The sequence below is a fragment of the Streptomyces sp. NPDC096152 genome (assembly GCF_044763235.1).
Classification (GTDB): domain Bacteria; phylum Actinomycetota; class Actinomycetes; order Streptomycetales; family Streptomycetaceae; genus Streptomyces.
This window is the reverse complement of record NZ_JBIWFW010000008.1, coordinates 1-57,671: the sequence shown is the minus strand read 5'-3', so window position 1 is coordinate 57,671 and position 57,671 is coordinate 1. Positions and strand designations below refer to the sequence as shown.

At 72.7% G+C, this 57,671-nt stretch carries 50 protein-coding genes, 1 rRNA gene and 2 pseudogenes (1 of these 53 running past the window's edge); 15 read left to right on the top strand and 38 right to left on the bottom strand.

Annotated elements, in window-relative coordinates; all coding sequences use genetic code 11:
* The 5 genes from ACIQ9G_RS26115 to ACIQ9G_RS26095 all read right to left on the bottom strand — a co-directional run.
* A protein-coding gene (locus tag ACIQ9G_RS26115; protein WP_403613931.1) for a DNA polymerase III subunit alpha crosses the window boundary here: on the bottom strand, positions 1-1,479 show its beginning. It extends 2,031 nt beyond the left edge of the window; only the first 1,479 of its 3,510 coding nucleotides appear in the window; the start codon lies at positions 1,477-1,479; its stop codon lies beyond the left edge, outside the window.
* A 282-nt stretch (positions 1,480-1,761) separates the two neighbouring features.
* Entirely contained in the window at positions 1,762-2,841 is a 1,080-nt protein-coding gene (locus ACIQ9G_RS26110) for a S1 family peptidase (RefSeq protein WP_403613928.1), read from the bottom strand.
* Positions 2,842-3,240: 399 nt separating this feature from the next.
* Positions 3,241-4,143: a S1 family peptidase gene (locus ACIQ9G_RS26105; protein WP_403613926.1), complete on the bottom strand. Its 903-nt coding sequence runs from the start codon at positions 4,141-4,143 to the stop codon at positions 3,241-3,243.
* 247 nt (positions 4,144-4,390) lie between these two features.
* Entirely contained in the window at positions 4,391-4,705 is a 315-nt protein-coding gene (locus tag ACIQ9G_RS26100) for a hypothetical protein (RefSeq protein WP_403613923.1), read from the bottom strand.
* A gap of 124 nt (positions 4,706-4,829) precedes the next feature.
* Entirely contained in the window at positions 4,830-6,053 is a 1,224-nt protein-coding gene (locus ACIQ9G_RS26095; protein WP_403613920.1) for a DUF5685 family protein, read from the bottom strand.
* Between the two features lie 290 nt (positions 6,054-6,343).
* On the opposite strand from ACIQ9G_RS26095, the gene ACIQ9G_RS26090 reads away from it, so the two are divergent.
* Complete coding sequence (locus ACIQ9G_RS26090; protein ID WP_403613918.1) at positions 6,344-6,781, top strand: cell division protein SepF; 438 nt, start codon at positions 6,344-6,346, stop codon at positions 6,779-6,781.
* Between the two features lie 36 nt (positions 6,782-6,817).
* Here ACIQ9G_RS26090 and ACIQ9G_RS26085 read toward each other — a convergent pair whose 3' ends face one another.
* A complete protein-coding gene (locus ACIQ9G_RS26085) occupies positions 6,818-8,008 on the bottom strand; it encodes an acyl-CoA dehydrogenase family protein (RefSeq protein ID WP_356195607.1) in 1,191 nt (396 codons plus the stop codon).
* A 265-nt stretch (positions 8,009-8,273) separates the two neighbouring features.
* A complete protein-coding gene (locus tag ACIQ9G_RS26080; protein WP_403613915.1) occupies positions 8,274-9,875 on the bottom strand; it encodes an MFS transporter in 1,602 nt (533 codons plus the stop codon).
* A gap of 260 nt (positions 9,876-10,135) precedes the next feature.
* On the opposite strand from ACIQ9G_RS26080, the gene ACIQ9G_RS26075 reads away from it, so the two are divergent.
* A complete protein-coding gene (locus ACIQ9G_RS26075) occupies positions 10,136-11,302 on the top strand; it encodes a hypothetical protein (RefSeq protein ID WP_403613913.1) in 1,167 nt (388 codons plus the stop codon).
* Positions 11,303-11,540: 238 nt separating this feature from the next.
* Positions 11,541-12,566, top strand: coding sequence for a phosphatase PAP2 family protein (locus ACIQ9G_RS26070; protein ID WP_403613910.1), 1,026 nt, complete (start codon positions 11,541-11,543; stop codon positions 12,564-12,566).
* A 34-nt stretch (positions 12,567-12,600) separates the two neighbouring features.
* Here ACIQ9G_RS26070 and ACIQ9G_RS26065 read toward each other — a convergent pair whose 3' ends face one another.
* Both ACIQ9G_RS26065 and ACIQ9G_RS26060 read right to left on the bottom strand, forming a co-directional pair.
* A complete protein-coding gene (locus tag ACIQ9G_RS26065; protein ID WP_403613907.1) occupies positions 12,601-12,816 on the bottom strand; it encodes an I78 family peptidase inhibitor in 216 nt (71 codons plus the stop codon).
* 427 nt (positions 12,817-13,243) lie between these two features.
* Positions 13,244-13,960, bottom strand: a complete 717-nt coding sequence (locus ACIQ9G_RS26060) for a transglycosylase family protein (protein ID WP_403613904.1) — start codon at positions 13,958-13,960, stop codon at positions 13,244-13,246.
* A 551-nt stretch (positions 13,961-14,511) separates the two neighbouring features.
* Between ACIQ9G_RS26060 and ACIQ9G_RS26055 the strand changes: the two genes are divergently transcribed.
* Positions 14,512-15,300 carry a hypothetical protein gene (locus tag ACIQ9G_RS26055; protein WP_403613902.1) on the top strand — a complete coding sequence of 263 codons (789 nt, stop codon included), beginning with the start codon at positions 14,512-14,514 and terminating at the stop codon, positions 15,298-15,300.
* 130 nt (positions 15,301-15,430) lie between these two features.
* The gene (locus ACIQ9G_RS26050) at positions 15,431-15,832 is read left to right on the top strand and encodes a hypothetical protein (protein ID WP_403613899.1); all 402 of its coding nucleotides are present in this window, start codon (positions 15,431-15,433) and stop codon (positions 15,830-15,832) included.
* A gap of 59 nt (positions 15,833-15,891) precedes the next feature.
* On the opposite strand, the gene der is transcribed toward ACIQ9G_RS26050, so the two are convergent.
* The 5 genes from der to aroH form a co-directional block, all read right to left on the bottom strand.
* On the bottom strand, positions 15,892-17,373 hold the full coding sequence (der, locus tag ACIQ9G_RS26045) for a ribosome biogenesis GTPase Der (protein ID WP_403613896.1): 1,482 nt from the start codon (positions 17,371-17,373) through the stop codon (positions 15,892-15,894).
* Positions 17,374-17,436: 63 nt separating this feature from the next.
* Complete coding sequence (locus tag ACIQ9G_RS26040; RefSeq protein ID WP_403613893.1) at positions 17,437-18,156, bottom strand: lysophospholipid acyltransferase family protein; 720 nt, start codon at positions 18,154-18,156, stop codon at positions 17,437-17,439.
* Complete coding sequence (gene cmk, locus ACIQ9G_RS26035) at positions 18,093-18,809, bottom strand: (d)CMP kinase (RefSeq protein WP_403613890.1); 717 nt, start codon at positions 18,807-18,809, stop codon at positions 18,093-18,095. Before cmk ends, ACIQ9G_RS26040 begins: the two co-directional genes overlap by 64 nt.
* An 87-nt stretch (positions 18,810-18,896) precedes the next feature.
* A complete protein-coding gene (locus ACIQ9G_RS26030; RefSeq protein ID WP_403613887.1) occupies positions 18,897-19,982 on the bottom strand; it encodes a prephenate dehydrogenase in 1,086 nt (361 codons plus the stop codon).
* A complete protein-coding gene (aroH, locus tag ACIQ9G_RS26025; protein WP_356193314.1) occupies positions 19,979-20,341 on the bottom strand; it encodes a chorismate mutase in 363 nt (120 codons plus the stop codon). The genes ACIQ9G_RS26030 and aroH overlap by 4 nt, the downstream gene beginning before the upstream one ends.
* 155 nt (positions 20,342-20,496) lie before the next feature.
* On the opposite strand from aroH, the pseudogene ACIQ9G_RS26020 reads away from it, so the two are divergent.
* Both ACIQ9G_RS26020 and ACIQ9G_RS26015 read left to right on the top strand, forming a co-directional pair.
* Positions 20,497-20,744 (top strand): annotated as a pseudogene (locus ACIQ9G_RS26020) (DUF6529 family protein); the annotation flags it as partial.
* Entirely contained in the window at positions 20,741-21,154 is a 414-nt protein-coding gene (locus ACIQ9G_RS26015) for a Rieske (2Fe-2S) protein (protein WP_403613883.1), read from the top strand. The pseudogene ACIQ9G_RS26020 and the gene ACIQ9G_RS26015, both read left to right, overlap by 4 nt.
* 82 nt (positions 21,155-21,236) lie before the next feature.
* On the opposite strand, the gene ACIQ9G_RS26010 is transcribed toward ACIQ9G_RS26015, so the two are convergent.
* The 9 genes from ACIQ9G_RS26010 to ACIQ9G_RS25970 all read right to left on the bottom strand — a co-directional run bounded on the left by ACIQ9G_RS26010 (position 21,237) and on the right by ACIQ9G_RS25970 (position 32,307).
* Positions 21,237-22,295 carry a pseudouridine synthase gene (locus ACIQ9G_RS26010; protein ID WP_403613881.1) on the bottom strand — a complete coding sequence of 353 codons (1,059 nt, stop codon included), beginning with the start codon at positions 22,293-22,295 and terminating at the stop codon, positions 21,237-21,239.
* A complete protein-coding gene (gene scpB, locus ACIQ9G_RS26005; RefSeq protein ID WP_403613879.1) occupies positions 22,295-22,957 on the bottom strand; it encodes an SMC-Scp complex subunit ScpB in 663 nt (220 codons plus the stop codon). Before scpB ends, ACIQ9G_RS26010 begins: the two co-directional genes overlap by 1 nt.
* Positions 22,954-24,252 carry a segregation and condensation protein A gene (locus ACIQ9G_RS26000; RefSeq protein ID WP_403613876.1) on the bottom strand — a complete coding sequence of 433 codons (1,299 nt, stop codon included), beginning with the start codon at positions 24,250-24,252 and terminating at the stop codon, positions 22,954-22,956. Before ACIQ9G_RS26000 ends, scpB begins: the two co-directional genes overlap by 4 nt.
* Positions 24,253-24,270: 18 nt before the next feature.
* Entirely contained in the window at positions 24,271-24,843 is a 573-nt protein-coding gene (locus ACIQ9G_RS25995) for a hypothetical protein (protein WP_403613873.1), read from the bottom strand.
* Entirely contained in the window at positions 24,828-25,964 is a 1,137-nt protein-coding gene (locus ACIQ9G_RS25990; RefSeq protein ID WP_403613871.1) for a ParA family protein, read from the bottom strand. The genes ACIQ9G_RS25995 and ACIQ9G_RS25990 overlap by 16 nt, the downstream gene beginning before the upstream one ends.
* Positions 25,965-26,376: 412 nt before the next feature.
* Complete coding sequence (ald, locus tag ACIQ9G_RS25985) at positions 26,377-27,501, bottom strand: alanine dehydrogenase (RefSeq protein ID WP_403613868.1); 1,125 nt, start codon at positions 27,499-27,501, stop codon at positions 26,377-26,379.
* Between the two features lie 135 nt (positions 27,502-27,636).
* Positions 27,637-29,724, bottom strand: a complete 2,088-nt coding sequence (locus ACIQ9G_RS25980) for a tetratricopeptide repeat protein (protein WP_403613866.1) — start codon at positions 29,722-29,724, stop codon at positions 27,637-27,639.
* A 207-nt stretch (positions 29,725-29,931) separates the two neighbouring features.
* Positions 29,932-30,558: an NUDIX domain-containing protein gene (locus ACIQ9G_RS25975; protein WP_403613864.1), complete on the bottom strand. Its 627-nt coding sequence runs from the start codon at positions 30,556-30,558 to the stop codon at positions 29,932-29,934.
* 84 nt (positions 30,559-30,642) lie between these two features.
* A complete protein-coding gene (locus ACIQ9G_RS25970; RefSeq protein WP_403613861.1) occupies positions 30,643-32,307 on the bottom strand; it encodes a CTP synthase in 1,665 nt (554 codons plus the stop codon).
* 514 nt (positions 32,308-32,821) lie between these two features.
* Between ACIQ9G_RS25970 and ACIQ9G_RS25965 the strand changes: the two genes are divergently transcribed.
* Both ACIQ9G_RS25965 and ACIQ9G_RS25960 read left to right on the top strand, forming a co-directional pair.
* On the top strand, positions 32,822-34,624 hold the full coding sequence (locus ACIQ9G_RS25965; RefSeq protein WP_403614830.1) for a glycoside hydrolase family 15 protein: 1,803 nt from the start codon (positions 32,822-32,824) through the stop codon (positions 34,622-34,624).
* Positions 34,625-34,647: 23 nt separating this feature from the next.
* Complete coding sequence (locus ACIQ9G_RS25960; RefSeq protein ID WP_403613859.1) at positions 34,648-34,926, top strand: hypothetical protein; 279 nt, start codon at positions 34,648-34,650, stop codon at positions 34,924-34,926.
* On the opposite strand, the gene ACIQ9G_RS25955 is transcribed toward ACIQ9G_RS25960, so the two are convergent.
* Positions 34,913-36,148 (bottom strand): PP2C family protein-serine/threonine phosphatase, encoded by a 1,236-nt coding sequence (locus tag ACIQ9G_RS25955; RefSeq protein WP_403613857.1) that lies wholly within the window; start codon positions 36,146-36,148, stop codon positions 34,913-34,915. The two genes, ACIQ9G_RS25960 and ACIQ9G_RS25955, sit on opposite strands and share 14 nt — an antisense overlap.
* Before the next feature lie 599 nt (positions 36,149-36,747).
* Here ACIQ9G_RS25955 and ACIQ9G_RS25950 point away from each other — a divergent pair.
* Entirely contained in the window at positions 36,748-37,662 is a 915-nt protein-coding gene (locus ACIQ9G_RS25950) for a diacylglycerol/lipid kinase family protein (protein WP_403613854.1), read from the top strand.
* 247 nt (positions 37,663-37,909) lie between these two features.
* Here ACIQ9G_RS25950 and ACIQ9G_RS25945 read toward each other — a convergent pair whose 3' ends face one another.
* Entirely contained in the window at positions 37,910-38,587 is a 678-nt protein-coding gene (locus ACIQ9G_RS25945; protein WP_403613851.1) for an HdeD family acid-resistance protein, read from the bottom strand.
* A 100-nt stretch (positions 38,588-38,687) separates the two neighbouring features.
* Positions 38,688-39,815: an AI-2E family transporter gene (locus tag ACIQ9G_RS25940; protein WP_403614828.1), complete on the bottom strand. Its 1,128-nt coding sequence runs from the start codon at positions 39,813-39,815 to the stop codon at positions 38,688-38,690.
* Between the two features lie 682 nt (positions 39,816-40,497).
* Here ACIQ9G_RS25940 and ACIQ9G_RS25935 point away from each other — a divergent pair.
* Positions 40,498-40,923, top strand: a complete 426-nt coding sequence (locus ACIQ9G_RS25935) for a hypothetical protein (RefSeq protein WP_403613849.1) — start codon at positions 40,498-40,500, stop codon at positions 40,921-40,923.
* Positions 40,924-41,387: 464 nt separating this feature from the next.
* Positions 41,388-43,034, top strand: a complete 1,647-nt coding sequence (locus tag ACIQ9G_RS25930) for a PucR family transcriptional regulator (protein WP_403613847.1) — start codon at positions 41,388-41,390, stop codon at positions 43,032-43,034.
* A gap of 118 nt (positions 43,035-43,152) precedes the next feature.
* On the opposite strand, the gene ACIQ9G_RS25925 is transcribed toward ACIQ9G_RS25930, so the two are convergent.
* From ACIQ9G_RS25925 to ACIQ9G_RS25900, 6 genes are all read right to left on the bottom strand, one after another.
* Positions 43,153-44,289 carry a glycosyltransferase family 4 protein gene (locus ACIQ9G_RS25925; protein ID WP_403613845.1) on the bottom strand — a complete coding sequence of 379 codons (1,137 nt, stop codon included), beginning with the start codon at positions 44,287-44,289 and terminating at the stop codon, positions 43,153-43,155.
* 252 nt (positions 44,290-44,541) lie between these two features.
* On the bottom strand, positions 44,542-45,288 hold the full coding sequence (locus tag ACIQ9G_RS25920) for a hypothetical protein (protein ID WP_403613843.1): 747 nt from the start codon (positions 45,286-45,288) through the stop codon (positions 44,542-44,544).
* A 132-nt stretch (positions 45,289-45,420) separates the two neighbouring features.
* Positions 45,421-47,163, bottom strand: coding sequence for a DNA repair protein RecN (gene recN / locus ACIQ9G_RS25915; protein ID WP_403613841.1), 1,743 nt, complete (start codon positions 47,161-47,163; stop codon positions 45,421-45,423).
* A gap of 243 nt (positions 47,164-47,406) precedes the next feature.
* Positions 47,407-48,312 (bottom strand): NAD kinase, encoded by a 906-nt coding sequence (locus ACIQ9G_RS25910; RefSeq protein WP_392193507.1) that lies wholly within the window; start codon positions 48,310-48,312, stop codon positions 47,407-47,409.
* Positions 48,309-49,124 (bottom strand): TlyA family RNA methyltransferase, encoded by an 816-nt coding sequence (locus ACIQ9G_RS25905; protein WP_403613839.1) that lies wholly within the window; start codon positions 49,122-49,124, stop codon positions 48,309-48,311. The genes ACIQ9G_RS25910 and ACIQ9G_RS25905 overlap by 4 nt, the downstream gene beginning before the upstream one ends.
* A 7-nt stretch (positions 49,125-49,131) precedes the next feature.
* The gene (locus ACIQ9G_RS25900; RefSeq protein WP_403613836.1) at positions 49,132-49,509 is read right to left on the bottom strand and encodes a hypothetical protein; all 378 of its coding nucleotides are present in this window, start codon (positions 49,507-49,509) and stop codon (positions 49,132-49,134) included.
* Between the two features lie 42 nt (positions 49,510-49,551).
* Here ACIQ9G_RS25900 and ACIQ9G_RS25895 point away from each other — a divergent pair, with 42 nt between their 5' ends.
* Entirely contained in the window at positions 49,552-49,899 is a 348-nt protein-coding gene (locus ACIQ9G_RS25895; protein ID WP_403613834.1) for a sterol-binding protein, read from the top strand.
* Here the strand turns inward: ACIQ9G_RS25895 and ACIQ9G_RS25890 are convergent.
* From ACIQ9G_RS25890 to ACIQ9G_RS25875, 4 genes and pseudogenes are all read right to left on the bottom strand, one after another.
* Positions 49,883-50,724, bottom strand: a pseudogene (locus ACIQ9G_RS25890) (ABC transporter ATP-binding protein). The gene ACIQ9G_RS25895 and the pseudogene ACIQ9G_RS25890 overlap by 17 nt on opposite strands.
* 40 nt (positions 50,725-50,764) lie before the next feature.
* On the bottom strand, positions 50,765-51,784 hold the full coding sequence (locus ACIQ9G_RS25885; protein WP_403614825.1) for a FecCD family ABC transporter permease: 1,020 nt from the start codon (positions 51,782-51,784) through the stop codon (positions 50,765-50,767).
* Positions 51,785-51,900: 116 nt separating this feature from the next.
* Entirely contained in the window at positions 51,901-52,944 is a 1,044-nt protein-coding gene (locus tag ACIQ9G_RS25880; protein ID WP_403613833.1) for a FecCD family ABC transporter permease, read from the bottom strand.
* A 56-nt stretch (positions 52,945-53,000) separates the two neighbouring features.
* On the bottom strand, positions 53,001-54,029 hold the full coding sequence (locus ACIQ9G_RS25875; protein WP_403613830.1) for an HAD hydrolase-like protein: 1,029 nt from the start codon (positions 54,027-54,029) through the stop codon (positions 53,001-53,003).
* Positions 54,030-54,101: 72 nt separating this feature from the next.
* Here ACIQ9G_RS25875 and ACIQ9G_RS25870 point away from each other — a divergent pair, with 72 nt between their 5' ends.
* Positions 54,102-55,394, top strand: a complete 1,293-nt coding sequence (locus tag ACIQ9G_RS25870; protein WP_403613828.1) for a DUF1015 domain-containing protein — start codon at positions 54,102-54,104, stop codon at positions 55,392-55,394.
* Positions 55,395-55,494: 100 nt separating this feature from the next.
* On the opposite strand, the gene ACIQ9G_RS25865 is transcribed toward ACIQ9G_RS25870, so the two are convergent.
* Positions 55,495-56,235, bottom strand: coding sequence for a hypothetical protein (locus ACIQ9G_RS25865; RefSeq protein ID WP_403613826.1), 741 nt, complete (start codon positions 56,233-56,235; stop codon positions 55,495-55,497).
* Between the two features lie 414 nt (positions 56,236-56,649).
* On the opposite strand from ACIQ9G_RS25865, the gene ACIQ9G_RS25860 reads away from it, so the two are divergent.
* The gene (locus tag ACIQ9G_RS25860; RefSeq protein ID WP_403613824.1) at positions 56,650-57,465 is read left to right on the top strand and encodes a hypothetical protein; all 816 of its coding nucleotides are present in this window, start codon (positions 56,650-56,652) and stop codon (positions 57,463-57,465) included.
* Between the two features lie 119 nt (positions 57,466-57,584).
* Here ACIQ9G_RS25860 and rrf read toward each other — a convergent pair.
* A 5S ribosomal RNA gene (rrf, locus tag ACIQ9G_RS25855) occupies positions 57,585-57,671 on the bottom strand; the annotation flags it as partial.

Here is a 57,671-nt window from a genome sequence, read left to right as displayed (position 1 = left end):
GCGGGCGCGGATGTGCGGGAAGGACTTGGCGATGCGGTCCACGTCGGCGGGGTCCATGGACAGCGCGGCGCCGACGTCGCGGATCGCGTGCCGCACCCGGTACGTCTCCGGCATGGCGACCGTCGCCACCCGCTCGGTGCCGAACCGGCCGATGATCGCCCGGTAGACCTCCAGGCGCCGCGCGGACTCCACGTCGATGTCGATGTCGGGCAGGGCCACACGGCGCTTGGACAGGAAGCGCTCCATCAGCAGCCCGTGCTCGACCGGGTCGGCGTGCGCGATGCCGAGGAGGTGGTTGACCAGGGAGCCCGCGCCGGAGCCGCGCGCGGCGACCCGGATGCCCATGTCCCGCACGTCGTCGACGACCTGGGCGACGGTGAGGAAGTAGGAGGCGAAGCCGTGGTGGGCGATGATGTCCAGTTCCTCGTGCATCCGCTCCCAGTAGTCCCGCCGGCCGGCGTAGCCGCGCAGCACCATGCCCGCCGCAGCCCGGGAGGCGAGCGTGCGCTGGGCGGTGCGGCGGCCGGCGCCGACGAGGTGCGCCTCGGGGAAGTGGACGGAGCCCATGCCGAGGTCGTCCTCGGGGTCGACCAGGCACTCGGCGGCCGTGGCCCGGGTCTGCTCCAGCAGGCGGTGGGCGGTGTCGCGCCGGAAGCCCGCGGCCTCGACGATCCGCTCGGCGGCGTGCAGCATCGCGTCCGCGCCCTTCAGCCAGGCCTCGCCGGAGTCCAGCTCCCGGGTGGGGTCCACGGGGACCAGACGGCGGGCGGCGTCCAGGACGTCGGCGACCGGGCCCTGGCCGGGGTCGGCGTACCGGACGGCGTTGCTCAGCACCGGCCGGACGCCCTGCTCGGCGGCGAAGCCGACGGTACGGGCGGCCATGCGCAGGGAGCCCGTGCCGGTGCCGGTACGGCCGTGCCAGACGGCCTCGAGCCGCAGGGCGTCGCCGTAGACCTCGCGCCAGGGGACGAGCAGCCCGGCCGCGCGGTCCGGGCGCCCGGCGGCGAGGGCGCGGCCCACGTCGGAGGCGGGGCCGAGCAGGACGGTCAGGCCGTCGGCGTGGTTGTCGGGCCAGGACAGCAGGGGGGCGCCGGCGGCGGTGTGGGCGGCGGTGACCAGGCGGCACAGGCCGGCCCAGCCGCGGGCGCCCTCCCGGGCCAGGAAGGTGACGCGGGGAGCCGACTCGTCGACGAAGGCGCCGCCGCGCACGGGCGTCCGGCGCCGCTCGTGCCGGACGGGGCCGTCCCGCCGTACCGGCTCGGGCCCGGCCACCGCCAGCTCCGCGCCGAACAACGGGCGGACGCCCGCCGCGGCGCAGGCCTTGGCGAACCGGACCGTGCCGGCGACGGTGTCGCGGTCGGTGAGCGCGAGAGCGTCCATGCCCCGCTCGGCGGCGCGCTCGGCCAGCCGCTCCGGGTGCGAGGCGCCGTAGCGCAGGGAGAACCCGGAGACGGTGTGCAGATGCGTGAAGCCCGGCATCCGCACCTCCCGCACACGCGCCCCCTCACAGGGGCTCGAACATCAGTTCCCTCAACTCTCACCCCCACCATAGACCAATTTCCGAACATCTGTGCGACAACTGTCTCAGGTGCCCTCACCTGCGCGGATCTACGGCGGCCCGGCGCGCGCGAGCCCGTGCGAAGCCCATGCGGGAAGCCGCGCGAAGCCCGCACGAGAAGCCGCGCGAAGCCCATGCGAAAGCCCCGCCCCCTCGCGCGCGGGGGCGGGGCTCAGCGGTGACGCTCAGCGGATCCCGTCAGGTCAGCCGATCTGGCTTCCGGTGGCCGACAGGGCCTCGGTGACCGACTGGAAGAAGGTCTCGCCGCCGGAGGTGCAGTCGCCGCTGCCGCCGGAGGTGAGGCCGAGCGCGGTGTCGCCGTCGAACAGCGAGCCGCCGCTGTCGCCGGGCTCGGCGCACACGTCGGTCTGGATGAGCCCGCTGACCGTGCCCTCGGAGTAGTTCACGGTGGCGTTCAGACCGGTGACCGTGCCGGTGTGCACCTGGGTCGTGGAGCCGCTGCGGGTGACCTTCTCGCCCACGGTCGCCTCGCCGGCCTTGGCGATCGCCTGCGTCGAGCCGTTGTAGAGGTCCACCGCGCTCGGGTGGTCCACGCTCGCGGTGTACTTCACCAGGCCGAAGTCGTTGCCCGGGAAGCTGGACTGCTCGTTCTTGCCGATCTGGTTGCCGCTGGAGTCGGACCAGGTGGAGATCGCGGAGGTGCAGTGCCCGGCGGTCAGGAAGTACGGCTGGCCGCCCTTGACCACGTTGAACCCGAGCGAGCAGCGGCCGCCCGAGCCGGTGATGGCGTCGCCGCCCGCGACGAAGGGCTTGAACTCCCCCTTCGAGCGCTTGAGTTCGGCCTTGGCGCCGAGCCCGTCGACGACCTTGGAGAGCGTGGCCCACTCGGCCTTCGAAACGGACCTGTCGGCGGTGACCACGACCTTGTTGCTGACCGGGTCGGTCGCCCACGAGGTGCCGGGGATGGTGGCGTCCTCGCGCAGCGTGGTGCGCGCTCCGTCCAGCTCCGCGAGGGAGTTCTCGACGATTCTCGCCTTGGCGCCGGACTGCTGGACGGTCTTCGCCGCGGCGGCGTCGAGCACGTTGACCACGAGGCTCTTCGCCCGGGCGTCGTAGTACGTACCCGCCGCGTCGGTGCCGAGGTCCTTGACCAGCGTCGAGGCGAGCTTTCCGGCCGCCGTGGACGACAGGGTCCGCGCCACGGGGGTCTTCGGGGCCTCGCTGGCGTTCGCACTCTGGAAGGTCACTCCCGCGGCGACCAGCGCGGCGATGCCCGCACCTGCCACGGCCGCACGGCGCCTGGGTATGCGTCGGTGCTTCAACTCTCGTCCTCCTGTGGGGGGTCGGCACACGAGGTTGTGGGGACCCCGTGCACCGGAAGGCGGTTGACCCGGCCCACTATTCCGAGACCGGCAGTGCGCACACAAGGTCGAGTTCTGGACGCGTATACGTCAACCGGCGTATGTCCCCTATGCCTTGAGCGCCCGAGGTCGGCGGACCCGGGTTCCCACTGCAAACACCAGGTGGGGACAACCTGTGTGCTGTCTGTGAGGTCTAGTCCTGTCCTGAATTCGATCCGCCCTCACCGCGCGCCCCGGCCCGGATTCGAGCCCCCTGGCAACCGCCTTACGAGCGAGAGCCCCCGCACGCCGGTTGCGTGCGGGGGCTCCCCTGCTGCCGCAGGCCGGACCGCCGGAACAGGCCGGGGTCCACGGGGAACGTCAGTAGACGTGCACCCCGTAGGCGCTCAGCGCCTCGGTGACCGGCTGGAAGAAGGTCGTACCGCCGGAGGTGCAGTCGCCGCTGCCGCCGGAGGTCAGACCGTAGGCGGTGGTTCCGCCGTACAGCGGGCCGCCGGAGTCGCCGGGCTCGGCGCAGACCGTGGTCTGGATCAGGCCGTAGACGATGTCGCCGCCACCGTAGTTGACCGTCGCGTTGAGCGCGGTGACGCGGCCGCTGTGCGTGCCGGTCGTGGAGCCACGGCGGTACACGGTGGTACCGACGGAGGGCGTGGCCGCGCTGGTGATGTCCTGGCTGCCCACCGTGCCCGACTTGGTGATCGAGCTGTTGGTGTAGCGCACGATGCCGTAGTCGTTGCCGGGGAAGGAGGAGCCGGCGGTGGAACCGAGGGTCGTCGAGTGCGAGGAGTTCGACCACCAGGTGCCCGCGCCGTCGGTGCAGTGACCGGCGGTCAGGAAGTAGTAGTTTCCGCTGGAGTCCTGGACGTTGAAGCCCAGCGAGCAGCGCCAGCTACTCGCATAGATGGCGTCGCCGCCGGAGATCAGCTTGTTGAACTTGCCAGCGGTGTGCTTGATGGTCAGCGCACCGGAGTTGGTCCCCGCCTGCTGCTTGATCTGGGCGATCTCGGACGGGGTGACCGTGCTGTCGACGGTGACGACGACACGGTTGGTCTTGCTGTCGACCGCCCAGGCGGTGCCCGGGATGTCGGCCTTCAGCACCGAGTCGCTCGCCTTGGTGAGCTGAGCGGCACTGAAGGTGGTCGCGTCGGACGCGTTCGCGTTGGGGACCGCGAACGCGGCAGCGGCCACGAGCCCGGACGCGATGGCGATCAGCCGGGTCCGTCTCGCGACGCCGCTGCGCGGGGTGGTGCGCTTGATCCTCACTTGGCGTTCCTCCACAAAGGAAGTCGGGGGCCCGCGTGGGGTCGGGGCCCGTGAGGCGCAGCCAGGCGCCGGGTGTCCGGATTCCGGATATGCCGTGCCCCTGACAAGCGCTGGGGGGAGTATTCGGCCGAACGGACGGTCGGCGCAAGGGCACCTTTCGGCCGTGCAACTGTGTGCGATTCAACTAGAAGGCGTGCGGCCGGGATGACTTGACCGCCCGTCAGACAGCGGCGGGAAGGCCCCCGCCTCAGGCCGGGGCGCTATCCCCCGCCGGTATCGCGAGGTGCGGCGTGACCCGCACGGATGCCGCCGTTTCGGCGCCGGCACCGAGCCGCGCGCCGCCGGCGAACGCCCCTCGGCCGACGGCCGGAGCGTCCACCTCGGCCGCGGTGGGCACGGCCGCGGCGCCGTGGACCGGCAGGCACGCGGGATTGTCCGGAATTTGACCGTCCGGATACCTCTTCGGCCAGGGGGCGCCGGTCGGCGCCAACGGGTCCCGGGACGCCCGCACCGTCTCGGTGTGGCGCCCACGCCCCTCCCACTGGTCCGATACGTCCGTCATGTGATCACCCCTTCCATGCGGGGGCGGGCGGGCAAACCCCCGTACGGACTGGACGCTCCCCCGCTCCTTTCCTCTTTCTCTCCGGCGGACGGCTCACCCCGCCCCCCCGTCGGCCCGTGCCGCGTCACAGCCCGCAGTCGCAGCAGGAGCAGCATTCACAGCACTCGCAGCACTGACACGCCTCGCAACACGAGCAGTCGCAGTCGCAGTTGGCGCAGCAGCCCTCACGCTTCCTCCGCGACCACGGGCCCTCGAACTCGTCGGCACAGCACACCTTGCAGGTGCAGCACAGCCCGACGGCGGCCGCGCACCCGGCCCAGAAGCCGCGCCGGGCGGGGTGCGGGGGCTCGCCGCCGAAGGGGCTGCCGCCGCCGGTGCGGGGGTGGTTCGGGTCGTGCGGTGCCCGCGGGCCGTGCGGGCCCTGGGGTGCGTACGGCCCCTGCGGCGGCCCGAAGGCGCCTTCGGGCGCGTGCCCGCAGGACCCGGTGCCGAAGGCGCGGTCGACGGAGCGGCCCAGTTCGTGCGCGAGCAGCAGGTGGGCCAGCCGGCCCTCGGTGAACTCCACCTCGCGCAGGGCGAGACGGATGCCGTGGACGGCGTCGTCGGCGAGCCGGCGGGCCTCGGTGAGCGGGGTGCCGGTCGCGGTGAGCGGGTTCCAGGCACCCCGGGCGGCGTCCTCCCTGCGGTCCTCCACGGCGTCCAGGAGATGGGCGAGCCGGCCGAACAGGCGCCCGGCCTCGGCGAGCGGTGCGGCGTTGCCCGGCCGGTCGGCGAGGACCGCGGTGTGGGCGAAGGCGGCGGCCGTCGCGGTCTCGGTCGGTTCGGTGACGGCGAGGAGCGGCGTCCCGGGTCCGGCGAGCGCCTCGATGCCGGTCTGGCGGTCCACGGCGTCGACGAGGACGGCGGTGTCGAACCCGACGCCGGCCCCGGTGCGGGCGCCCGCGCGCCGCCAGCCGTCCGCGACGCGGCGCGCGGCGAGCGCCACCGGCCGGCGCGCCAGCAGCCCGTCACCGTCGGCGACATGGTCGCGCACCTTGGCCGAGGCGAGCACCAGCGAGACGGCCGCCGCGAGCCGCGCACCCTCACCCTGTGCGACGGAGGCGGTGCGCATACCGCGCAGCGGACACGGGCCCGCCGTCCGCCGCCGGCCCCCCGCCGATCCCGCCGTCCCGGTGGCCTGAGCCTCCGTCAGGACCGAGAGGACCAGCCCGTCATAGTTCGTCACCACGCGCGCGAACTGCCCGTGGTCGCCGCGCAGCGCCAGGCACAGCCCGCACAGGTGGGCCATCCACTGGGTCCTGAGGTTCTCCCCGAGGCGATGGCGGCAGGGCCTGACAATTCCGAACACGACGATCCCCCGTGATGCGTACGACGTTGAGCCGCCGCATCGTATCCGCCCCTTCGTTCACCCGTACGCACCGTGCGTCACCCATACGCCGTGGACAATCATATTTCACTCACAGTCAGCAGCCGTGTAGGGCTGCGCCCTTGGGGCACACGGCCTCTCGACGTATTCGCTGTGCACCAGTACCGTCACAAACCCCCCGCGCGGCGTCTATCCACTTGGCGCACCGTCCGCATCATGGATGACCATAGGGATACGAAAAGCAAGAGAGACCGCTGTGAGAGGAGGCGTCCATGGGATCGGTACGCAAGGCGAGTGCGTGGCTCGGCCTCGTCGACGACAACGATGACGAGCGTTACTACGACGACGACTACTCCGAGGGCACCGACGCCGGGGACGCCTGGGTCACCGACCCTCGGGTGAAGGTGGCCTCGGACACGGCCGAGGAGAAGGGCCGCCGGATCGGCACGGTCACCCCGGACAGCTTCCGTGACGCCCGCGTGGTGGGCGAACTGTTCCGGGAGGGCGTGCCCGTCATCATGAACCTGACGGCCATGGAGGCGGCCGACGCCAAGCGCGTCGTGGACTTCGCGGCCGGGCTCGTGTTCGGCCTGCGCGGCTCCATCGACCGCGTGTCCAACCGGGTCTTCCTGCTGTCCCCCGCCGACACCGAGATCATCAGCGGCGAACCGACGGGGCACCGGACGGACGGTTTCTTCAACCAGAGCTGAGGCAGGGCCGCACGCCGGCCCTGCCCGCCCCGGGCGTCACCGGAAGGCGTCGAGGCCGGTGAGCGCCTTGCCCAGCACGAGCTGGTGCATCTCGACGGTGCCCTCGTAGGTGAGCACCGACTCGAGGTTGGTCGCGTGCCGCATCACGGGGTATTCGAGGGAGATCCCGTTGGCCCCGAGGATCGTCCGGGCCGTGCGGCAGATCTCGATCGCCTCCCGCACGTTGTTGAGCTTGCCGAAGCTGACCTGCTCGGGACGCAGGCGGCCGGCGTCCATCCGTCGCCCCAGGTGGTGGGCGAGCAGGATTCCCTTGTGCAGTTCGACCGCCATGTCGGCGAGCTTGGCCTGGGTGAGCTGGAAGCCTCCGATGGGCCTGCCGAACTGCTCCCGGGTCCGCGCGTAGTCGAGGGCGGTCTCGAAACAGGAGCGGGCCGCGCCCATGGCGCCCCAGACGATGCCGTAGCGGGCGTGGGACAGACAGCCGAGCGGGCCGCGCAGTCCGACGACCCCGGGCAGCACCGCGTCGGCGGGCAGCCGTACGTCGTCGAGGACGAGCTCACTGGTGACGCTGGCCCGCAGCGACCACTTGTGCTTGATCTCCGGGGCGGAGAACCCGGCGCTGTCCGCCGGCACCACGAACCCGCGGATCCCCTCGTCGGTCTGCGCCCAGACGACGGCGACACCGGCGACCGAGCCGTTGGTGATCCACATCTTGCGGCCGTTGAGGACCCAGTCCGTGCCCTCGCGCTTGGCGTACGTGCGCATGGCGGCGGGGTCGGATCCGTGGTCGGGTTCGGTCAGGCCGAAGCAGCCGATCACCTCGCCGGCGGCCATCCGGGGCAGCCAGGCCTGCTTCTGCTCCTCGGAGCCGAACCGGTGGATGGCGTACATGGCGAGGGAGCCCTGCACGGAGACCAGGGAGCGGATGCCGGAGTCGGCGGCCTCGAGCTCCAGGCAGGCGAGTCCGTACTGGACGGCGGTGGCGCCGGCGCAGCCGTATCCGTCGAGCGACATCCCGAGTGCGCCGAGGGCGCCGAGCTCGCGGGCGAGTTCGCGTACGCCCGGCAGCTCGCCGCTCTCGTACCACTCGGCGACGTGCGGGAGCACGCGGTCGGCGGCCCAGCCGCGCACGGTGTCCCGGATCGCCAGGTCCTCCGGCTCCAGCAGATCGTCGATCCCGATCGGATCGGCGGGGTCGAACGGGGGCATCTTCGAGGACGCGGACATGGAACACCCTCCGGCAACTGAAAACTAGCAGCGCTAGTTATACGACTCCGGCCCGACGTTACGACGCAGTGTCCCGCACGTCCACCCCATGGCCCCACCCCACCGCCCCGCACCCGGCCGCCGCGGACGTTCCGCCGAGCCGATACGCGAGGGTCAGGCCGACACACGAGGGCCGGTCCGGGACGCGAGGGCCGGTCCGGGACGCGAGGGCCGGTCCGGGACGCGAGGGCCGGTCCGGGACGCGAGGGCCGGTCCGGGACCTGGGTCAGGCCGAGACCCGGGGCCGCTCGACCTCCCGCTGCGCGGGCAGCTCCACCTCAGGCTCCTCGCACTGCATCGCCCGGGGCAGCCGCAGCGCCATCACCGCGCCGAGCAGCAGCAGCCCCGCGCTCACCAGCAACGTCACATGCAGCCCGTGCACGAAGGAGTTCCGCGCGGCCTGCCGCAGCGCGTCCCCCGCCGGCACCCCGAGCCGCCCGGCCACCTCGTACGCCTCCCCCAGCGAGTGCGAGGCCGCCCGCGAGACGTCCGCCGGGACCCCCGGCACGGACGCGAGGCCGGGCGCGTACGCGGCGTTCATCACACTGCCGAGCAGGGCGATGCCGATGCCCGCCCCCAGCTGGTACGACGTCTCCCCGATCGCCGCGGCCCCGCCCGCCCGCGCCTCCGGCGCCTCGCTCAGCATCGACTCGTACGCCCCGAAGAGCGTCGTCTCCAGCCCGAACCCGAGCGCCACGAAGCCGGCCAGCAGCAGCGCCGTGTCGTCCTGCCCGCCCATCGCCGTGAGCAGCAGCACCGCGGCCGCCGTCAGGCAGAACCCGAAGCAGACCATCCAGCGCGGCCCGAACCGCCGCAGCATCCGCGCCCCGGCCAGCCCGGCCGCCATCGCCGCGAACGTCAGCGGCAGCAGCCGCAGCCCCGTGCGCAGCGGCGAGAGGCCCAGCACCAGTTGCAGGTACTGCGCCGCGATCAGCTCCAGGCCGACCAGCGCCAGCATCGCCAGCACGATGCACCCGACCGACGTGACGAACGCCGGCCGCGCGAACATCCCCAGGTCCACCAGCGGATGCGCCCGGCGCCGCTGCCGCCGTACGAAACCCACCAGCAGCACCACGCCGACCAGCAGCGGCACCACGGTGAGCGGGCTCAGCGCGGGCTCCCCGCCGCCGAGCCGCTTCACGCCGAACACAACGCCGAACAGCCCGACCGCGGCCATGATCGCGCCGACCACGTCCCAGGGACCGTCCCGGTCGCCGGTCGACTCCGGCAGCAGCAGCCGTCCCACCGGGAGGCTGACCAGCATCAGCGGGATGTTGACGAGGAAGACCGACCCCCACCAGAAGTGCTCCAGCAGGAAGCCGCCGAGCAGCGGACCGACCGCGGCGCCCACCGCGGCGACCGCGCTCCAGATGCCGATCGCCAGCGCTCGTTCGCGCCGGTCGGGGAAGACCTGCCGCAGGATCGACAGCGTCGCCGGCATGATCATGGCGCCGCCGACGCCGAGCAGTGCGCGGGCCAGGATGAGTGTCTGCGGGTTGTGCGCGAACGCCGCGACGGCGGACGCGACCCCGAACAGGCCGTAGCCGAGGAGCAGGATCCGTCTGCGGCCCACCCGGTCGCCGAGCGTGCCGAACAGGATCAGCAGCGAGGCGCAGACGAGCGGATAGGTGTCGACGATCCAGAGCAGCTCTATGGCTCCGGGCCTGAGGTCCTCGGTGACCGCGGGCACCGCCACGTGCAGCACGGTGGCGTCCACGGCGACCAGCAGCAGACTGACGCAGAGGACGACGAGGACGACCCAGCGGTTGGCACCGGCCCCGGCCGCCCGACGGCGCGGCACTGCGGCGGCCGTGGTCGTCCCGGACATGTACGTACCTCCCAGATGAACCCTCGCGTCGGCGGGCCCGCGGGGTGGGGACTCCCCGGCGGCTCGGCCGGGGAGAGCGGTGATCCCCGGCCGGCGCAACGACGTGCGAGTGACTGGCCAGGTTACGCGAGTTAACGCCGCGGCCGCGTGGCCCAGCTCTCACCGTTCACCGGGAACCCGTGTGGCGTACACCACTCCTTCCCCCGGCCCGCACGCCCCGCGGGGCGGAGCGCTGCCGCGCGCGGTCGATAATCGAGCCCGTGACCGATCTTGCGACGCCCGTGGCACCGGCCCCGCCCGGCATTCTGCGCCGGGCCGCCCCGGCGCTGCTCGGGTACGCGGCCGTCCGCGTCCTCGGCCTGATCGCCCTGGCCGTCTGGAGCGCCGCGCGCGGCAAGGACGCGTACACCCTGCTGACCGCCCGCTGGGACGCGCTCTGGTACGCCCGGGTCGCCGGCCCCGGGTACGGCTACGAGGTGCGCCTGCCGAACGGCGACGTCCATTCCGACCTGGCCTTCTTCCCGCTGCTGCCCTGGCTGGAGCGGCTGCTCGCCGCGGTGACCCCGCTCACGTACGCCGACGCGGGCTTCGCCGTCGCTCTGCTCGCCTCGCTCGCCGCCGCGTGGGGGATCTTCGCGGTCGCCGAGCACGTGTACGGCCGCCGGGCCGGTGTCTGCGCGGTGCTGCTGTGGGCGGCGCTGCCGGTCGGGATCGTGCAGTCGATGGCGTACAGCGAGTCGCTGTTCACGGCGCTCGCCGCCTGGTCGCTGTACGCCGTGCTGACCGGCCGCTGGGTGACCGCGGGCGCCCTGGCCCTGCTGGCGGGGCTGACCCGGCCGGTGGGCCTGGCCGTCGTCGCGGCGGTGTGGGCGGCCGGCGTCACCTCGATCCGGCGAAGCCGGAGCGCGGCCCCGGCCGAGAGCGCGTGGCAGCCGGCGCGCGCCCTCGGCATGGCGCTCGCGCCCCTGGGGGCCGCCGGGTACGTGCTGTGGGTCGGGTACCGCACGGGTAAGGGCCCGCTCGGCTACCTCAACGTGCAGGCGGGCTGGCGCAACGGTTTCGACGGCGGGTACGCCTTCGCCCGGTTCACCGCCGAGAAGTTCACCTCGCTCGCGTCCGCCCCGGCCGGTCTCGGACTGGTCGTCGGCGTCGGCCTGGTGATCTGGCTGCTCGCCCTCGGGGTGCGCGGACGGCAGCCGCTCCCGCTCCTGGTGTACGCGGGCGTGGTCACCGCGCTCGCGCTGTGCGCGTCGAGCTACTTCGGCTCCAAGCCGCGTCTGCTGCTGCCCGCCTTCCCGCTGCTGCTCCCGCCCGCCCTGACCCTCGCCCGGCTGCGGACGTCGCGGGCGGCCCTGGTGGTGGCCGGTGCGGCGGTGGTCTCGGCGGTGTACGGGGCGTTCTGGCTGAACGGCTCCGGGCCCCCGTGAGCGGATCGGGTTGTCGGATGAGCGTGCGGAGAATTCCACCCGAGCGTTCGGTTAACGCATTTATAAGCGCTCCATAAGCATCTCCGGAATGATCAAAGGAATTGCAGGCCGCGGCGACACGGCCATTGCGCAATACGGGGAAATAAAGGCACGGTTGAGAGCAATGCCACATCACATCGTCATCACAAACCCCGTGATTCGTCGGGGAAGTGAGCTCACTCGCTGTAACGTCGATTAGGTGCGTACCGAAGGAACCCTCACCCGCCTGGACCGGGTGTTCGCCAGGCTGGACCGTGAGCCGCAACGGCCGGCGCACATCGACGTGCCGCGGATGAGCCGGCACCGGTTCGTGCTGTTCTCGGCGACGTTGGCGTTCTACCTGTCCATCGTCTGGGCCGTGGTGACGAGTTCGTGGCTGGTCCGGTTCGACTGGCTGGTCATGTTCTTCCGGCCGTACCAGCAGTGGCCGCAGATCCACGCGTTCCTCGACTACTACGTGGTGCTGGGCCAGCGCGGCCCGACCGCCGTGATGGTGGCCTCGTGGCTGGGCTGGCGCTCCTGGCGGCAGCACACGCTCCGTCCGCTGCTCACCCTCGCCGCGTCCCTGCTGCTGCTGAACATCACGGTCGGCGCCGCGAAGATCGGCATGGGCCGCCTCGGACCGCACTACGCGACCGTCATCGGCTCCAACGAGATGGGCCTGGGCGGCGATATATTCCCCAGCGGCCACACCGCCAACGCCGTGGTGACCTGGGGCATTCTGGCGTATCTGGCCTCCACCCCGAGGGCGCGCCGCTGGTTGTCCGCGCTGTCCGCGGTCACCTCGCTCGGCGTCGGCCTCACCACGGTCTACCTGGGTACGCACTGGCTGAGCGACGTGCTCCTCGGCTGGGCCGCGGGACTGCTGATCATGCTGGCGCTGCCGTGGTGCGAGCCGCTGATCGCCCGGGCGGAGGCCTGGCTGTTCACCCTGCGCGACCGGCTGCGCGACCGCCGCGGCCGCACGGCTGCGGTGCCGGCCGCCCCCGTCGGCGCGCCCGTGGCGCTGGGGCCCCACCCCGCCGCCGCGGACGAGGCCCCGGCCGCCCGCGAGACGATCGGCGTCTCCCGCTCGTCCCGGGTGCCCGCCCACCTCGCCCCCGGCCCGCATCTGGCCCGCTCCGAGCGCACGCCGGTCACCCCGGCCGGCAGCCGCAGGCCCCCGCACGCCGACCGCGTCCCGCGGGGCGCGGCCCCGGCGGCCCGTCCCCTCGCGGGCAGTTGACTCCCCCGGGGCCGCGCGTGGGCGCGGCCCCGGTTCAGCCCTTCCAGGCGCGGGCCACCCGGCCGTTCTCGACCTCGAAGTTCAGCCGTCCGACCCGGTACTCCATGGTGATGACCGCGCCCGGCGGCAGGGACCGGACCGTGGACCAGCCGCGTTCGCGCGCGCGCCGCTCGGCCTCCTCCGCGTCGAGACCGACGTAGCCGTCGGGGCTGTCCTGGGGCTCCGCGGGCGGAGTGGGGATGGCTGCCATACCGCCACGCTAGGCCCTGGTTCCCGACCGGGGAAGTCCAGCAGAGCGGCAGCGGTCACCACCGACGCTCCTGTCACACTTCTGTCACAGGATGCCGACGCGACTCTCCTTCGAACTCCGTCACACCGACGGGTGGTTACGTCCCCCATTCGCGGGTATTCGAACCCAATTCCCGCGCGTCGTGAGGACGCCTCGAAAAGCACGACGAAAAGCACCGTGAGAACCGAACCGAAACCGGCCGGGCGCCGGTGCGGAACCGGTCCGGGACCGATCCCGGGCCCATTCCCCGCCGCCCTGCGCACGGGGGCGGGGAAGCTGACGCCGCATCGGAATTTCACCCTTCGGGCGCACCGTCCCGCGAACGCGGGCGGGCCCCGTCCGGTCGGCGGACCGGACGGGGCCTGGCACCCGGGGCAGGGGGAGCGACTCAGAGCGCGAGACGCTGCCCGGGCACGATCAGGTCGGGATCACCGCCGATGAGGGCCCGGTTGACGGCGTAGAGCCGCTGCCAGGTGGTCCCGTGCCGGGCGGCGATGCCACTCAGCGTGTCGCCCTCGCGGACGGTGTACTCCCCGTGGGTGGCACCGTGGTTCGTGTGGCCCGTGGTGCGGGCGGGCGCCTTCGCCCGTTCCTGCTCCGGGGCCGCCTTCCGGGCCGTGCCCCGGTCCGACTGGTGCGTCGGCTCTCGCGTCGAGGAGTGCGTCGAGCGGCGCGCCGACTCGTACGCGGACCCGGTCGTCGTGGAGCCCGACCCCGCCGCGGGCGCGCCGCCGGACGCCCCGGCCCGCGCCGAGCAGACCGGCCAGGCGCCCCACCCCTGGGCCCGCTGGACCTTGGTGGCGACGGCGATCTGCTGGGCCCTGGAGGCCCGGTCGGCGGTGGGCGCGTAGGCCGTGCCGCCGTAGGCGCGCCAGGTGCCGGCGGCGAACTGGAGCCCGCCATAGTAGCCGTTGCCGGTGTTGATGTGCCAGTTGCCGCCGCTCTCGCACCGGGCGATGCGGTCCCACACTCCGCCGTCCGCCGCACGGGCCTGGCCGGTCGCGGCCAGCAGCCCGAGCGGGGCGAGCAGGACGGCACCGGCGAGAACCGCGGCCGTCCGGTTCCTACGAACGTTGTCGCGCGTGGTATCGGCACATTCGGACATGTACATCCCTCTCGGACAACCCGGGGTCCCCCAGGACGGGGCGCGCCGCCGCGCAGGGACGCGGTCGTCGCGCTCCGCCCCGTCCGCCGGGACAAGGGGTGGTACTGCGGGTGGTGCTGCTGCGCGAGGCGCGGCCGGCGGACGTACCCGAGCGGTGCTCGTTGCACTCGGCGCAGGAATGTAGGGAGCATGTCGAGCCGGCATCAACCAACTGCTCGTCCTCGCAGGCCAGTTCGACGTTACCGCAGGTATCGTCAATTTTCGGACACCCACTTCATTCGCTGATTTCCTGATATGTCGACCACTTCCCGACCACCCCTGTGACCCACTTCACCTCTTCAAGGGCCTTGACCTGATGGCGAGTTGACGATGAGTGCCGGATTCCGGCCCCAGGGTGACCCTGCGCGCCCGATGGTTCGATTCCGTTCGCGGGTGGGCGTGACTCCCGCCACAGATCGCCCGTTGTCTTCTTCATGAGCCGCGGGCCCACCCGGTTCACGGGCCGGGAGCCACCCGGTCCCGCCACGCACCGCATTCCGAGGGAGCCACCCGTGCCGCGCATGCTCGACGTCAGCGACGCCGTACGCGCCGAGATCGGCGACGAAGAAGCCGACCGGCTGCTCGCCGGAGAGAACGCCCCGGGCAGTTACGACTGCACGTCCTGCCGCACCCCGGGCGACTCCGAGCAGGAGCGCACCAGCACCGTCCTGTTCATCGGGGACGAGACCGCCGTCCTCGCCTTCGCCCACGCCGGCTGCCTGCCCTCCCAGGTCGTCCAGGTCACCGAGGAGCAGCTGCAGGGCGCGGTCCGCTCCATCAACGCCGGTTCCCGCACCGCCCCGGCGGAGACCCCCAGGGTCGTGCCCGAGCAGGCCGTCCTCGGCGTCACCAGCGGACTCGTGCTGATCACCGGGGAGCTGCACCCGGCCCTGGTGGTGGAGCCGACCGCGCCCATCGTGCGCCCGGGCGCCATCGCCGCCGGCGACGACTTCCTGCCGCTGCTGATCGAGCAGGGCTACCTGCCCGTCACCCAGCTCGACGCCGTACCGCCCGTGCTGCACGGCTGGTCGGTGCTGCTGGCCATGGGGCAGCTGCACGCCGTGCTGCAGCCCGGCCCCACCGGCGGCCAGGCGGTGGCCTGGTGGCAGGCGCACCAGCCGCTCCAGGTCACCGACGGATGGCGGGCCGCCGCCAACAAGCACCAGCAGGTGCTGTTGTTCGCCGCACCGGTGGGCTCCATCGGGCGCCAGCCGCGGGAGGACCTGCTGCGCGACGCCCTGGACAAGGCGGCGGCGAACGGGAAGCTGGTCGCGGCGGCGCTGCCGCTCGCGGGGACCTGAGCGCACCACCCGGGGGCGGCGGGGACCGCGGCGGGCGCGGGTCCTCCACGCCGGTTCACGCGGTCCCCCGCGCCCCTTTTGGGATGTTTCACAACCGCATCCCTTTGCGTGCGGGGTCGTTTGGACATACGTGCACGCATACGACGTTCCCCGCCGCCAGCCCTACCAGCCGATCCCGTCCGCGCGGTCGGCGCAGGATTCCGCCGGCGGCCCATCGGCCACGCCGATCTACGACGCGCTCTACGCCGAGTACGTCAAGTCCTACCGGACACTGCCGGGTGACCGCAGCGGCGAGGAGAACCTCGGCTTCACCGCGTTCGGGATCCTCCCGCACGGTTCGGACCGGCACGGCACGGGCTCGTACGGCACGAGCGGGTACAGCGCCTACGGCGCGGGGGCGTACAGCACCCGGCACACCACCGGCCAGCAGCAGACGCAGTGGCAGCGGGTCGGCACGCTGGGGCGGCAGCAGGACCCCGGTAGGCGCCACGTTCCGGCGGCGCTGCCGCCCGGTCCGCGCCGGGGAGTGTGACCCACGGCGAAGGGCGGCCCCCGGAGCGGGGGCCGCCCTTCGCCGTGACCGTACCGGTGTTACTTCTTCTTCGTGCCGCGCTTCTCGCGCACCCGCACCGAGATGTGGATCGGGGTGCCCTCGAAGCCGAACTCCTCGCGCAGCCGGCGCTCGACAAAGCGCCGGTAGCCCGCCTCGATGAAGCCGGAGGCGAACAGCACGAACCGCGGCGGCTTGGTGCCGGCCTGGGTGCCGAACAGGATGCGCGGCTGCTTGCCGCCCCGGACCGGGTGCGGGTGGGCGGAGATCAGCTCGCCGAGGAAGGCGTTCAGACGCCCGGTCGGCACGCGCGTCTCCCAGCCGGCCAGCGCCGTCTCGATCGCCGGGACCAGCTTCTCCATGTGGCGGCCGGTGCGGGCCGAGAGGTTGACGCGGGGCGCCCAGGCGACCTGGGCGAGCTCGGTCTCGATCTCGCGCTCCAGGTAGTAGCGGCGCTCCTCGTCGAGGGTGTCCCACTTGTTGTACGCGATGACCATGGCGCGGCCGGCCTCGACGGCCATGGTGATGATCCGCTGGTCCTGCACCGAGATGTTCTCGGAGGCGTCGACCAGGACGACGGCGACCTCGGCCTTCTCCACGGCCGCCGCCGTGCGCAGCGAGGCGTAGTAGTCGGCGCCCTGCTGGAGGTGGACGCGCTTGCGGATGCCGGCCGTGTCGACGAACTTCCAGGTCACGCCGCCCAGTTCGATCAGCTCGTCGACCGGGTCGCGGGTGGTGCCCGCCAGTTCGTTGACGACGACGCGCTCCTCGCCGGCCACCTTGTTCAGCAGGGAGGACTTGCCGACGTTCGGGCGGCCGATCAGCGCGATGCGGCGCGGGCCGCCGACGGCGGTGCCGAAGGTCTGCGCCGGGGCCTCGGGCAGCGCCTCCAGGACACGGTCCAGCATGTCGCCGGTGCCGCGGCCGTGCAGCGCCGAGACCGGGTGCGGTTCGCCGAGGCCCAGGGACCACAGGTAGGCCGCGTCGGCCTCGCCGCTCGGGCCGTCCACCTTGTTGGCGGCCAGCACCACGGGCTTGCCCGCCTTGCGCAGCAGCCGTACCACCGCCTCGTCGGTGTCGGTCGCGCCGACCTTGGCGTCCACGACGAAGACGACCGCGTCGGCCGCCTCGATCGCGTACTCGGCCTGCGCGGCCACGGAGGCGTCGATACCGAGGACGTCCTGCTCCCAGCCGCCGGTGTCGACGACCTTGAAGCGGCGGCCCGCCCACTCGGCCTCGTAGGTCACCCGGTCGCGGGTCACGCCCGGCTTGTCCTCGACGACCGCCTCGCGGCGGCCGATGATCCGGTTCACCAGGGTCGACTTGCCGACATTGGGGCGGCCGACGACGGCGAGCACGGGCAGCGGGCCGTGTCCGGCCTCCTCGATGGCGCCTTCGACGTCGTCGAGGTCGAAGCCCTCCTCCGCGGCGAGCTCCATGAACTCCGCGTACTCGGCGTCGCCGAGCGCCCCGTGCTCGGAGGCGAGCTCGGCCGAGCCGTCGGGCTGGTTCTGGTCGTTCATGAAGTCCGTACCTCGTCGTTCCTTCGTGGTGATCGGTGGAGCGCCCCCGCCAGGGGCGATCCACTACTCAAGTGTCGCCTGGCGCCCGGTGAGACGCCTTGCGTTTTCCAGGTGGGCGGTGAGCTGCTTCTGGATGCGCTCGGTCGCCTCGTCCAGCGCCCGGCGCGTGCGCCGTCCGCTTCCGTCGCCCGCCTCGAAGGGGTCGCCGAAGACGACGTCGACGCGGGAGCGCAGCGGCGGCAGCGCCTTTATCAACCGTCCGCGCCGCTCGGAACTTCCCAGCACGGCCACCGGGACGACCGGGGCGCCGCTGCGCACCGCGAAGTACGCGAGCCCGGCCCGCAGCGAGGCGAAGTCGCCCTCTCCGCGGGTGCCCTCCGGGAAGATGCCGAGAACACCGCCGGCCTCCAGGAGGCCCAGCGCCGTGGTGATCGCGGTGCGGTCGGCGGAGTGGCGGTCCACCTTCACCTGGCCGATGCCGGTCAGGAAGGGGTCGAGCGGGCCGACGAACGCTTCCTTCTTGATCAGGAAGTGCACCGGCCGCGGGGCCACGCCCATCACCATCGGACCGTCGACGTTGTGGGAGTGGTTCACGGCGAGGATCACCGGTCCGGTCGCGGGCACCCGCCAGGAACCCAGCACGCGCGGGCGCCACAGCCCGTACATCAGCCCGACGCCGATCCGGCGGCCGACGTCGGCACCGCGCTCGGACGGAAGGCTCACCGCGCGGCCTGCTTCTCCTCGGCGGCGGCCCGCTTCTCCTCGACCAGGGTGACGACGCACTCGATGACCTGCGCCAGCGTGAGTTCGGTGGTGTCCACCTCGACCGCGTCGCCGGCCTTGGCCAGCGGCGAGGTCTTGCGGCTGGAGTCGGCGGTGTCCCGCTTGATCAGGGCCTCGCGGGTGGCGTGCACGTCGACGCCCTTCAGCTCACCGCTGCGGCGGGCGGCACGCGCCTCCGGCGAGGCGGTGAGGAAGATCTTCAGGTCGGCGTCCGGCAGCACCGTGGTGCCGATGTCGCGTCCCTCGACGACTATGCCCCGCTCGGCGGAGGCGGCCAGCGAGCGCTGCAGCTCGGTGATCCGGGCGCGCACCTCGGGGACCGCGCTGACCGCGCTGACCTTGGAGGTGACCTCATGGGTCCGGATCGGGCCGGCCACGTCGACGCCGTCGACGGTGATCGTCGGGTGGGCCGGGTCGGTGCCGGAGACGATCTCGGCCTTGCCGGCCACGGCGGCGATCGCGGTGGGGTCGTCGAGGTCGATGCCGTTGGTCACCATCCACCAGGTGATCGCCCGGTACTGGGCGCCGGTGTCCAGGTAGCTCAGACCGAGCTGCGCGGCCACGGCCTTGGACGTGCTCGACTTGCCCGTGCCGGACGGGCCGTCGATGGCGACGATCACGGGCTGGGCGGTCCGGGCGGCGCCGTTTTCCACAGCGGGGCACCTTCCTGGTGATGGTGGTGGGTGTGTGCGGGACGCGAAGGCGCCCCGCACAAGGTTACTGTCTCCCCGGAGGCCCTTTTACTGGCGGATGGCCCAGCCCCGCTCGCGCAGCGCCGCCGTCAGCACCGGCGCCGCCTTCGGCTCCACCATCAGCTGCACCAGACCGGCCTGCTGGCCGGTCGCGTGCTCGATGCGCACGTCCTCGATGTTGACCCCGGCCATCCCCGCGTCCGCGAAGATGCGGGCCAGCTGCCCGGGCTGGTCGTCGATGAGCACGGCCACGACCTCGTAGACCCGCGGCGCGGAGCCGTGCTTGCCGGGGACGCGGACCTGGCCCGCGTTGCCGCGGCGCAGGACGTCCTCGATGCCGTGGGTGCCCTGGCGGCGCTTGGCCTCGTCGGCGGACTGCAGGGCGCGCAGGGCGCGGACCGTCTCGTCGAGGTCTGCGGAGACGTCGGTGAGCAGGTCGGCGACCGGGCCCGGGTTCGCGGACAGGATGTCGATCCACATCCGCGGGTCGGAGGCGGCGATCCGGGTCACGTCCCGGATGCCCTGCCCGCACAGCCGTACGGCGGTGTCCTCGGCGTGCTCCAGGCGGGCGGCGACCATGCTGGAGACCAGGTGGGGCATGTGGGAGACGAGGGCCACGGCGCGGTCGTGGGCGTCGGCGTCCATGACGACCGGGACCGCGCGGCAGTGCGAGACCAGTTCCAGGGCGAGGTTGAGGACCTCGGTGTCGGTGTCCCGGGTCGGGGTGAGCACCCAGGGGCGGCCCTCGAAGAGGTCCGCGGTGGCGGCCAGCGGGCCGGAGCGCTCCCGGCCGGACATGGGATGCGTGCCGATGTAGCGGGTCAGGTCGAGGCCGAGCGACTGCAGCTCGCGGCGCGGGCCCCCCTTGACGCTGGCGACGTCCAGGTAGCCGCGGGCCACGCCCCGGCGCATGGCGTCGGCGAGCACCGCGGCCACGTGCGCCGGCGGGGCGGCGACGATCGCGAGGTCGACGGGTCCGTCGGGCGCCTCGTCCGTGCCGGCGCCCAGCGCGGCCGCCGTACGGGCCTGCTCGGGGTCCCGGTCGGCGAGGTGGACGGTGACGCCCCGGCGGGCCAGGGCGAGGGCGGCGGAGGTGCCGATCAGCCCGGTGCCGATGACGAGTGCGGTTCTCACTGGGCGATGTCCTTGCGCAGGGCGGCCGCGGCGCCCAGGTAGACATGGGCGATGTCGGCGCGCGGCTTGTCGGACTCGATGTGCGCGAGGACGCGGACGACGCGGGGCATCCCGCCCTCGATGTCCAGCTCCTGGGCGCAGATCAGCGGCACGTCGACGATGCCGAGCTTGCGGGCCGCGGCCGCCGGGAAGTCGCTGTGCAGGTCCGGCGTGGCCGTGAACCAGATGCTGATCAGATCGTCCGCGGTCAGGCCGTTCCGCTCCAGGACGGCGGTGAGCAGGGCTCCGACCTGCTCGTCCATGTGGCCGGCCTCGTCCCGCTCCAGTTGGACGGCCCCCCGGACCGCTCGTACCGCCACGGCGTTGCTCCTTGCTGACGTGAGTGTTCGGTGCTCTTCGGAGCTCTGTCGGCTCTGGGCATCCAGCCTAGTCAGCGCCGGACGGGTGGGGGCGCGGCGCCCGCGAGCTGAGACGGGCACTCCCGTGCGCCCCTGGACGGCGGGTCCCGGCACCGGCCTTGCCGGTCGCGGTGCACCGTCTGACGCCGTCGGCCGACAGACGTACGAAACGCGAGTTTTGTGGCACTCCCTCCTGGGTTGTTTCTTCTTCGGGGTATTCAGTGCCAAGATGCTGCTGCTCCGCTCGGAGCGCCTCCCCGGCCGGCTGCCGCCGGTGCTCGGCGGACCGGTGTTCGCCGTGCTCACGGCCGTCTGGCCGACATCCGCCCTCTGGTTCTTCCGCACGTTCGGAGTGACGACATGACGCACGACTCGACGCGGCGCACGGTTCTCGCGACGGGCGCAGCGGCGCTCGCCGCCGCGGGTTGCAGCAAGCACGGCGGCAGCGGGACCGCCACCGAGTCGTCCCCGTCGAACGCCTCCGACGGGCGGGAGCTGGCGCACACGAGCGACATCCCGGTGGGCGGGGGCAGGATCTTCCGGGAGCAGCGGGTGGTGGTCACCCAGCCGAAGAAGGACGAGTTCAAGGCCTTCTCGGCGATCTGCACCCACCAGGGCTGCACCGTGTCCAGGATCGCGGACGGCACCATCGACTGCCCCTGCCACGGCAGCCGCTTCCACATCGCCGACGGCTCGGTGGCCGCGGGCCCGGCCCCGGCACCCCTGCCCGTCCAGCAGATCACGGTGGCGGGGACCTCGATCCGCCTGGCGTGAGACTCCACGCACACCAGGCGGTCCGGGCCCCCGCGACCCCGGCCAGGACCCGGCAGGACCGGGCAGGACCGGGCAGCGGGCCCTAGAGGTCGACCTCCCCCATCAGCATGCCGACCTCGGTGTTCGACAGGCGGCGCAGCCAGCCGGACTTCTGGTCGCCCAGGGTGATCGGGCCGAAGGCCGTGCGGACCAGCTTGTCGACCGGGAAGCCGGCCTCCGCGAGCATCCGTCGGACGATGTGCTTGCGACCCTCGTGGAGGGTGACCTCGACGAGGTAGTTCTTGCCGGTCTGCTCGACGACCCGGAAGTGGTCGGCGCGGGCGTAGCCGTCCTCCAGCTGGATGCCGTCCTTCAGCCGCTTGCCCAGGTCGCGCGGGATGGGACCGACGATGTGCGCCATGTAGGTCTTCTTCACGCCGTACTTGGGGTGGGTCAGCCGGTGGGCCAGCTCGCCGTGGTTGGTGAGCAGGATGACGCCCTCGGTCTCGGTGTCGAGCCGGCCGACGTGGAAGAGGCGCGTCTCACGGTTGGTGACGTAGTCGCCGAGGCACTGACGGCCTTCCGGGTCCTCCATCGTCGAGACGACACCGGCGGGCTTGTTCAGCGCGAAGAACTGGTACGACTGCGTCGCCACCGTCAGGCCGTCGACCTTGACCTCGTCCTTCTCCGGGTCGACCCGCTTGCCCTGCTCCAGGACGATCTCGCCGTTGACCTCGACCCTGGCCTGCTCGATCAGCTCCTCGCAGGCGCGCCGGGAGCCGTAGCCCGCGCGCGCGAGCACCTTCTGGAGCCGCTCGCCCTCCTGCTCGGCGCCCGGGAAGGTCTTCGGCAGCTTGACGTCCTTCTTGCCGGCGTACCGCTCCCGGTTGCGCTCCTCGGCGCGGGCCTCGTACTCCCGGGAACGCGCCGGGGCGGTGCGGCCGCCACCGGACTGGGGCTGCTTGGGGCCGCCCTTGGCGCCGCCGCGAGCCGCGCCACCGCGTCCCGCCTTGGGGCCGTCCTTGGTGGCGCCGGGGCCCACGTCGTAGCGGCGCTCCTCGGGGCGGGGCTTGCGGGGGCGGCCCTGGCCCTGCTTGTCGTCCCTGCTGTTGCCGGCACCTCGGTAGTTACCGCGCCCGCCGCTCTTGCCGCTGCTTCGCATCAGAATTCCGTCGTCGTCGTGTTCGGTGGACCGTCGTCCGCGTCCGGGGCATCCGGATCGAACGACGGTACGGCTTCCTGGGTCTCGGCCTCGATCGCCTCCGCCTCCGGGAGGAAGGGCGCGAGCTCCGGGAGCTCGTCCAGACCGCGCAGGCCCATCCGCTCCAGGAAGTAGTTCGTCGTCGTGTACAGGATCGCACCTGTTTCGGGTTCCGTGCCCGCCTCCGCGACCAGACCGCGCTGGAGCAGGGTGCGCATCACGCCGTCACAGTTGACTCCGCGTACGGCCGAGACCCGGCTGCGGCTCACGGGCTGACGGTAGGCCACCACCGCCAGGGTCTCCAGCGCGGCCTGGGTGAGCCGGGCCTGCTGGCCGTCCAGGACGAAGCCCTCGACGGCCGCCGCGTACGCGGGCCGGGAGTAGAAGCGCCAGCCGCCCGCGACGAGCCGGAGCTCGAAGCCGCGGCCCTGCACGGTGTACTCGTCGGCCAGTTCCCGCAGGGCGTCCGCGACCTGCCGCCGGGACCGCTGGAGCGTCTTCGCCAGGAGCTCCTCGGTCGCGGGCTCGTCCACGACCATCAGGACGGCCTCCAGGGCGGGCTTGAGGTCGAGGTCGGCGACGGTGGGTGGCCCGGCCGGTGCGTCGGTGGTCTCCTCGCTCACGCCTTCTCCTCCTCGGGCTCCTTGGGCCCCTTCGTCTCCTCGGGCCGCTCGGGCGGCCGGTCGAACTCGTCCGTCACCATCGAGGCGCTGGCCTCGTCCCCGCCGGTCCAGCGCACGAGCAGCTCGCCGAGCGCCGTCTCCTGGTCGAGGGCGACGGCCTTCTCGCGGTACAGCTCCAGCAGCGCCAGGAAGCGCGCCACGACCGTCAGCGTGTCGTCGGTGTCCTCCACCAGCGCGCGGAAGCTGGCCTCGCCCAGCTCCCGCAGCCGCGCGACGACGATCCCGGCCTGCTCCTGCACGCTCACCAGCGGCGCGTGGATGTGGTCGACGTACACCTGCGGCTTGGGCCTGGGCTGCATCGCCTTGACCGCGAGCCTGGCGAAGCCCTCCGCGCCGGTGCTGATCACGACCTCGGGCAGCAGCTCGGCGTGGTGGGGCTCCAGACCGACGGTACGGGGGTAACGGCGGGCCTCAGCGTCGAGGCGGCCGCTGAAGATGTCGGCGATCCGCTTGTACGCGCGGTACTGGAGCAGGCGCGCGAACAGCAGGTCCCGTGCTTCGAGCAGCGCGAGGTCCGCCTCGTCCTCGACCTCGGCGGCGGGCAGCAGCCGGGCCGCCTTCAGGTCGAGCAGCGTCGCCGCCACGACCAGGAACTCGGTCGTCTCGTCGAGGTCCCAGTCCGACCCCATGGCTCGGATGTACGTCATGAACTCGTCGGTCACCTTCGACAGCGCGACCTCGGTGACGTCGAGCTTGTGCTTCGCGATCAGCTGGAGGAGCAGGTCGAAGGGGCCCTCGAAGTTCGCCAGCCGGACCTTGAAGACGGTGTCGTCACCGCTGCCCCCGTCATCGCCGTCCCGGCCGCTTTGGCCGCCTTGGACGTCCTGGCCGTCGCCCGGTTCGCCGTCCCCGGCGTCGGGCTGCGTCGGGGGCCAGGGCTCCGGCGACGGCGCCTGCGCTGCGCGGGGCGTCGGCTCCGGATCGCGCACCGGCTCAGGTGCGGGCGTCGGCGTGGGCGTGCGGGTCGACGTCAGCGTCGGCGTCGGCGTGAGGGACGGTTCGGGCTCACGGGCCTGTTCGTAGCCCGGTGCCGGTGAGGGCTCCGGGACCGCTTCGGGCTCCGGTGCCGGCTCGGGCTTCGGTGCCGACTCGGGCTCCGGTGCCGGTTCTGCCGGTGGTTCCGGTTCGACCGGTGGCGCCGGCCGCGGGGCGCTCGCGCCCGGGCCCCGTCCCAGCGCGCGCCGGCGGCCGGCGGGCGGGCCGGACGCGGGGGCGGGAACGTCGTGCGAGGTCATGGCCTCCGCAGGCTACCGCTACCGCCCGCGCAGCCGTCGTACGAGGATGCTGGCGTCTCCCCGGGCCTCCAGATCCGCGAGCACCACGGCGACCGCCTCGCGGACGATGCGCCCGCGGTCCACGGCCAGCCCGTGCTCGCCGCGCAGGACCAGGCGGGCGTGTTCCAGGTCCATGAGTTCCTCGGCGGAGACGTACACGGTGATCTTCTCGTCGTGCCGCTCCCGGCCGCTGGGGCGGCGCCCGGCCGCACGGCCGCGCTTGCGGGGCTGCGGCTCGGCGGCAGAACCTTCCTGCGCTCCCTGGCGACGCTCGGAGCGCTCCGCGGCCGCACCGCGGCTGCGGGACTCGCCGGCGTCGGCCGGTTCGGCGTCCGCGGCGACGTGCTCCGCGCCCTCGCCGTCACCGCCCTGCGCGGGCACCGCCTGCGGCGCGTCCTCCGCCGCCGCGGCCGCCGCGTCGCCCTCCCCCGCGGGAGCGGGCACCCGGGCCTCGCCGTTGGCCTGGCGCCGGGGTGCGGACGACTGGAGTCCCATTCCCCCTGTCGTACGGAACAGTTCGTCGGCCCCCGGCAGACTCACTCGGCGTGACACCGGGCGAGCACCTCCCTGGCGAGCTGGCGATAGGCGGCGGCACCGACGGAGTTGGAGGCATAGGTGGTGATCGGCTCACCGGCGACCGTGGTCTCCGGGAAGCGGACCGTGCGCCCGATGACCGTGTGGTAGACGTGGTCGTCGAACGCCTCGACGACACGCGCCAGCACCTCGCGGCTGTGCACCGTGCGCGAGTCGTACATCGTGGCGAGGATCCCGTCGAGCTCCAGCTCCGGGTTGAGGCGCTCCTGGACCTTCTCGATGGTCTCGGTCAGCAGCGCGACACCGCGGAGGGCGAAGAACTCGCACTCGAGCGGCACGATCACCTTGTGCGCGGCGGTGAGCGCGTTGACGGTGAGCAGGCCGAGCGAGGGCTGGCAGTCGATCACGATGAAGTCGTAGTCGTCCATCAGCGGTTTGAGGGCGCGCTGGAGCGTCGACTCGCGCGCGACCTCGGAGACCAGCTGGACCTCCGCCGCCGACAGGTCGATGTTGCTGGGCAGCAGGTCCATGTTGGGGACCGCGGTCTTCAGCAGCACCTCGTCCGCGGACATGCCCCGCTCCATGAGCAGGTTGTAGACCGTGAGGTCGAGCTCCATCGGGTTGACGCCGAGACCGACCGACAGCGCGCCCTGCGGGTCGAAGTCCACGAGCAGCACCCGGCGGCCGTACTCCGCGAGCGCGGCACCCAGGTTGATGGTCGACGTGGTCTTGCCGACGCCGCCCTTCTGGTTGCACATCGCGATGATCTTGGCGGGGCCGTGGTCGGTGAGCGGGCCCGGGATCGGGAAGTACGGCAGCGGGCGCCCGGTCGGGCCGATGCGCTCACGGCGCTGGCGGGCAGCGTCGGGCGCGAGTGTGGCCGCGTACTCCGGATCGGGCTCGTACTCGGCGTCGGGGTCGTAGAAGTGCCCCTCGGGCAGTTCGTCGTAGTCGGCGAAGTGGGTGTGGGTCGCGCCACTTCCGTCGCCGGCCCTGGCGTTCACGTGATGGCCATCCATGCTCTGGTGTCCTGGCAGGGTCACTCCCTGATTCCGGTGACCCTGGTGGGCTGCGAAGGTGCGCACAGCGACGGAGCCGACAGCCTCGAGCCCCGTGGGACCCTGGCCCCGCGCGGGCATTCCTGGTTGACCACCCCCGGGAGAAAATGTCGACTCATTCACAAGTCGTCTTACCTCCTTGGTGACCAGGAAACTTCTAGACAGGTCAGCGTGGCACCATGCCGACGATTGGCGACTCTATGGCGTGTCGGGCGTCCGCAGCAACACAATCCGCCGGACCCGGCCCGATGTGTCGGCAATGAAACATCCCTCTGTCAAGGGCGTACGGCCGTCGCACGGCAGGTTTCACCGGTGCGTGAATCGGTCGATTGGTTGCGATCGGCGCGAGTTGACCGAGTGCGGCGAAGTGACCATACACACACCCGGCCGGACCTTGTCGGGCAAGGTCCGGCCGGGTGCGCGGTGTTGACGACCGGTGTTGACGTATCGCCTTTTGCCGATCGCCGACTTGACCGGTCGATGTGGCGGCCGGTCAGCCGAGGAGGGTCTCCAGCTCCACGTGCTCCAGGCCGAGGGCCTCGGCGACCTCCCGGTAAACGACCTTGCCGTCATGGGTGTTGAGGCCCTTGGCCAGCGCGGCGTCCCGGCGCAGCGCCTCCACCCAGCCGCGGTTGGCCAGTTCGACGATGTACGGCAGCGTGGCGTTGGTCAGCGCGTAGGTGGAGGTGTTGGGCACCGCGCCGGGCATGTTGGCGACGCAGTAGAACACCGACTCGTGGACCCGGAAGGTCGGCTCGGCGTGCGTGGTCGGGTGGGAGTCCTCGAAGCAGCCGCCCTGGTCGATCGCGATGTCGACAAGGACACTTCCCGCCTTCATCCGGGACACCAGCTCGTTGGTGACCAGCTTCGGGGCCTTGGCACCCGGGATGAGCACGGCACCGACGACGAGGTCGGCCTCGAGGCAGGCCTTCTCCAGCTCGAAGGCGTTGGAGACGACGGTCTGGATCTTCGTACCGAAGATCTTGTCCGCCTCCTTGAGCTTGTTGATGTCCTTGTCGAGCAGGGTGACGTGGAAGCCCAGGCCGATGGCGATCTGCGCGGCGTTCCAGCCGGAGACGCCGCCGCCGATGATGACGGCCTTGCCGGCCGGCACGCCCGGGACGCCGCCCGGCAGCACACCCCGGCCGCCGGCGGCGCGCATCAGGTGGTAGGCGCCGACCTGCGGGGCGAGCCGGCCCGCCACCTCGGACATCGGGGCGAGCAGCGGCAGCGCGCGGTTCGCCAGCTCGACGGTCTCGTAGGCGATCGCGGTGGTGCCGGACTCCAGCAGGGCGTCCGTGCACTCCTTGGAGGCGGCCAGGTGCAGGTAGGTGAAGAGGATCTGGTCCTTGCGGAGGCGGTGGTACTCCTCCGCGATGGGCTCCTTGACCTTCAGCAGCAGGTCGGCGGAGGCCCAGACCTCGTCGGCGGTCTCCAGGATCTGGGCACCGGCCGCCACGTACTCCTCGTTCGGGATCGAGGAGCCGACGCCGGCGTTCCGCTCGACGACGACCTGGTGGCCGTGGCGCACCAGCTCGTGCACGCCGGCGGGGGTGATGGCCACCCGGAACTCGTTGTTCTTGACCTCGCGGGGGATGCCGACCTTCACGTCGATCACGGTCCTTGACTCAGGGAATGTGGGGCAATACAAGACGTACCCCGGCATGCGTGGGCATACCAGGAGACACCGCAGGAGAACGAGCGGCAGAGCCAGTCTAATGAAGGCGTTCTCGCTGTCTAGCCTTTCATTGCATCAATCTTCAGCGGAAGCGATACGGATTTCGCAGGCGTCTGCATCCTGTTCCGGCGATGTGGCGTCCGTGCCGCCGTCATCGGCCCCCTGGACCTCCTCTCCCAGGATGCGCTCGGCGGCCCCGCGGTGCAGGCTCGCGGCCACCGGGTCGCCGAGGCGCTCCAGGGTGTCGGCCAGCCGCAACTGCAGCGCCGCCTGCAGCCGGACGTCGTCGGCGCGCCGGGCCCACTCGACCGCCTCCTGACAGGTGCGCAGCGACTCCGCGGGCCGCCCCGCGTACTCCTGGACCCGGGCCAGCTCGCTCAACGCCCTGGCGTGCGCGGGCACATCGCCGGTCCTGCGGTGCTCGGCGATCGCCGCGCGCCAGTTGCGCAGGGCCTCGCCGTAGCGGCCCGCGTAGGTGTGCGCGCCGGCGATCCGGCCGTACAGCCGGGCGGCCTCCTCGTGCTCGCCGCGGGCCAGGCGCTGGGACAGGGCCCGGCCGAACCAGTCGGCGGCCCGGTCGTGATCGCCGAGCTCCTGGTGGGCCCCGCCTACGGATTCCATCGCGCGGCCGGTCGCGTAGGGATCGTTCGCCTCCCGGCCGGCGTCCAGCGCGGCCCGGTAGCGGGCCAGCGCCTGAGCCGTCCGGCCGGTGCGGGCGTCCAGGTCGGCGAGGTTCAGCAGGGCCGCGGCGCGCTCGCGGGGCAGCCGCCGCCGCTCGGCCACGTCCAGCACGAGGCGGTGGATGCCGTACAGGTCACCGGCGGCGGCCTGGGTGCCGAAGTGGGCGACCATCGCCCGCACGAGCTGGGACATCAGCCGGCGGGCCAGGGTGTCCAGCTCCCCGTCGGCCACCGCGAGCCGGGCGGCGGCGAGCAGGGCGGGCCGCCGGGCCCGCAGCCAGTCCTCGGCGGCCCGCGGGGTGGGAAAGCGCAGCGCGGGCGGCAGGCCCTTCAGCTTCTCCCGGGTCTCCGGGCTGTCGGTCTCGGTGATCGCGCGGCAGGTCTGCAGCAGCCGTACGGTGCGCTCCAGCATCCGGGCGCGGGCCAGTTGGAGCTCGGCGGGGCGGTCCTGGGCCCGGGCCAGGGACAGCAGCAGCGGATGCAGGCAGCCGGGGACCTCGTACTGCGGCAGCGGCGCGGGCACGGCCCGCAGCAGGCCCGCCCCGGCGAGCTCGTCGAGGATGCCCCGCGCGCTGTCGAGGGAGCAGCCGGCGAGCGCGGAGGCGGTGTGCGGGTCGACGTCACCGGCCGGGGCGAGGGCGAGCAGACGCAGCATCCGCGCGGCACCGGCCGGCAGGGAGGCGTGCGCGAGCCGAAGGACGCGGCCGAGCGGGGTTCCCTCGTCGGGGTCGGCGTGCAGCTGCTTGGCGAGGTCGGCGACGGCCGCCTGGGGGTGGGCGGCCAGCCAGCCGCCCGCCAGGGTGAGCGCGGCGGGTTGCCCCTGGAGCAGCTCCACCAGGCCTTCGGCGGACCGCGGGTCGACGGTGACGCGGACCGGGTCGATGCGCCGGGTCAGCAACTCCAGCGACGACTTCGTGTCGAGGCCGCCGAGGGTGCAGGGGCGCACGTCCGCGATGCCGGTGAGCGGGCCCCGGGCGACGGCGACGAGCAGGCAGTCCGCGTTGTCCGGAAGCAGCGCGTCGACCTGCTCGGCGCCGGGCGCGTCGTCCAGCAGGAGCAGGGCCGCGCGGTCGGCGAGGGCGGCCCGGAACGTCTCGGCGAGGTCGTCCTCGGTGGCGCCGGGCGGGGTCGGCAGGCCGAGGGCGGCGAGCAGTTCGCGGGCGGCGCGCTCGACGGGCACGGGCGTGCCGTCGGGCTCGGTGAGCCGGGCGCGCAGCACCCCGCCGGGGTAACGGTCCGCGACTTCCCGGACGAGTTCCTCGGCGAGCGCGGTCCGGCCGGAGCCGGGCCTGCCCGCGATGAGGAGGATCCGCGCCCGGGGGGCCTTGCGGCCCGAGATGGTGTCCAGGCCGGCCCGCTCGATGTCGGCGCGCAGCTCCTTCAACTCCCGTGCGCGGCCCAGGAATCGGTGTTCCCCGGCCGCGGGGAGCGGGCCCTTTCCGGACAGGTTCGCACCGCTCGGTTCCACCGCCTGATCCGCCACGGGCCACACTCCCGTCCCACCGCACGCGCAAGCCCGCCGGGACTCCGGTCCGGGCGTCCTCAGAGCCTAGTTCACGCTCTGCGACCTTCCCGGCGGAGCACGGCGGTGGGGTCGCCCGATCGGATCAGGCGATGGTCACACCGGAACGGGAGGGGGTGCTTTCAGGAAGCGGAGGGGGATGGTTTCAGGAAGCGGAGTGCCGCGGTTTCAGGACTCGAAGGGGCGGGCCGGCCAGGGCGCCTCCGCCGGACGCAGCGCGTCCAGCCCGTCTCCGGTCCGCGCCGCGACGAGCGAGAGGACGCCGGCGACCAGGCAGGTGTTGTGCAGCTCGCCGGCGAGCACGCCCCGCACGAGGTCCTCGACCGGCACCCGGGCCAGCTCCAGGTCGATCTCCTCGTGCTCGGCCTCGAACTTCGCGCCCTCGGCCTCGGACAGCCCGCGGGCGAGGAAGATCCGCACGGCCTCGTCGCTGCCGCCGGGGCTGGTGTACAGGTCGGTGAGCACCCGCCAGTCCTCGGCCTTGACGTGCGCCTCCTCGTAGAGCTCGCGCTGGGCGGCGTGGAGCGGGTTCTCGCCGGGCACGTCGAGCAGGCCGGCCGGGATCTCCCACAGCTTTTGCCGTACGGGGTGGCGGTACTGGCGGATGACCACCACGCGGCCGGTGTCGTCCAGGGCCAGGATCGCCACGGAGCCGGGGTGGACCTGGTAGTCGCGGGTGACCACGGTGCCGTCGGACATGACCACCTCGTCGGTACGGACCGAGGTCTTGTTCCCGGTGAACGGGGTCTCCGTGGCCCGGGTCTCCCACTCCTCGGGGATGTCCTTGATCGTCATGCCCTGTCCTTCCGCACGTACAAAAAGAAAACGGGGGTGCGCACCGTTGAGGGAACGCACCCCCGTCACCGTACAACTGGTGTGTTACTCGGAGCTCTTGCGCATCGCGTCCTGCCGCTGCACGGCCGCCTTCACCAGCCCCGCGAACAGCGGGTGCGGGCGGGTCGGCCGCGAGCGCAGCTCGGGGTGCGCCTGGGTGGCGACCAGGTACGGGTGGACGTCGCGCGGGTACTCGACGTACTCGACGAGCTTGCCGTCCGGCGAGGTGCCGGAGAAGACGACGCCCGCCTTCTTCTCCAGCTCCGCGCGGTAGGCGTTGTTCACCTCGTAGCGGTGGCGGTGGCGCTCCTCGACGTACTCCTTGTCGTCGTACACCTCGCGCACGATCGAGCCCTCGGCCAGCTTGGCCGGGTACATGCCCAGGCGCATCGTTCCGCCCATGTCGCCCTCGCCGGCGACGATGTCGAGCTGCTCGGCCATGGTGGAGATCACCGGGTGGCCGGTGGCCGGGTCGAACTCGGTGGAGTTGGCGTCGGAGATGCCGGCGAGGTTGCGCGCGGCCTCGATCACGATGCACTGCAGGCCCAGGCAGAGGCCGAGCAGTGGGATCCCGTTCTCGCGGGCGTAGCGGATGGCGCCGACCTTGCCGAGCACGCCGCGGTCGCCGAAGCCGCCCGGGATGCAGATGCCGTCGACGTCGGCGAGCTGCGCCTTGGCGCCGGCCGGGGTCTTGCAGTCGTCCGAGGTGACCCACTTGATCTTCACTCGGGCCTTGTTGGCGAAGCCGCCCGCGCGCAGCGCCTCGGTGACCGACAGATAGGCGTCGGGCAGGTCGATGTACTTGCCGACCAGGGCGAGGGTGATCTCGTGGTCGGGGTTGTGGACGCGGTCGAGCAGGTCGTCCCAGGTCGTCCAGTCCACGTCGCGGAAGGCCAGGTCGAGCTTGCGCACGACGTAGGCGTCCAGGCCCTCGGAGTGCACGACCTTCGGGATGTCGTAGATCGAGCGGGCGTCCGGGCAGGCGACGACGGCGGCCTCGTCCACGTCGCACATCAGGGAGATCTTGCGCTTGATCGCGGTGGGCACCTCGCGGTCGCAGCGCAGCACGATCGCGTCCGGCTGGATACCGATGTTGCGCAGGGCGGCGACGGAGTGCTGGGTCGGCTTGGTCTTCAGCTCGCCGGAGGGGCCGATGTAGGGCAGCAGCGAGATGTGGACCACGAAGACGTTGTCGCGGCCGACCTCGTGCCGGACCTGGCGGACGGTCTCCAGGAACGGAAGCGACTCGATGTCGCCGACCGTGCCGCCGACCTCGGTGATCACCACGTCGACCTCGTCCGTCGCCATGCGGCGGATGCGGTGCTTGATCTCGTTGGTGATGTGCGGGATGACCTGCACGGTGTCGCCCAGGTACTCGCCGCGCCGCTCCTTGGCGATCACGGTCGAGTAGACCTGACCGGTGGTGACGTTGGCGGAGCCGTCCAGGTCCCGGTCGAGGAAGCGCTCGTAGTGGCCGATGTCCAGGTCGGTCTCGGCTCCGTCGTTGGTGACGAACACCTCACCGTGCTGGAAGGGGTTCATCGTGCCCGGGTCGACGTTCAGGTACGGGTCGAGCTTCTGCATCACGACGCGCAGGCCGCGGGCCTTGAGCAGCATGCCCAGGCTGGAGGCGGTGAGGCCCTTGCCGAGCGAGGAGGCGACACCCCCGGTGACGAAGATGTGCTTGGTCGTCGTGGATTTCGGCGGCATGGCCAAGAGGGGGCTCCCGTGGTCGCGGTTCGGAATGCGGTGCGGCGGTCCGGCCCGGAAATCCCGGGTGGCGGGCGGAGGCGCCGTCGCTGCGGTTCGGGGGGATCGAGCCCACCGGTCCACGGGCTACCAGGGTATCAGCGCCGGAGAGGGATGACTTCCGGCCACGCTCCGCGCACATCTCGACACGCGCGCGCACCGGTCACGGGTTTATCACTCGTGGCTCACCCTTTCGGCGCATGCGCGTTGCCCGGAGGGGCACACGCATCAACTACGTGCGTCGTATCCTGCTCGGACACTCTCTGCCGAGCCCGGCCGGCTACACGGCACCACCCCCCGCCCGTGACCACCGGCACAACGTGTGCTCGTCAGTTCGTTGAGCAACAATGGACGCTTTGTCCCACAAGCGAGCGGCCGATTGCCTCACCGCTCGACGACGTACTACAACGACCCCTTGACCGCACTAGCGACCGCCCCCATGCGGGGTGACGTGGCCGTTCGACTGGAGTTGCACGTGGCCGGGCGCATCGAAGACTACGCACTCATCGGAGACATGCAGACCGCTGCCCTGGTCTGCCGGGACGGGACGGTCGACTGGCTGTGCCTGCCCCGCTTCGACTCGCACGCCATCTTCGCCGGTCTGCTGGGTACGGAGGAACACGGCCTCTGGCGTCTCGGCCCCGCCCACGCGGCGGACGAGGAGCCGCCCACCGCGGCCCGGCGCAGCTACCGCGGCGACTCGCTGATCCTGGAGTCGGAGTGGGACACCCCGCGCGGCACGGTCCGCGTGACCGATTTCATGCCCCCGCGCGACGGCGCCCCGCAGGTCATCCGGATCGTGGAGGGCGTCACCGGCCGGGTGCCGATGCGCTCGTCGCTGCGGATGCGGTTCTCCTACGGCCGGATCGTGCCGTGGGTGCACCGGTACGACAAGCGCACGGTCGCGGTCGCGGGCCCGGACTCCGTGTGGTTCGACACGGAGGTGGAGACCTACGGCGAGTCGCTGACCACGTACGCGGACTTCACTGTCGCTCCCGGTGACCGGATCGCGTTCACCATCTCGTGGCAGCCCTCGCACAAGGAGGCGCCGCCGCTGCCGGAGCCGGAGCAGTCGCTGGAGGCGACGGAGGACTTCTGGCGCGAGTGGGTCGGGCACTGCACCTACCACGGCCCCTACCGCGAGGCGGTGGTCCGCTCCCTGATCACGCTGAAGGCGCTGACGTACGCACCCACGGGCGGCATCGTCGCCGCGCCCACCACCTCCCTGCCGGAGGACATCGGCGGCGTACGGAACTGGGACTACCGCTACACCTGGCTGCGGGACGCGGCGATCACCCTGACCTCGCTGCTGCGCACCGGCTACCGCGAGGAGGCCCGCGCCTGGCGCGAGTGGCTGCTGCGGGCGGTCGCCGGCGACCCGGAGAACCTGCAGATCATGTACGGCATCGCCGGTGAGCGCGAGCTCGGCGAGGCGGAGCTGGACTGGCTGCCCGGCTACGAGAACTCCGCGCCGGTCCGGGTGGGCAACGGCGCCGCGCACCAGCTCCAGCTCGACGTGTACGGCGAGGTCACCGAGGCCCTGCACCTGGCGCACATGACCGGCCTGGCCCGCAACGACTACGCCGCGCTGCTCCAGCTGAAGCTGATCCGCTACCTGGAGAAGCACTGGCAGGAGCCGGACGAGGGCATCTGGGAGGTGCGCGGCCCGCGCCGCCACTTCGTGCACTCCAAGGTGATGGCCTGGGTCGCCGTCGACCGCACGATCAAGCTGATCGAGTCCGGCGACGCCGACGGCCCGCTGGAGCAGTGGAAGGAACTGCGCGACGACATCCACCGGGACGTGTGCGAGAAGGGGTACGACAAGGAGCGCAACACCTTCACGCAGTCCTACGGCTCCCGGGAGCTGGACGCGTCGCTGCTGCTCATCCCGCAGATGGGTTTCCTGCCGCCGGACGACAAGCGCGTGATCGGCACCATCGAGGCGATCCAGCGCGAGCTCTCCACCTCGGACGGCTTCATCCTGCGCTACCCCACCGACGGCGAGCACACGGGCGTCGACGGCCTGCCCGGCGACGAGGGCGCCTTCCTGGCCTGCTCGTTCTGGATGGCAGACGACCTGGCGATGATCGGCCGCGTGGAGGAGGCCCGGAAGCTGTTCGAGAAGCTGCTGTCGCTGCGCAACGACCTCGGGCTGCTGGCCGAGGAGTGGGACCCGAGGCTCCAGCGCCAGGTGGGGAACTTCCCGCAGGCCTTCAGCCACGTCCCGCTGATCGACACGGCCCTGCGCCTGACGGCGAGCGGGGCGTACGGGGGCTGAGCTTCTGTAGGTTCCCGTTTCCCGTGTCGTATTCCGCGCGGCGATGTCGTCGCCATGTCGGATACGACACGGCAGCGGATCTGGAGTGGGCGTCCATCTCACTCGATCTCCTGCGGAACGCGCAGCCTTGGCGAACGTTCCGCTGGTACAAGGGCCAGAAGCACTACTCCGGGACGTACTGGTCGGCGACGGTAGGCGACCACGTGATCTACGAGTCGCGGCTGGAGCTGGGCCGGCTGCTGTTCGCGGACTTCGATCCTCTCCGGGAGCTGTCGGGAAGGCGCGGGGTCATAGGCGGATGATGACGAGAGCGATGTCGTCGGAGACGCCCTCTGCGACGTTGAGCCGGGTCAGCAGTGCGTCGGCCAGTAGGTCAGGGGGCAGGGTCTGGTCTTGGGCCAGGGCTGTGGTCAGGCGTGCCAGGCCGGTGTCGATGTCCTCGTCGCGGCGCTCGATGAGGCCGTCGGTGTACAGCACGAGGATGTCTCCCGGCGTGTAGGGGAGGCCAGCCTGGGGGCGGGGAACATGGTGCTCGCGTGTGCCGAGTGGCGGGTCGGTGGCCTGGTCCAGCAGGTCGTAGGTTCCGTCGGTGTGGAGCAGGATCGGCGGTGGGTGCCCGGCGTTGCTGTAGATGATCAGTCTGCTGCGGGTGTCGACGAGTACCTTGACTGCGGTGGCGGCCATGGCGCCGTCCACGGAGCGGGCATAGAGGCCGAGGACTTCCAGGGCCTGGGCGGGGCTGGGGATGGCGCGGATGACGGCGCTCAGGGCGCTACGGAGCATGCCCATGACGGCCGCGGCGTGCAGGCCGTGGCCGACGACGTCTCCGACCGCCACGGCGTAGCGGTCGGGTGGCAAGTCGACGACGTCGTACCAGTCGCCGCACACGTTCAGTGACGCGGTCGCGGGCAGGTAGCGCACCGCGATGTTGGTGTGCCGCTCCAGGTCGGGGACGGAGAGCATGGCTTCCTGCAGGGTGACGGCGACCTGCTGTTCGCGGGCGTGGGCTTGGCGCAGTTCCTGGTTCAGCCGGTGCAGCTCGCGGGCGCGCGCGTACAGCTCGGCTGCCATGCCTTCCGTTAGCTCGGTCGGCTCCTTGCTGAGCTGATGTGCCCGGGGTGAGTGGACGAAGGCCGTGACGTCCGTTACCTGTTGGATGATCCACTTCACCGTGCCGTCAGGTCCCAAAAGGGGGGTGTGGATGACGGACCACCATCGCTCCTCGAACCCGTCCTGCTGATCGGGGGCGGGAACGTCGTACCGCTGGAGCACCGCGGTTTCCGGCTTCCCGGTGTCCAGAAGCCGGTGCAGGGAGGCTTTCAGGCTTCGTTCCGCGTCGTCGCGGACGCCGGGATTCTCCGGCAGGGCGTCGAAGAAGTACTTCCCGATCAACTCGTCCTTGGTCCGGCCTGCAGTCCGCAGGCATGCCGGGTTCACGTAGCGGATCACCAGGTCCGCATCCAGCACCAGGTACGGGCTTGGTGTGGCGTCGAAGAACGCCGTAAAATCGATGTCCGCTGTCATCACGCGCTCTCCGTGGCCGCGAGCGCGACTGCCTGGACTTCCAATCTACGGGCGATCCAGCGCTGGGGCTCGTTCGTTCGCGTTCATTCACCCGGCACCGCGACCTCCGACCGGGTCCCAGGTGCCACTGCCCCGCAGCTGGGGCTTTGCCCGCCGACCACTCCCCGGCTCGTTCACGCAGCCGAGGGTGAGCCAGAGGGACGAGGGCTGGAGGAGTCTCCGCCCGAGGCGTCGGCAAGCTGGGGCGAGGAGTTCCCGGCACTGCCGGCATCGCAGAGAGATCGCCCGAAGCGGCCCAGGGCGACGGCACCGACCCGGCAACTCTCCGTTGCCCACCTCCCGCCAGGCGATACGGGGCCGGGCGGAGTGACGATGGAGGGGAACCGATCCACCCCTCTACCTGGAGAGTGAGGCGGCATGACATCCCCCTCCGCAACCCCGGCAGGCACCGGCACCATGCCCCCGCACGACATCGCACCTCAGGACCCTTGCTCGGCGGAAGCCTGGCGACCTTGGCGAACGTGGGCTGGCAATTCGAAGTCACCGCCTGAACACCGAGAGTGGATGCGGTGATGGCCGGCGCTCGGACACGCGCCCGGGTGGTGATCGTGATGAATCCACGCTCGGGCGGCGGCAAGACGACTCGTTACGGCCTGGCACAGCGGGCCGAGGGCATGGGAGCCCAGGTCCGGACGACCAGCACGGGGGAGGACGCGGCGTCGCTCGCGAGGAACGCCGTGGTGGAGGGGGCGCAGGTGCTGGGGGTCGCCGGCGGTGACGGCACCGTGTCGGCAGTCGCCGCGGTGGCCGCCGACACGGGCCGGTCGCTGGTCGTGGTCCCGGCGGGCACCCGCAACCACTTCGCCCGGGACCTGGGCCTCGATCTGCGCGATCCAGGGCGGGCACTGGACGCTCTGGTCGACGGTGAGCCCGCGCAAGTGGACCTGGGCGTGCTCGGCTCGCGTGTCTTCATCAACAACGTCTCTTTCGGCGTGTACGCCGACGCCCTGCTGGAGCCCGGGTACCGCGAGGACAAGCCGCGCGCGTTCGCCGCAGTGGCACCCGACTATGCCAAGGGCAAGCAGTGGGTCGAGGCCCGCGTGGACACACCATGGGGAACCGTCGAGTTCCCGCAGGTGGTGCTGATCTCCAATAACCCTTACCACCTGGCCACACCGCGTTGGCTGGGGCGTCGCTTCTCCCTCAGCACGGGACAGCTGGGCGTCATCGTTCTCAAGCGCCGGGCGCTGGCTCCCCCGGATCTCCTGCGGCATCTGCGCGGCGAACTGCGACAGGACAAGCACGGTGCCGGGTCGGCGGGGGATGGAGCCGTCATCTGGTCTGCTCCCGGCATCACGCTGCATGGTGAGGTGCGGCATCTTGACGCGGGCGTCGACGGCGAAGCGGTGCGGCTTCCTCTGCCCGTCGTGTGCGGTATCCGGCCGGGTGCCCTGCGTCTGCTGCTGCCGAAGGACCGGCCGGGGATGCCGCCGGAGCGCGCGATGCGCCACTGAGGGGACATCCCTGAGTGCCAGACTCCCGTATCCCTTGCTCACCGGAGTCGGCCGAGCTTGACGTGCGCGCTGCACTCCGCCCGCCCGCTCCGCCTTCGCGGATCATCTGCTGTAGATCCCGGCTTTATGAAAGCGTGGGGCTGACGGGACCCTGACCGTGTGGTGCAGGCGCTGACCGAGGTGGCCGCCCGCTGCACGGAGTGCCGCTTCGCCGCTCGTCCGTGGCTGCCCGGTCCGGTCCCGGTGATCAGTGCTGGGGGTGCGGGCGGTGGAACAGGGGCCGCCGCTCGGTGGTAGTGCTGCCCGGAGCGAGGCGGCCGACTTCGACGCGCGTCCTGATGGCCTGGAACACCTCGACCGCCCCCAGGACCACGGCCATGATGGCCACCGCCAGGGTGAGTGCGGCGATCGAGGTGAACGGCGAGACGATCAGCACGATGCCCGCCAGAGTGCTGATGATCCCGTAGAACAGCTGCCAGCCGCGTGCCGGAGTGCCCTCGGCGGAGGCCGCCGCAGCCGTCACCATGATGCCGCGCAGCAGCCAGCTGAAGCCGATCCACAGGGCGAGCAGAAAGACCGACTGCACGGTGCCCCGGAAGCAGATCAGCCCCAGCAGGACGGAGAGCGCGCCCGTGAGGAAGTGCAGCACCCGAAGATGCCGGGGGACGTGCGTGCCGAAGGCGGCGGCCAGCTGGAAGACGCCGGTAGCCAGCAGGTAGATGCCGAAGAGTACGCCGACGACCCGCAGCGTCTCCTCCGGCCAGGCGAAGATCACGACGCCCAGGGCGATGGTGGCCAGGCCCGTGGTGAGCAGGATCTGCCATCCCATGTTCGCCAAGGCGCCCAGGCCTTCGGTCAAGGGGGCGTCTTGTGGCTCGGTGCCGCGCGGAGGGCCGGTGCCCGAGGAATCGGAGGGATAAGTCATGCCGCTGCCTCCTTCTGGGAAAAGCACGGTCGGCAGGTACACCTCCATCGTCACTCACCCCCGGCCCTGTTTCATCTGGCGGAGGCTTTCGCAAGCCGGCTCAGGACCGGCCACGGCGGCGCAGCAAGCCACGCAGCCGCACCCGCAGCGTCGGACCGTCCCCGGGCGGGTAACGCTGGCCGTCCTGTGTCTCCAGATCATCCGCGACGTCGTATCGCTTCACATATGCACTGAAGAACGTCTGCATAGTGGCCACCACCGGAATGGCGATCAGCGTGCCGGCCACACCGAGCAGCGCGGTACCCGCGATCACGGAGCCGAAGGCCACCGCCGGATGGATGTCCACGGTCTTGGACGTGAGTTTCGGCTGGATCAGGTAGTTCTCGAACTGCTGATAGACCACGACGAAGACCAGCACCACCACCGCGTACCAGGGGTCGACGGCGAACGCGGCCAGGATGGGCACGGCCGCGGCCAAATAGGTGCCGATGACCGGGATGAACTGCGACACCACGCCAACCCACACGGCGAGCGCCAGGGCGTACGGCACGCCCAGCAGTGTCAGCATGATGAAGTGGGCGACCGCGGAGATCAGGGCCATCAGCCCACGGGAGTAGAGGTATCCGCTCGTCTTGTCGACCGCGATCTCCCAGGCCCGTAGCACCTCGGTCTGCTTGGCGGGTGGCAGCAGCGAGCACAGCGCGCGGCGCAGCCGGGGGCCGTCCACGGCGAAGTAGAACGCGAACAGGAAGATCGTCAGCAGCCGGAACAGACCGCCCAGCACGGAAGCCGAAAAATCAAACACGCCGCCCGCGCTCTTCTGTACGTACGCACGCAGCCAGTCGGGGCGCAACAGCCGGCCCTGGATGCCGGCCCGCGACAAATCCGTGTGGAACGTCCGGTTGATCCAGCCGATGACGGAGTCGAAGTACCCCGGGAAGTGCTCGACGATGCCGCTGATCTGGCCCGCCAGGAACGAGCCGAACAGCACGAAGAACCCCGCCACCCCGAGGACCACGGCGAGACACACCAGAAAGGCGGCCAGGCCCCGGCGCATCCCCCGCGCCACCATCCGCCCGATCGGCGGCTCGATTCCAAGCGCCAGGAAAGACGCGATCAGAATGCCGACCAGCAGACCAGTAAGCCTGTGGAACGCCCAACTGCCAAGCTGGAAGGAAGCCACCAACGCAAGGGCAAGCACCATCGCACGAGGCAGCCACCGGGGCATCCGGGCGGAAGCCCCCGCTTCTGCGGCCTCCGCCCCGGAAGGCGGGGGCCTGTCAGGCGGCTGCGGCTCCTGGCCGGGGTCCGGCTGCGTCATCGCCGGTCACAGAGGAGACAAAGGGGCGCAACAGCCCGCTGGGCGGCCTTGGCTGCACCGAGCGAAGGGGGCCCCGCCCGAACCGACTGCCTGACCAGACCGGACACGTGCCCGCGGGAGAACACGACGGCCACCAGCGTGCCGTCGTGGCCCGCTTCACGAGTGCGCAGGGACGACGAATCCGGCACAGGCGCGCGCGTGTCCGACCGGCCACAGGCCAACGGTCCACACAGAACAGACAGTTCCGGTGGAATGCCGACACCTTCCGGCCCATTGACCATCACCCTTCTTGTCTAACCTCTGCCACGCCCCCGCGCATGTCCGCGGCGCAGCGTGACCGAGACCGGCGGCGCACAACGGCGCGGCATGGCCGACCTGACCGCGCTTGTGGGATCGCGCTGCAGGAGGCTCAGCCCGCCGATCGGGCGCCCGGTGACGAGCCGCCCCGGGGCGTGGCGACTACGGCCATGTCCCGCACTGTCCTGACCTGCCCGCTGCCATGGCGCTGCCACGCGAGTAGCAGCCCCCTGCCGGACATGTTCGAATTGATGAGAATCCTCCTTTTGGAGCAATCGGAAGGGGTAGGAGCATGACGCAGATGACGGACCGCATCACCCAACTGACGGATTGGTCGAAGCACGCACAAGAGCAGGTGCAGAGTGCCATCGCCAAGGACCAGGAGCATCTGGCGGCCGCGATCGAACAGGTTCAGCGGGAGACGGAACAGCAGGCAGAGCAACTCCGCCGTGAGGGAGCCGAGCAGAAGGCCGCTGCCGCTGCGTCACTGGAAGAGGCAAAGAACAAGTGGCAGGAGCACGTAGCGAAGGTCAAGAGGGATCTCCAGGAGCGCAAGGGCGAGCATGACGTGAAGCGTGCCGAGCTCAAGGCGAATGATGCGGAGGGGTACGCGTCGTTCGCTATCGACTACGCCGGCTCCGCGATCCTGGAGGCGGAATACGCTGCACTGGAGGCGGTGCGGGCCCGCATGGAGGCCGAAGCTCTGGCCGGCAGGTAGGAGCAAGGATGGAGGAACAGCCGATCTAAACCCACGCCGCCACGGCCCAGGGCGGCTCGCCACCGGGCGCCCGATCACGTGCCTGGGTGCCGTCGCCGCCCGCGACCCCCGAGTGGCTACTGGCAGGCCCCGCAGCTGTTCCCGGACAGAAGGCAGCTGCTCGCCACGAACTTGCAGGCGCGCGTCGCGTGTCCGACATCCACCGGGCCGACCTTGAGGCACCCTCGCCGCCACGGCCTGATCGAACAACCCCGGTACGTCGTGACGAGCGAAGACGCTCACCGGAACCCGCCAACGGGCACAGCGTGGTTGGAGATTCCTCCAGGCGCCACCCTGGGACAGCACGCCAGCGGCTGAAAGCGCCCACGAAGACGGGACTGCGCCACGACCTACACCTTCCCGCAGGTCGGCGCCGGGGACGGCGAACTGTCCCGGCGCCGCCGCCCCGGGGTAGCGTCCGCTGCATGGACCGCAGATTCGACACCGAGGGAGCCGGGATCACGGTCCAGCGCGCCCTCGAGCTGCCCGGCCTCCGCAGCGGCCTGCCGGAGGTCCTGGCCGGCGCCGACCGGCTGAACCGCACCGTCCGCTGGGTGCACGCCGGCGAGGTCCCCAACATCGCCTCCCTCCTCAAGGGCGGCGAACTCCTGCTGACCACGGGCTACGGCCTCGGCACCCGCCCCGCGGACCAGCGCGCCTTCGTCCGCACGCTCGCCGACCGCGGCATCGCGGCCCTCGTCGTGGAGCTCGGCCCCCGTTTCGCCCGGCTGCCCGCCGCCCTGGTCGAGACGGCCCGCGCCGCCGGTCTGCCGCTGGTGCAGCTGCACCGCGAGGTGCCGTTCGTGACGGTCACCGAGGAGATCCACACGGAGATCGTCAACGGCCACTACGCGCTGCTCCAGCGGGCCGAGGAGGTGCACCGGCGCTGCACGGAGGCCCTGCTCGGCGGCGGCGGGGTGCCGCAGGTCCTCGGCATCCTCGCCGACTTCGGCGGCAACCCGGTGTTCCTGGAGACCCCGGACGGCCGGCTGCTGTACGCGGCCGGGTCCGGCCCCGAGGGCGCCGACCCGCTCCAGGTGTGGGAGGGGCTGCGCGGGCAGCACAAGGACGTCCCGCCGCCGGCCGGATCGGTCCTCGTGGACGTGCCCGGCGGCGGCCCGGGGGCGGGCGCGGTACGCGCCCGCCTCGTGCTGCTGCCGGTCCGCTCCTCCCTCGGCCCGGTGCACCGCATGGCCGCCGAGCGGGCCGCGGGCATCCTGGCGGTGGTGCTGATGCAGGCCCGGCAGGAGGAGGAGCTGGCGGCCCGCGGCCGCGGCGACTTCCTCACCGACCTCGCCGAGGGCCGGGTCGCCGCGGAGGACGCTCCGGCGCAGGCCCGCGTCCTCGGCTTCAAGCCCGGCGGCAGCCCGCTGCTGCCCGTGGTCATGCGGCTCGGTGACGCCCTCGCGCCCGGCGGGGGCTGGGCGGTGCTGGCGCGCGCGGTCGCCGAGGAGCTCGCCTCGGTGGGGGTCCCGGTGCTGCTGGGCGTACGGCCGGTCGAGGGCCGCGTCCTGCTGCTGGTCGGTCTGCGCGCGGAGCCGGAGCGGCCGACGGTCGCGGACCGGGTCGCGGCGGCGCTGCGGGCCGGTGTGGAGCGGGCCGGGATGCGGCGGCCCGGCGCGCAGCCCCCGGTCGTGGTCGTCGGGGTGGCCGGCGGCTGGGCGGCCGCGTCGGCGGGCCTGCGGCACGCGGCCGAGACGGCGACGGCGGCGCTGGGACTGCCGGAGCAGCCCTGGTACGACGCCCGCCGCCTCGACATCGACCTGCTGCTGTGGCGGCTGCGCGACCAACCTGACCTGGCGGCCTTCGTGGACCGCGCCATCGGCCCGATCCGGGACCACGACAACCGGTCCCGGCCGCCGCTGCTGCCCACCCTCCAGACGTACCTCGCGCACGCGGGCCGCAAGGCGGAGACGGCCCGCGAGCTGCACCTCAACCGGCAGACCCTCTACAACCGCCTGGCCCGCATCGGGGAGTTGCTGGGCACGGACCTCGACGACCCGCAGACGGTACTGGCGTTGAGCCTCGCCCTGCGGGCACGCCGACACGTGCCGCAGGTCAGCGGGGCCTAGCTGAGGGGGCGTTGGGGCCGGCGGAGGCGGTGTTGGGGCCGGGGAGCGCTCGGTGCGGCGGCCCCGACCCGTGCGTGGGCGGAGCGCCTCGGATCGCCGGACCGGGGCCCGGGCCGCCTCAGATCAGCGGCCGGGGCTGCGTCAACTCGTCGTACACACTGAGAACTTGGGCGACGGTCTCGTCCTCGGTGGGCCAGGTGGCCGCCTGCCGGGTGCCCCGCTCCCGCAGCGCCTCGCATCGCCCGGGGTCGCCGAGCAGCCGTACGACGGCCGCGGCGAACGCCTTGGCGTCCTGATGCGGGAACAGTTCGGCCGCGTCGCCGACGATCTCGGGGATGCCGCCGGTGCGCGCGGCGACCAGCGGGACGCCCGCGTGCAGGGCCTCCTGCGCGAGGACGGAGCGTGACTCCCCGCTCCTGGGCAGCAGCGCCAGGTCGGCGGCGGCGAGCAGTTCGCCCACGTCGTCGCGCCGTCCGACGAGCCGGACCGGCAGTTCCTCGTCCTCGATCCGGCGCTGCAGGACCGCGCGCAGCGGCCCCTCCCCCGCGATCACCACCAGCGGCGCGGGATCGAGGTCCCGCCAGCCGTGGGCGGCGTCCAGCAGGAGCTCGTGGCCCCGGTGCCGTTCGAGGGCGGCGACGGCGATGAGCAACGGCCGTCCGGTGGAACCGAGTTCGGCGCGCACCTTGGACCGGGGACGCTCGGGGTCCTCGTACCCGGCGGTGCCGCGCGGCCGGGGTACCGCGATCGCGGCGAGCCGCGCGTCGCGCGCGCCTCTGCGGCGGGCCCGGTCCACGAGCTGCGAGGTGGTGCCGAGCACGACGGTGGCGGCCTTGGCGACCCGCCGCTCCAGCATGCGCAGGAGCTGGGCGCGGGGGCCCTCGGCGCGGGTGTGGTTGTGCCAGGTGACGACGAGCGGGGTGGTGCGCCCGCTGAGCGCGAGCGCCGCTCGGAACGAGGCGTGCAGCCCGTGCGCGTGCACCAGGTCCGCGTCCGAGCAGATCGTGCGCAGCGCGGCCACCGACACCGGGTCGCTGCTGCGCGGCACGGGGACATGGGCGGCGCCGGCCCCGGTGAAGTCGTAGGCGCGGTCGGTCTCGTCGGGGGCGCACACGATGACCCGTACGCCCCGGGCGACCAGCCCCGCGGACAGCGACCGCACGTGCGCGCTGCTGCCGGCGTTGCCTCCGCCGAGCACCTGCACGGTGCGCAGCGGCGACTGGCCGTGCGGTGCGTGGCTGCTCACGGGGCTCACGTGGCCGGGGCTCCTGGGTCGGGGTGGGACGGTCACGAGGAAACGTACAGAAGGTGCCGCGCGGTCAGGATGTACCGCGCGTTACCTTCGCGTGCCGGTTTTCCGCCCCAAGGATGCCAGCACGTACGGGTGTTCCGGGAATGCCAGGGTGCGGCAAGAGCAGGGGTTACCGGGCGTCCGGCCGGTATGCGTCACCCACACGGGTGATGAACCCTCCGAGGGGTGAGGCATGGCCCGGACGCACCGAGCTTGTCAGAAACGGGCAAGCCCGCGCACCTTGTCGCCGAAGACGGCCGCGGCCACCACCGCGGCGGCGTGCGCGACCAGCCCGGGGCGCCCGTTGCACACGACGGCGGCCGTGCCGACGGCCGCGCCCAGGGCGTGCGCCCCCGCGTCACCGATCATCACGCGCTCCCCCAGGTCGTCGGGCAGGACGGCCGCGGCGGCGCCCGTCGCGGCGGCGGCCAGCTGCGCGCCGGGGCCCCGGCGCAGCAGCCCGGGCGCTCCGAGCGCGAGTACCACCGCGGCGGCGCGGCCGGGGCGCACGTCCACGAGGTTGACGGCGTGCGCGGCCCCGGCGATCACGATGCCCGCGAGCACCTTGTCGAGCGGCCGCTCCTTCAGCAGCGCGCCCGCGCAGAGACCGGCGGCGGAGACGCCGAGGAGCTTGACCGCTCCGCTGGTGAGCTCGCCGTGCCGCAGGGCCGTGAGGTGGGCGCGGAAGCCGCGCCGGGGGTCGCCGGCCCCGGCGATGTCGTCGTAGGCCCCGCAGGCGCCGGCGGCCGCGACCGCGAAGGCGGCGGCCGGCCGCACCCGCCCGGCGGCGACCGCCGCGGCCAGCGCGGTCGCGGGGCCCGCGTAGAGGCCGACGGCCCGGCCGGCGTGGTTCCTCCGCTCCCAGCGCTCCCGGCCGCCGGGCGCGGTGGCACGCAGGGCGGCGGTCCCGGCCCGGGCGAGCCCGGCGGCCGGCACGAACGACACGGCGACAGGACGGATCATCCCGCCACCCTACGGTCCCCGACCCCCCACGTCCGGCGGATCACCGGTCGGCGTACGCGGGGCCTGGGCGCCCCTGTCGCACCGACGGGATGCGCGGCCACCGGCCCCGCAGGTCCGCCCGCGCCGGTCCGGCTACAGATCCGCGCGGGCCGTGGCCAGGAGTTCCTCGGCGTGGGCGCGGGCCGTCTCCGAGTCCTCCTGGCCCGCCAGCATCCGGGACAGCTCCCGGATGCGGTCCTCGCCCTCCAGCACCTTCACGCCGGACCGGGTCACCGAACCGTCGTCGGTCTTCTCCACCAGCAGCTGCCGGTCGGCGAAGGCGGCGACCTGCGGCAGGTGCGTCACCACGACGACCTGCGCGGTCTTCGCCAGGCGGGCCAGCCGCCGCCCGATCTCCACGGCGGCCTTGCCGCCGACGCCCGCGTCGACCTCGTCGAAGAGATACGTCGGCACCGGGTCCGTCCCCGCGAACACCACCTCGACGGCCAGCATCACGCGCGACAGCTCGCCGCCCGAGGCGCCCTTGGCGATCGGCCGGGGCGGCGCCCCCGGGTGCGGGGCGAGCAGCAGCTCGACCTCGTCGGCGCCCGACGGCCCGTAGGCGACCGCGCGCCCGCCGACCTCGACGCCTTCGGGGTCCTCGGTCTGCCGGAGGGCGAAGGACACGCGCGCGTGCGGCATCGCGAGCGAGGCCAGCTCGGCGGTCACGGCGGCGGCGAACCGTTCGGCGGCCTCCGTCCGGGCGTCCGTCAACGCCTGTGCCAGCCCGCCCAGTTCGGTGCGCAGGGCGTCCCGCTCGGCGGTCAGCTCCCCGATCCGCTCGTCGTCGCCGTCCAGCTCGGTCAGCCGGGCGGCGCTCTGCTCGGCCCAGGCCAGTACGGCGTTCACGTCCTCCCCGTACTTCCGGGTCAGCGCGGTCAGTGCCGACCGCCGCTCCTCCACCGCGGACAGCCGCAGCGGATCGGCGTCCAGGTCGTCGGCGTACCCGGCCAGTTCCCCGGCCACGTCGCCCAGCAGGATCCCGATCTCCCCGATCCGGTCGGCGAGCGCGGCCAGCGCCGGATCGTGCGCGCGCACGGCCTCCAGGGCCCGCTGGGCACCCGCGACGAGGGTCGCCGCGTCGATGCCCTCGGGGTCCTCCGGATTGCCCGCGAGCGCTGCGTGCGCGGCCGTCGCGGCGGACGAGAGGGCCTCCGCGTGCCCGAGCCGCTCCGCCTCCTCGGCCAGTTCCCCGTCCTCGCCGGCCCGCGGCTCGACGGCGGCGATCTCGTCGAGGCCGTAGCGCAGCATGTCGGCCTCCTGGACCCGCTCACGCGCGCGTGTGGTGATCTCCTCCAGCTCGGCGGAGACGGCCCGCAGCCGCCGGTAGGCCTCGGCGTACTTGGCGAGCGGCCCGGCGACCGCGTCCCCGGCGTACCGGTCGAGCGCCTGCCGCTGCCGGTTCAGCTTCAGCAGCCCCTGCTGGTCGGTCTGCCCGTGCACGGCCACCAGGTCGTCGGCGAGTTCGCCGAGCAGCCCGACGGGCACGCTGCGGCCGCCCAGGTGCGCCCGGGAGCGCCCCTCGGCGGAAACGGTACGGCTGATCAGCAGCGCTCCGTCGTCGAGCTCCGCCCCGGCCTCCTCGGCGCGTACGACGGCCGCGGCGCCCGCGGGTACGGCGACCCGTCCCTCCACGACCGCCTTCTCGGCGCCGATCCGGACGAGCGCCGGGTCCGCGCGCCCGCCCAGCAGCAGCCCCAGGCTGGTGACCACCATGGTCTTGCCCGCGCCCGTCTCGCCCGTGACCGCAGTGAACCCCGGCGACAGCTCGACGACCGCGTCGTCGATGACTCCGAGCGACCGTATCCGCATCTCCTCCAACACGACCCCGACCATACGAGGTTTCGCTCGTGTCGCGCGACGCGCCCCACCCGTCCGGGTAAGCCACGGACCGTCACCGCCGACCGGGCCGGTCGTTCACCAGTGCGTCCCCGCCTCCGCCGGGGTGATCCGGTCGTCTCCGTTTCGGGCGAGCCGCGGATGCGGTGCTCCCCGCCGACGCGGGGCGCGCGGGAGCCGCGCCGGGGCGCGCACCTGGGGCCTGTCCGGCGGATCAAGTCGCAGAGAGGCAACGGCGCCTCAGTGCGGAGCCCCTCGCCACCCGGTCACCGGCAGCGCGAACTTCGCCACAAGCCGGTCCGTGAACGAGGCGTGGTGCAGCCGGGCGAGCCGCACCGGAACGGCCCCCCGCCGCACCTCGACTCGCGCTCCCGGCGGCAGTTCCACCGTCCGCCGCCCGTCGCACCACAGCACCCCCGGCGGCACATGCGGCAGCACCTCGACGGCCAGCACCGAGTCGGGAGAGGTCACCAGCGGCTTGGCGAACAGCGCGTGCGCGCTGATCGGCACCATGAGCAGCGCCTCCACCTCGGGCCACACCACCGGCCCCCCGGCGGAGAAGGCGTACGCGGTCGACCCGGTGGGCGTGGCGCACACGATCCCGTCGCACCCGAACGCCGTCACCGGCCGCCCGTCGATCTCCAGCACCACCTCGAGCATCCGCTCGGCGGACACCTTCTGCACCGCGGCCTCGTTCAGCGCCCAGTCGGTGTGCACGATGTCCCCGTTGCGGTGCACGACCACGTCGACGGTCATGCGCTCCTCGACCTCGTAGGCCCGGCTGACCACCCGGTCGACGACCTTGTCCAAATCGTCCCGCTCGGCCTCGGCGAGGAACCCGACCCGGCCGAGGTTCACGCCGAGCATCGGCACCCCGGACGCGCGGGCGAACTCCGCCCCGCGCAGCAGCGTGCCGTCGCCGCCGAGCACGATGAGCAGTTCACACCCGTCGAGGCACTGCGGGGTGGCCTCCTTGACCAGCTCCACCTCGTCCGGCAGCGGCAGGTCGAGCGCCTCCGCCTCCAGCACGCGCACGCCGATGCCGCACCGCAGCAGCCCCTTGACCACGAGCTCGGCGCTGCGGATGGCCGCCGGCCGCCCGGTGTGGGCCAGCAGGAATACGGTTCGAGCTTGGGTCTGTGTCAACGCGGCCCCTCCGCCACTGCACGGTCAACATCGGCCGGGTCCAGTTCCGGTGCACCGGCCCGCAGCCACAGAAAATACTCGACGTTTCCGGAGGGGCCGGGCAGCGGGCTGGCGGTGACGCCCCGTACCCCGAGCCCCAGTTCCCGGGCCTTCGCGGCCACCCCGCGCACGGCCTCCGCGCGCAGCTCCGGACTGCGCACGACACCCCCGCTCCCCAGCCGTTCCTTCCCCACCTCGAACTGGGGCTTGACCATCATCACGAGGTCGGCGTCCGGCTTCACGCACCGCACCAGGGCGGGCAGCACCAGGCCGAGCGGGATGAAGGAAAGGTCCCCCACGACAAGATCCACAGGCTCCCCATCGATCGCTTCGAGCGTCAACTCGCGTACGTTCGTACGGTCCTTGACGGTCACGCGTTCATCGCTCTGCAGAGACCAGGCGAGTTGTCCGTATCCGACGTCGACGGCGACGACGTGCGCGGCGCCCGCCCGCAGCAGGACGTCGGTGAAGCCCCCGGTGGACGCGCCGGCGTCCAGCGCGCGCCGCCCCTCCACCACCAGCCCCCGCGGGACGAAGGCCGCCAGGGCGCCGGCCAGTTTGTGGCCGCCCCGGGAGACGTAGTCGGGGTCGCTGCCGTCGGACGCCACGACGATGGCGGCGGCGGTCTCCACCTGGGTGGCGGGCTTGGTCGCGACGGTCTTGCCGACGGTGACCCGGCCGGCGACGATCAGCTGGCTGGCGTGCTCGCGCGAGCGCGCGAGCTTGCGGCGGACCAGCTCCGCGTCGAGACGGCGGCGTGCGACTCCTGCCACGTTCGGTTCAGCTCCTGTTGTCGAAAGGTCGTGCGGGCGCCGGGGGCGCCGGGGGTCCCGGGCGGGTGTCGAGCGCGGTGAGCGCGTCGCGCAAACCCCGGTGTACATCCTCGTACACCTCGACATGGCCGTCCGTGGCGAGGTGGTCGGCGTCGCCGAGCCGCTCCAGGACCGCGTCGACGCCGGCGTCGCCGGTGGGGGAGCGCGGCACGTTCAGCGGGGCCGGGGCGGCGGGGTCGTCCTCGTCCCCGGGCGCGGCGGTGTCCTCGGGCGCGGCGGTGTCCTCGGCGCCGTACGCGGGGGCGTCCTCGTACCCGGCGGGCTCGGCGGTGTCGTCGTACCCGGATTCGACCGCTGGGGCGGAGGCGGAGGCGGAGTCGCTCATGCCCCGACGCTACCCCGAAGCGCTGCGGTACCGTCGGTCGCGATGGCCACGATCGAGGAGTGCCGCACGGCACTGGAGAAGCTCTCGGACACCATGCGGGGCGCCGAGGGCGACGTTCGCGCCGCCGCGGCCATGGACCGCTCCGTGAGCTGCATGATCACCGACCTGGGCGTCACCTTCGTGGGTCTCCTCACCGGGGGCCGGATAGAGGTGCGCCACACGCTGACCGGGCCGCCGGCCGAGAGCGCCCAGATCAGGCTCGCCATGACCGGCGACGACCTGGTGGCGCTGGTCGACGGCGAACTCCACTTCGCCAGGGCCTGGGGCTCGGGCCGGGTGCGGCTGGAGGCGAGCCTGTTCGACCTGTTCCGGCTCAGGAAGCTGCTGTAGCCGCCCGGTTCAGGGGGCCTCGCCGACCGCCACGCGCGCGCGTGCCGCACGCGCCGCCGGCACGACCAGCGGGGTCCCCGTCTCCGGGTCGTCGACGACCCGGCAGCGCAGCCCGAAGACCTCCTCCACCAGCTCGGCCGTGACGATGTCCTCCGGCGCGCCCGCGGCGACCACCTTCCCGGCCCGCAGGGCGACGAGGTGGGTGGCGTAGCGGGCGGCGTGGTTGAGGTCGTGCAGCACGGCGACCAGGGTGCGCCCCTGCTCCTCGTGCAGCTCGGCGCACAGGTCGAGCACGTCGATCTGGTGCTGGATGTCCAGATACGTCGTCGGCTCGTCCAGCAGCAGCAGCGGCGTCTGCTGCGCGAGCGCCATGGCGATCCACACCCGCTGCCGCTGACCGCCCGACAGCTCGTCGACATGTCGATCGGCGAGCCCGGCGACCCCGGTCCGCTCCATCGACTCCCGCACGACCCGCTCGTCCTCGGCGGACCACTGCCGCAGGACGCCCTGGTGCGGATAGCGGCCGCGGCCCACCAGGTCGCCCACGGTGATGCCGTCGGGCGCGATCGAGGACTGCGGCAGCAGACCCAGCGTGCGGGCGACCTTCCTGGCCGGCAGCGACTGTATGGCCTGCCCGTCGAGCAGGACCCGGCCCGCCCGCGGCCTGAGCATCCGCGACAGCGCCCGCAGCAGGGTGGACTTGCCGCACGCGTTCGGGCCGACGATCACCGTGAAGGAGTGGTCGGGAATCTCCACCGACAGCCGTTCGGCGATGACGCGCTGGTCGTAGGCGAGGGTGACGTCGTCGGCGGACAGGCGGTTCACGGGGCTCCTCCGGGGGCGAAATCGTCGGGGGGTGAGGCGCTCATATCCGGCCCGCTCGGCGCTCGGTGACCAGCAGCACCAGCAGGTACGCCCCACCGAGCACGCCGGTGACGACGCCGACGGGCAGCCGGTCGACGCCGAAGGCGCGCTGCGCGGCCCAGTCCGCGGTGACCAGCAGGGCGGCGCCCATGCAGAGGGAGGCCAGGAGGTTCGGGCCCGGGGAGCGGGTCAGCCGGCGGGCGAGCTGGGGTGCGGTCAGAGCGACGAAGCCGACGGGACCGGCGGCGGCGGTGGCGGCGGAGGTGAGCAGCACGGCGGAGCCGAGCAGCAGCAGCCGTACGCGCTCGACGCGCACCCCGAGGGCGTACGCCACGTCGTCGCCCATCTCCGTCATCCGCAGTCCGGGTGCGTGGGCCAGGACCAGCGGCAGGAGCAGGGCGCACAGCGCGAGCAGCGGCCCGACCTGGCTCCAGTCGCGGCCGTCCAGGGAGCCGGTCATCCACACCACCGCGCGTGCCGCGTCCACGAAGTCGGCCTTGGTGATCAGGTAGCCGTTGACCGCCGTGACCACGGCGCCGGCGCCGATGCCGACCAGGACCAGCCGGTATCCGTGCACGCCCCGTTTCCGGGCGAGCAGATAGAGGGCGAGTCCGGTCGCCAGACCACCGGCCAGCGCGCCGAGGCTGACCGCGGTGGCGTCGCCCGAGAACAGGACGATCACGGTCAGCGCGCCGGCGGTCGCACCCTGCGAGAGCCCGAGCACGTCCGGGCTGCCCAGCGGATTGCGGGAGACGGACTGGAACAGGGCACCGCCGAGCCCGAGGCAGGCACCCACCAGCAGCCCGACGAGGACGCGCGGCAGCCGCAGTTCGCGGACGACGAACTCCTGGCCCGGAGTGCCGTGGCCGAGCAGCGTCCTGAGCACGTCCGCGGCCGGGATCGGGAAGTCGCCGGTGCCGATCAGGGCCACACCGGCGGCCAGGGCGGCGAGCGCCAGCAGGACGACGACGGCGCAGGCCCGGACGTCGAGGCGGAAGGACAGGCCGCCCGGGGTGCGGATGACGCGCGGGCCGCGGGCTACGCGGGTGCGGGCGGCGAGCGGACCCCGGGTGTCGTGGCCGCGGGCGGCACGCGGGTCACGGGTGGCGCGGCCGGTTCGGCCGGCGGGAGTGCTCCTCACAGCCGCGCCGTCCTGCGCCGCCGTACCAGCAGGATGAACACCGGGCCCCCGATGATCGCGGTGACGACCCCGACCTGGAGCTCGGCGGGCCGGGCGGCGATCCGCCCGACGACGTCTGCGCCGAGCAGCAGCACGGGCGCCAGGAGCGCGGCGTACGGCAGGATCCAGCGCAGGTCGGGGCCGGTGAAGGAGCGCACGGCGTGCGGGACCATCAGCCCGACGAAGACGATCGGCCCGCACGCGGCGGTCGCCGCTCCGCACAGCACGGTCGCGGCGAGCATCGCCAGCGCCCGGGTGCGGTGCGGCCGGGCGCCGAGGGCGCGGGCGGTGTCGTCGCCCATCGCCAGGGCGTTGAGCGGCCGGGCGAGCAGCAGGGCGAGGACCGTGCCGGCCGCGAGGAACGGCAGCACCTGGGTGAGGGTGCCGGTGTCCGCGGAGGCCAGTGAGCCCACGGTCCAGAAGCGCATCCTGCCGAGCGCGGCCCCGTCCGTGATCATCACGGCCTGCAGATAGCCGTAGAGCGCGGCGCTGATCGCGGTGCCGGCGAGGGCGAGCCGTACCGGTGTGGCGCCCCGGCTGCCGCCGAGGAACCACACCAGCGCGCCCACGGCGGCCGCGCCGAGGAAGGCGAACCAGACGTACCCGCTCAGGCTGGTGACGCCGAGGTATGTGAGGGCGGTGACGACGGCGGCCGACGCGCCCGCGTTGATGCCGAGCAGTCCCGGGTCGGCCAGCGGATTGCGGGTCAGCGCCTGCAGCACGGCCCCCGAGAGACCGAGCGCGGCCCCGGCGAGCACACCGAGAACGGTCCGGGACAGCCGCTCGCCGACCACGACGTCGCCGTACCTCCCCGAGTCCTGGAACAGCCCGTGCCAGACCTGGGCCAGGGAGAGGTCCTTGGCGCCGATCGCGATGCTCGCCAGCGCGACGAGCGCCAGGACCGCGGCGGAGACCAGGAGCCCGGCGGCTCGTACCGCGCGGCGGGCCGGGGGCGCCGCGGCCGCCGGCGCGCGCTCTCGGGGAGGACTGTCGACCAACACGAGGTTAGGTTAGCCTACCCTCTCCAATCCCTCGACGGCGCGTCCGGCCGGACGTCTCACACCCCCAGTCGCGCCAGCGCCTTCGCCGCGTCCAGCGCGCACGCGCCGTCCCCGGCCGCCGTCCACGCCGCCGCGCACAGCGCGCGCAGGCCGTCCAGCGACTGGCCCTCGCCGTCCAGCTCCAGCCGCTCCGCGCCCGCCGTCGCCGTCCACCCGCCGCACCGGAAACCGTCACCCGCCAGGGTGACGTCCGGCTGCCCGGTGAGCAGCCCCCGCAGATCGGCGTCGACGTACGTGGGCCGGTGCTCCGGCCGCGCGGCGAGCAGCCGCGCCCCGTCGGTCACGCCGGTCAGCACCAGCAGCGAGTCGACATCGCCGTTGAACGCGCCCTCGATGTCCGTGTCCAGCCGGTCCCCGACCACCAGGGGCCGCCGCGCGCCGGTCCGCAGGACCGTCTCGCGGTGCATCGGCGGCAGCGGCTTGCCCGCCACCTGCGGCTCGGCGCCGGTGGCGATCCGTACGACCTCCACCGCCGCGCCGTTGCCGGGGGCGATCCCGCGCGCGCCGGGGATCGTCAGGTCGGTGTTGGACGCGAACCACGGCACTCCGCGCGCGACGGCGTAGCAGGCCTCGGCGAAACGCCCCCACGCCAGCTCGGGGCCGCCGTACCCCTGCACCACCGCCGCCGGATCGTCGTCGGCCGACTCGACCGGCTCCAGCCCGCGCTCGCGCAGCGCCACCCGCAGCCCCTCCCCGCCGACCACCAGCACCCGCGCCCCCGCCGGCACCTGCTCGGCGATCAGCCGGGCCACCGCCTGGGCGGAGGTGACGACGTCGGATCCCGCGGCCGGTATCCCCAGCTCGGTGAGGTGCGCGGCCACGGCGTCCGGGGTGCGCAGGGCGTTGTTGGTGACGTAGGCCAGATGCATGCCGCCCGTCCGGGCGGTGCCGAGCGACTCGACGGCGTGCGCGATCGCCTCCCCGCCCGCGTAGACCACGCCGTCCAGGTCGAGCAGGGCCGTGTCGTACGCCTCGCTCAGGGCCTGCTCACTGCCCTCGGGCCTCGTCCTGACGCCCTGGCTCATTCCGCATCGCTCCTCGTGTCGCCGGTTTCCCCCGATCATCGCGCACACCGCCGGCCCACGTACGATGCCGGGATGAACACAGCAGGTCCTTCGCAGGCGACGGCGGGCCGCGGCCTCGACATCACCCCGTTCCGAGGCCTTCGCTACGACCCCGACCGGGTCGGCAGTCTGGCCGCCGTGACGTCCCCACCGTACGACGTCGTCGTACGCCCGGACGGCCTGCACCACCTCGAGTCCGCGGACCCCTACAACATCGTCCGCCTGATCCTGCCCCAGGCCGAGACGCCCAGTGCCCGCAACAAGCAGGCGGCGGAGACCCTGCGCCGCTGGCTGTCCGAGGGCGTCCTCACCGCCGACTCAGAACCGGGCCTGTACGTCTACGAGCAGCGCGACGGCGACGGGATGCTGCAGCGCGGCCTGATCGGCGCACTGCGCGTGTCGGACCCGGAGGAGGGCGTCGTCCTGCCCCACGAGGACGTCATGCCGCACGTCGTCGCGGACCGCGCGGCGCTGATGCGTGCGACGTCCGCGAACCTGGAGCCGCTGCTGCTGACGTACCGCGGCCACGACTCCACCGCCTTCGCCTCCCTGCTCGTCGAGCGCACCGCCGAACGGCCCCCGCTGCTGTCGACGACCACCGAGGACGGGTTCTGCCACCGCCTGTGGGCCGTCACCGACCCCGCCGACGTGGCCGCCGTGCGGGAGGACCTGGCGGGGCACCAGGCCCTGATCGCCGACGGACACCACCGCTGGGCCACCTACTGCCGTCTCCGCGCGGAGCACCCCTCCCCCAGCCCCTGGGACTACGGTCTGGTCCTCCTCGTCGACACCGCGCGCTACCCGCTCCGGGTCCGCGCCATCCACCGCCTGCTGCACAACCTGCCGGTCGCCGACGCGCTGTCGGCGCTGGAGGGCCTGTTCCGCGTGCGGCACCTGGAGGTGCCGCTGGCGCAGGCGCTGGAGGCACTCGCGGACGCGGCCTGCGCGGGCAACGCCTTCCTGCTCGCCGGGGACGGCGCCTTCCACCTGGTGGACCGCCCCGACCCGGACCTGCTGGCCCGGACGGTGCCCGCCGACCGCCCCGCCGCCTGGCGCACCCTGGACGCGACGGTCCTGCACGCCACCCTCCTCGAACACGTCTGGGGAATCCCGGAGGACTCCCCGGCGCACATCGCCTACATCCACGACACGGTCGCCACCGTGGAGAAGGCCGAACGCGACGGCGGTACGGCGGTCCTGCTGCACCCCGTCCACGAGGAGGTCGTGCGCGACCTGGCCCGGCAGGGCGTCACCATGCCCCGGAAGTCCACGTCGTTCGGCCCCAAGCCGGCCTCGGGGCTGGTATTGCGGGCGCTCGACGTCTGAGCGCAGCCGAAGCACGCGCGGACCCGGAACGAAGAAGGAAGGGCGGGCCCGCGGGAGCCCGCCCTTCCTCGTCTCACCGACCCGGCGTCAGCACCGGACGTCAGTCCGTGCCCTTGTCCTTGTCCCTGTCCTCGTCGGCGGCGGTCGCGGGCGTGGCCTCGGAGCCGCGCTCGTTCTCGTTCCCGCGCTCGTTCTCGCTCTCGTTCTCGTCGAGCGCGTCGACGAACTCCACGCCGTCCAGCTCGGCAAGCCGGTCGGAGGCGTCGGTGCTGCCGTCCCGGTCGGCCTCGACGGCCTTCGCGAACCACTCGCGCGCCTCGCCCTGACGGCCGGCCGCGAGCAGGGCGTCGGCGTAGGCGTACCGCAGTCGCGCCGTCCACGGCTGGACCGAGTTCGAGGCCAGCTCCGGGCTCTGCAGCGTCACGATCGCCGCGTCGAGCTGGCCCATGTCACGCCGGGCACCCGCCGCCACGAGCCGCATCTCGACCTGCCCGGCCTTGTCGAGCTTGTGCACCTCCGGGGCGCCGGCCATCTCCAGCGCCTTCTCCGGCCGCCCGCGACCGCGCTCGCAGTCGGCCATGACCGGCCACAGCTCGACGTTGCCCGTCATCCGCCGCGCGGTACGGAACTCGCCGAGCGCCTCCTCGTACTTCTGGTTCGCGTAGGCGGCGAACCCGGCCGCCTCGCGTACGGCGGCGACACGGGAGGCCAGCCGGAGAGCGACCTTGGCGTAGCCGTAGGCACCCTCGGGATCCTCGTCGATGAGCCGGCCCGCCATCACCAGGTTCCGTGCGACGTCCTCCGCGAGCGTCTTGGGCAGGCTCTGCAGCTCCTGACGCACGTCCTTGTCGATCTCGTCGCCGGTGACGTCCTCGGGGATCGGCAGCCGCTTGATGGGCTCCCGGTCCCGGTCCCGCTCGTCACGGAACCGGCCACCACCGCGCCGGTCGTCACCACGCCGGTCGTCACGGCCACGGAAGCCACCGGGGCGGTCGTCACGGCCACGGAAGCCACCGGGGCGTCCGCCGCGGTCGTCCCGACGGGGCCCACGCCCACCGCGGTCGTCGCGCCCGCGGAAGCCGCCACGGTCACCGCCACGATCGCCGCCGCGGTCACCGCGGTCGCCCCGGTCGTCGCGACGGCCGTAACCACCGCGGTCGTCATCGCGGCGGCCGACGTAGCCGCCCCTGTCGTCATCGCGGCGGCCGTAGCTGCCCCGGTCACCGTCGCGCCGGTCATCGCGCCGGTCGTCACGGTGTCCGTACCCGCTGCGGTCACCGCGGTCGTCACGGCCACGGAAGCCACCGCGCTCGGGCCGGTCGGTCCGGTCGCTCCGGTCGTCGCGGCGGAAACCGCGGTCCCGGTCACGGTCGTCGCGGCGGAAACCGCCACGGTCGTCATCACGGCGGAAGCCACGGCGGTCATCGCGCCTGTCGTCACGGCGGTCATCGCGGCGGTCATCGCGGCGGTCATCGCGGCGGTCATCGCGGCTGTCGTCACGGCGGTCGTCGCGACGGTAGGAAGGACGGTCTCCGTCGCGGCGGAACCCACGGTCCCGGTCACGGTCGTCGCGGCGCGGGCCGGCGGGACGGTCATCACGACGCGGGCCTGCAGGCCGGTCGTCGCGACGGCCGTATCCGCCCCGGTCGTCACGGTCGTCACGGCGCGGGCCTGCAGGCCGGTCGTCGCGACGGCCGTATCCGCTCCGGTCGTCACGGCGCGGACCGGCAGGACGGTCATCGCGACGGCCGTATCCGCTCCGGTCGTCACGGTCGTCACGGCGCGGACCGGCAGGACGGTCGTCACGACGGCCGTATCCGCCCCGGTCACCCTCACGGCGGTCGTCACGACGGCCGTAGCCGCCGCGGTCACCGCCGCGGTCGCCGCGGTCACCTCGGTCGTCTCGACGGCCGTAACCGCCGCGGTCGTCGTCTCGACGGCCGTAGCCGGCACGCTCGTTGCCGCGACGTGGGCCCCCGCGGTAGCCGCCACGGTCACCGCGGTCACCCTCGTCCCGGCGGCGCTGCTCGCGCTCCGGACGCTCGTCGGGAGAGTTGGTGGACATCGGTGACTCCTGTCTGCTGTACCGCAAGTCATTCTCGCGCAGTCGGGTACCCGACGCGCAGTGGAAAAAAGAAAAGGACCCCTGGTCCCAGCTGAACGCTGGTGACCAGGGGTCCTTCAAAAATTGTTCGGCGGCGTCCTACTCTCCCACAGGGTCCCCCCTGCAGTACCATCGGCGCTGTGAGGCTTAGCTTCCGGGTTCGAAATGTAACC

Coding starts and splice junctions, on each gene's coding strand:
- ACIQ9G_RS26100 (WP_403613923.1), bottom strand. CDS start 4,705: ATGACGGACGTATCGGACCAGTGGGAGGGGCGTGGGCGCCACACCGAG.
- ACIQ9G_RS26090 (WP_403613918.1), top strand. CDS start 6,344: ATGGGATCGGTACGCAAGGCGAGTGCGTGGCTCGGCCTCGTCGACGAC.
- ACIQ9G_RS26085 (WP_356195607.1), bottom strand. CDS start 8,008: ATGTCCGCGTCCTCGAAGATGCCCCCGTTCGACCCCGCCGATCCGATC.
- ACIQ9G_RS26080 (WP_403613915.1), bottom strand. CDS start 9,875: ATGTCCGGGACGACCACGGCCGCCGCAGTGCCGCGCCGTCGGGCGGCC.
- ACIQ9G_RS26065 (WP_403613907.1), bottom strand. CDS start 12,816: ATGGCAGCCATCCCCACTCCGCCCGCGGAGCCCCAGGACAGCCCCGAC.
- ACIQ9G_RS26060 (WP_403613904.1), bottom strand. CDS start 13,960: ATGTCCGAATGTGCCGATACCACGCGCGACAACGTTCGTAGGAACCGG.
- der (WP_403613896.1), bottom strand. CDS start 17,373: ATGAACGACCAGAACCAGCCCGACGGCTCGGCCGAGCTCGCCTCCGAG.
- ACIQ9G_RS26015 (WP_403613883.1), top strand. CDS start 20,741: ATGACGCACGACTCGACGCGGCGCACGGTTCTCGCGACGGGCGCAGCG.
- ACIQ9G_RS26010 (WP_403613881.1), bottom strand. CDS start 22,295: ATGCGAAGCAGCGGCAAGAGCGGCGGGCGCGGTAACTACCGAGGTGCC.
- ACIQ9G_RS26000 (WP_403613876.1), bottom strand. CDS start 24,252: ATGACCTCGCACGACGTTCCCGCCCCCGCGTCCGGCCCGCCCGCCGGC.
- ACIQ9G_RS25990 (WP_403613871.1), bottom strand. CDS start 25,964: ATGCCCGCGCGGGGCCAGGGTCCCACGGGGCTCGAGGCTGTCGGCTCC.
- ACIQ9G_RS25975 (WP_403613864.1), bottom strand. CDS start 30,558: ATGACGATCAAGGACATCCCCGAGGAGTGGGAGACCCGGGCCACGGAG.
- ACIQ9G_RS25970 (WP_403613861.1), bottom strand. CDS start 32,307: ATGCCGCCGAAATCCACGACGACCAAGCACATCTTCGTCACCGGGGGT.
- ACIQ9G_RS25955 (WP_403613857.1), bottom strand. CDS start 36,148: ATGACAGCGGACATCGATTTTACGGCGTTCTTCGACGCCACACCAAGC.
- ACIQ9G_RS25945 (WP_403613851.1), bottom strand. CDS start 38,587: ATGACTTATCCCTCCGATTCCTCGGGCACCGGCCCTCCGCGCGGCACC.
- ACIQ9G_RS25940 (WP_403614828.1), bottom strand. CDS start 39,815: ATGCCCCGGTGGCTGCCTCGTGCGATGGTGCTTGCCCTTGCGTTGGTG.
- ACIQ9G_RS25935 (WP_403613849.1), top strand. CDS start 40,498: ATGACGCAGATGACGGACCGCATCACCCAACTGACGGATTGGTCGAAG.
- ACIQ9G_RS25930 (WP_403613847.1), top strand. CDS start 41,388: ATGGACCGCAGATTCGACACCGAGGGAGCCGGGATCACGGTCCAGCGC.
- ACIQ9G_RS25920 (WP_403613843.1), bottom strand. CDS start 45,288: ATGATCCGTCCTGTCGCCGTGTCGTTCGTGCCGGCCGCCGGGCTCGCC.
- recN (WP_403613841.1), bottom strand. CDS start 47,163: ATGGTCGGGGTCGTGTTGGAGGAGATGCGGATACGGTCGCTCGGAGTC.
- ACIQ9G_RS25900 (WP_403613836.1), bottom strand. CDS start 49,509: ATGAGCGACTCCGCCTCCGCCTCCGCCCCAGCGGTCGAATCCGGGTAC.
- ACIQ9G_RS25895 (WP_403613834.1), top strand. CDS start 49,552: ATGGCCACGATCGAGGAGTGCCGCACGGCACTGGAGAAGCTCTCGGAC.
- ACIQ9G_RS25875 (WP_403613830.1), bottom strand. CDS start 54,029: ATGAGCCAGGGCGTCAGGACGAGGCCCGAGGGCAGTGAGCAGGCCCTG.
- ACIQ9G_RS25870 (WP_403613828.1), top strand. CDS start 54,102: ATGAACACAGCAGGTCCTTCGCAGGCGACGGCGGGCCGCGGCCTCGAC.